This window comes from Marseilla massiliensis, assembly GCF_023336985.1.
GTDB classification, from domain to species: Bacteria; Bacteroidota; Bacteroidia; order Bacteroidales; family Bacteroidaceae; genus Prevotella; species Prevotella intestinigallinarum.
Genome location: NZ_JAMBLP010000005.1, coordinates 115,344 through 173,014 on the forward strand (window position 1 = coordinate 115,344; position 57,671 = coordinate 173,014).

Sequence of the window (57,671 nt, forward strand, 5' to 3'; positions counted from 1 at the left end):
CGGCCATGATGGCGTTGAGTTTCTCTTTTATGTATAGAGGGTCGGGCTCAGAGTTCTTGTCGGTGCGCATGAAATCAAGGGCAGAGAGCAGCGTCACGTTGACCCCGGCCTCCTTCATGTAGTTTGTAACCATGTTGGTGCTGATGATCTCGCCTTGCGCAACGATGCTCTTTTCTTCGAAACTTGTGAAGAGCTCCTTGGTGAAAGTGCGCAGGTAGTTGAACTCCTCTACAAGGAAGTCCTTGGTCTTTTGCTTCCATTCGTCGGTTGAGTACAGCTCTTCGACATGCTTGAAGTATTTGTCTTCGAGCTTGTTTATTATTTCATTTGCACCGTCGGGGTTCTTTTTGTAGAGGTAGTCAGAGATTTCAACGAGCGAATTTGTTGTTCCTGACATTGCAGAAAGCACAACAAAAACAGGCTCCCCGGATGCGGTTACCAGTTTGGTTACTTCTTTCATTCTGGCTGGCGTGCCTACCGAAGTGCCGCCAAATTTCATTACTTTCATATCTTATTCAGTTTTTGTCTGTTATACTTCATGTTGTGGGCAGTTCCTGCCTGAGGTCAGCGTCGTTGTCGGCATCGTTTGGTTGCTCCTGGTTTTCGGCGTCGTCGGCCGGCGCCATCCTGTTGAAGTCGTCGGTCACTTCATGCAGATGGCCGTTTGCACAGCGGTAAACGATGCCGGGATATTTGTCGAGCAGGGGCATGTTGTGTGTGCTCATTATCACCGATGTGCCGGTTTGCGATACATATCTTAGCAACTTTATTATGTTTTCGGCGGTTTCGGGGTCGAGGTTTCCCGTCGGCTCGTCAGCCACTATTAGCTTCGGCTTGTTGAGTATGGCCCGTGCTATGGCTATTCGCTGCTGTTCGCCTCCCGACAGTTCGTGGGGCATTTTCTGCGCCTTGTCGAGCATGCCTACATCGTTGAGCACCTCGTTGATGCGCTTGTCAATCTGCTTCTTGTCTTTCCAGCCGGTGGCCTTGAGCACGAACCTCAGGTTTTTGTAAACCGTTCTGTCGCCCAGCAGTTGGAAGTCTTGGAATATAACGCCCATCTGCCGCCTGAGCGACGGCACGTGCTTGCGCTTGAGGTTGCGCAAGTCGTGGCCCAGCACCGTAGCTTCTTCGGCCTCATCCACGTCAAGCTCAAAGTAAACGGTCTTGAGCAGTGAGCTCTTTCCGGAGCCTACGCGGCCTATGAGGTAGATAAACTCACCCTCGTCGACGTGGAAATCAACGTCGCTGAGCACCGGTGTGTCGGCCTGTTGGTATATGTTGACCTTCTTGTAGTCTACTAACATATCTGCAATTTTTATGTTGTTTGCTGTTCTTTATCGTCGTTTTGCCGGGGCTGCAGCCCCTTGTTTGGCGCTCTCAAGTGTAAGGCTTTTTCTTATTATGGCCGATGGTGTGTAACAAACTGTGCACCAGTCTGTTGGGAACTCGCCGTTAGAGCATTGCCGAATGGCCTGTTCCAGGCTCCCATACGGCCCGTTTCACGGTTTGTTCCGGCCCGTTTTGCCGCCTTGTTTCACCGTTGCCTTGTCCCCGCTTCGGTTTTGTACATATTGTTCACACCCGATGTGGCTCCCCGCCAACCATCTTGCCATGCGCCATCAGTGCTTGTGCCAGTTCGGGTCGTGGCGCACCTGCAATTCCTTTGCGAGGTCTTCGATGCGAAGCCCCTTGCTGGTGAGCAACACCGTGAGGTGATAAAGCATGTCTGCCCCTTCGTATATCAGCCTTTCGTTGCTACCGTTGACAGCTTCTATCACAGCCTCCAATGCCTCTTCGCCAACCTTTTGGGCCATGCGGTTTATCCCGTCTTTGAATAGCGACGTGGTGTAGCTGCCCTCCGGCATTTCTTCGTGCCGCTTCTCGATGAAGTCTTGCAGTGTCGTAAGGAACAGCAAGGGGTTGGCTTCGTTTGCCTCGCCCCAGCACGTGTCGGTGCCCTTGTGGCACGTGGGGCCGCAGGGGTGGGCCATGACCAGCAGCGTGTCGTTGTCGCAATCAGGTGCAATGCTAACAAGCTCAAGGTAGTTGCCCGACGTCTCTCCCTTTGTCCACAGGCACTTGCGGCTGCGGCTGTAGAATGTCACCCGGCCGGTCTGTATGGTCTTTTCGTATGCTTCGCGGTTCATGTAGCCAAGCATGAGCACTTTCATCGTAGTGGCGTCTTGTATTATGGCGGGTACGAGTCCACCTGATTTGTCGAAGTCTATTTCCATAATTGCGTTGTTATATCCTTACGTTGATGTTTTCTTCTTTCAAGTATGCCTTCAGTTCCCTTATGTCAATTTCTCCGAAGTGGAACACGCTCGCTGCCAAAGCGGCATCGGCATGGCCCATGGTGAAGGCGTCGCGGAAATGTTCTTTCTTTCCGGCCCCGCCGCTGGCGATGACAGGTATCGACAGCGTGTCGGCCAGCATGGCCAGTGCCTCGTTGGCATATCCCTCCTTGACACCGTCGTGGTTCATGCTTGTGAAGAGTATTTCTCCGGCTCCTCGGTCTTGCGCTTCCTTGGCCCACTCGAGCAACTTGCGCTCGGTGCGCAGTCGGCCGCCGTTGAGGTAGCAGTGCCATTGGCCATCCTCGAGCCTGGCATCGATGGCGCACACGCACACCTGGCTGCCGAATCGCCTGGCGATGTCGTCTATCAGGCCGGGTGAGCGCAGTGCAGCGCTGTTCACGCTCACCTTGTCTGCCCCGGCGTAAAGCAGTCGCTCGACGTCGGCCAGTTCGTTGATGCCTCCGCCGACGGTGAACGGTATGTTTATTTCGACAGCTATCCGGGTCACCGTTTCTGCAAACGTCTTTCTGCCCTCGTGGCTTGCCGTTATGTCAAGGAAGACCAGTTCGTCGGCCCCCGCCTTGCTGTATGCCTTGCCAAGCTCCACAGGGTCGCCGGCCTTGCGTAGGTTGACGAAGTTTGTTCCTTTCACCGTCTGCCCGTCTTTCACGTCGAGGCAGGGTATTATCCGTTTTGCCAGTCCCATAGATCGTTCAAGTTTATCTTGCCTTCGTATATGGCCTTGCCAAATACTACGGCCGGTATTCCTTCGTTGTCAAGTTCCTTTATGTCGTCGATGCTCGACACCCCGCCACTTGCTATGAGGTGGAGTGTGGGGTGGGCAGCCATGATTTGCTTGTACAGTCCGGTGGCCGGCCCGCATAGCATGCCGTCTTTTGATATCTCGGTGCATAGCACGTTTTTGATGCCGTGGGCCGAATAGAAGTCAAGGTATGGCATGAGGCCCTGCTTGGTTTCGTCGAGCCACCCGTTCACAGCTATGTTCCCATTGCGCACATCGGCCCCCAGTATTATCTTGTCGGCCCCGAACCGGTCTATCCATTCGATGCATGTGTCGGGCGATGTGACCGTCACCGAACCGACGGTGACCATGCTTGCGCCATTGTCGAATGCCGTTTTTATGTCGTCTTCTGTCTTGATGCCTCCTCCGAAGTCAATCGTGAGACTGGTCGCTGAGGCAATGGCGTTCAGTGTGCTTGCATTGACGATGTGCTTTGATTTGGCCCCGTCGAGGTCGACCACGTGCAGCCTTTTGAACCCAATGTCTTCAAACCTCTTGGCAATGCTTGCCGGGTCGTCGCCATATACGGTCTTTTGGTTGTAGTCTCCTTTTGAGAGACGAACGCATTTCCCGCCGATTATGTCGATTGCTGGTATGAGCTCAATCATAGTTCGAGAAAGTTTTTAAGTATTTTCTCTCCTGTGCTGCCGCTTTTCTCCGGGTGGAACTGAGTGGCGTAGAAGTTGTCTTTGTTGAGCGCAGCGCTGTAGCTGACGATGTGTTCCGTTGTGGCAATGGTCGATTCGCACACCGGGACATAATAGCTATGCACGAAATAAGCGAATTCTCCGTCGGATATGCCGGCGAAGAGCGGCGACGCAAGGCCGTGCAGTGAATTCCATCCCATGGCCGGCACCTTGTCTTCATGCCTCTGGGGGGCAAACCTGATTACGTCGGCGTCGAATATTCCAAGGCAGTCGGTGCCTCCGCCTTCGTCAGAATGGCGGCACATCAGTTGCTGGCCAATGCATATCCCGAGCACCGGCTGGCGCAATTTGCGTATCACTTCGTCGAGCCTGCGCTCCTTGAGGTAGCGCATGGCGCCGCTGGCCTCGCCCTGGCCGGGGAACAACACGCGGTCTGCCTTGGCCAGCAGTTCGGCATTGTCGGTCAGTACGGGGGCTATTCCAAATCTCCTCAGGGCGTTGTCCACTGACTTGATGTTGCCTGCGTTGTATTTTACTATGGCTACGTTCATCAGCTGAAAATGATTGTCTTGTTCTTGTATGTGAGCACCTTGCGCTCTATATGTTTTGTTACTGCGCGTGATAGGACTATCTTTTCAAGGTCGCGGCCTTTCAGCATGAGGCTTTCTGGGGTGTCTTTGTGGGTGATTCTGACCACGTCTTGCTCTATGATGGGGCCTGCGTCAAGTTCTGTGGTGACGTAATGGCTCGTTGCTCCGATTATCTTTACGCCGCGCTCCCATGCCTGGTGGTATGGCTTTGCCCCGATGAATGCTGGCAAAAACGAGTGGTGTATGTTTATGATGTGGTTGGGATATTCGTTTATCATCTTCTCGCTGATAATCTGCATGTACCTCGCGAGCACAATGAATGTGACTTTCTCTTTGCGCAGCAGCTCTATTTCAGCTTGCTCAACCTCGTCTTTGTTTGAGTGGTCTTTGTTTATTGACCACACGTGGAACGGTATGTCGAATTGCTCGGCCACATACCTGAGGCTTTCGTGGTTGCTTATTATGCATGGTATGTCGACATTCCATTCGCCGGCATTGTACCGTGCCAGCAGGTCATACAGGCAGTGGCTCATCTTGCTTACGAAGATAGCCATTCGCGGGCGAACCTCATTGAAGTATAGATTGCATACCATGTTGTATCTCTGGGAGTAGAGTGTGTCGATGTATTCCTTTATTTTTTCACGCGGAATAAGGAAAGAGTCCAGTTCCCATTCAATGCGCATGAAGAACATTCCGTCTTGTCTGTCCACGTATTGGTCAAGGTATACGATGTTACCTTGATTGTCGGTGATGAACTTCGTCAGTTCCGTTATTATGCCTTGCTGATCGGGGCAATGTAGAAGCAAAATAGCCGTTGGTTTCATTTTTGTCTTTGTTGGTTTGCAATTATACTCCAATCAAAGGGCAAAGTTACAAAAATAATTTTATAATTGCATTTTATTTGTGGGAATATTGCACGCTAAATGGTTTTTGATGGCAATATGTTATTATTGCATGACGATTTTGTACATTTCATCATTAAATAGCACTTGTTTCCGAACTTTTTGCCCATGGCGCATCGACACCAGGCATGCTGGGTGCTCGTTTGTGAATTGAGTGGCGGCAATGCGTGGCGTTTGTTGGTTCGCCATGACTGCCGGTTTGTGTCGAAACCACTATGTCGAATTGTCCGGCTGTGCAATTTACGAACACGGCGGCACAAGAAATGTTGTGCCGCCGTGTTTATGTGTAACTGTGTGAAGGCTGGTGCCTTATTGCTCTTTTTCCTCTGCGCCCTTAAGGATTATGCTTGTTGCACCTATGGTGAAGAGAGTTCCGTCTTCGATGACACGGCGCTCGCGGTCACCAAGTATCTCGTTGTGTACAAACGTGCCTGTGTTGCTGGGCCCGTCTCTTAATATATACTTGAGCCTGTTGCGTTTGTCGTAGCTCACGTTAATTACGCAGTGGGTTGTGTCTATGCTCGGGTCGTTGGTCTCGATGGGAGTGTTGACCTTGCTGCCTTTCATGTATCTTCCAATCACGTTGTCGCCAAGCTTGAGCGGTATTACCTGTTTGTAATGGAAAACGTTCTCAATTACGATTAAGGCACCTACGTTGTTGTCCTTCAGGTTCTCGTCGACATTCTCCTCCTTCTGCAGGGCGCGCATCTTTGAAACGCCGATGCGTATGCTGAACTGCTTGCCGCATTGGGGGCATTCAAATACCAATGACTGGCCTGTCTCGTATTTTGTTTCATCGAATGTGACGTAATTGTCACATTTGGGGCACCTTACTCTCTTCATCGCTTTTTATAAACCCAAGCCTGTTCGAAATATTTGTTGTTCCTGATGTTGCGCAGTGTGTCGTATGCATCCGACTCGTTTTGGAAATGGCCATATACAACCCGCACGATGTCATTGTTGATGTAGACGTCTGCATCTTTCCATCCTTCCTTATGAAGCTCGCTAACAAAGGCGTCGGCATTTCTTTGGGTGATGCGGCTTGCGAGCACTATGCAATAGCGGCCCAAGTCTTTTTGCGGAGCCGTAACGACGGAGTCGGCGGCTTGGTCCATGCGGGCTTCTGCCTTGGCTTTTGCCTTTGCCGAGTCTACCGACGCTTTCAGCTTGAGCGGTTTGGGCAGGCTGGTGCTGCCGGTGGCGTTTTGTTGCGCGTCGTCGAGTATGTTTGCCGACATTATGGCCTGCGGAAGGCTTCCAAAATTGGCATGGTTCTGGTAGCTGTTGGATATCGGCGGGGTAATTGCAAAGAATGCGATGACGGCCGCGGCAATGGCTACGGCGTTGCGAATCCACGCAACCTTTATTCTTATGACCTTGTCGTCGTCGGCTTCGTCGGTGGCATCGAGGGCATGGCGAGCCTGGGTGGGAGCTTCCTGCATGGCATCGTTGTTGCCGGCGGGCACGTCGTCTTTGGGCGTAGCGGCGCTGGCGGCCTTGCCCTCGGCTGTCATCTTCATATCGAAAGAGCACAAGCCGTAGAGCCATGGGGTCAGTACGCCGGCCTCGCACGGTTCAAACTCATAGTTGCCATCCTCGTTGAGGGAAATTACGCCGATGTCGGTAAGCTCGTACGAACCTTCGTTCTGTATGTGTTGCTTGAGCTCGTTGACCTCTTCCTCAATCCTGTTGACGGCTTCCGGGTAGCTTATGTCGTAAGCCTCGACATACGACTGCGCGAGAAGCGAGTCGTTGAGCTTGAGCTTCGGGTTGAATCCCAGTGTGCGCAATGGCGGTAAAAAAGTATTGTCTGCCTCATCGTAGCGAGCTTCCACATGATGAGTCATAAATCCACCTAAGCCGGGCACTATGACACACTCATAGTCCAGCAATAATATCTCGATATGTCTACCTATTTCAATCACATCTGCAAAATTACTCGTTTTTTGTGATATATACAACAAAATCAGGGATAAAATAGTATAAAATGGGGAAAAGCGTTTTCCATCTCAAATATATTTACTACATTTGCATCGTATTATTACGGTCAAAGCTTGAACTATGGAATACAAGGAAACAGCAATAAAGGGAGTTTTTATATTGGAGCCAAGGGTGTTTGAAGATTCTCGCGGCTATTTCTTCGAGGCTTGGAAGGACTCCGACTTCGCCGAGCACGTTGGCAAGGTGAATTTCATACAAGACAACGAGTCTAAATCCTGCTACGGCGTATTGCGAGGGTTGCACTATCAGAAAGGTGAGTTCTCGCAGGCAAAGCTGGTCAGGGTGATCAAGGGAAAGGTGCTCGACGTTGCCGTGGATATGCGTAAGGGCAGCCCGACGTTCGGCCGGCACGTCATGGTTGAGCTCAGTGAAGAAAACAAGCGCCAGTTTTTCATCCCCCGCGGTTTTGCCCATGGCTTCTTGGTAATGAGCGACGAGGCTGTATTTACATATAAGGTAGACAATGTTTACGCCCCGGCCCACGAGGCCAGCGTGCGTTACGACGACCCGGACCTGGGCATTTCTTGGCCCATCGACATGAAAGACGTAATAATGAGCGACAAGGACAGGGCTGCATCGCTGTTCAAGGATGCAGAGTATTTTGACTGATTAAAATAATGACGGCATAATTATGAACATTGCTATAGTTGGAACCGGCTATGTCGGCCTGGTGTCCGGGGCCTGCTTTGCTGATACAGGCGCCATCGTGACATGTGTAGATGTAAATGCAGACAAGATAAGGGCGTTGCAAAACGGGCAGATTCCCATCTACGAGCCCGGGCTCGACGAACTCGTGCTGAAGAACACCAAGGCCGGCCGGCTGAAGTTTACTACCGACTTGGCTTCGGTGCTCAATGAGCAGGAAATAGTGTTCTCGGCTGTCGGTACGCCCCCCGACGAAGACGGAAGCGCAGACTTAAACTATGTCTTGCAGGTGGCAAAGACCATCGGAGAGAACATGAACAAATACATGGTGGTGGTGACCAAGAGCACCGTGCCCGTTGGGACGGCGAGGAAAGTGCGCCATGCCATACAGGCGGAGCTTGACAAGCGGGGCGTCTCCGTTGAGTTTGATGTGGCCAGCAACCCAGAGTTCCTGAAGGAGGGCAATGCCATCAAGGACTTCATGTCGCCCGACCGTGTTGTCGTTGGCGTAGAAAGCGAGCGCGCAAAGAAAATCCTCACCAAGCTTTACAAGCCATTCCTAATAAACAATTTCCGCGTCATATTCATGGATATCCCATCGGCCGAGATGACCAAATACGCCGCCAACTCGATGCTGGCCACCCGTATTTCGTTCATGAACGACATTGCCAACCTGTGCGAGTTGGTGGGAGCCGATGTCAACATGGTTCGCGCGGGCATAGGGGCTGACACGCGCATAGGCCGTAAATTCCTTTATGCAGGTTGCGGATATGGCGGGTCTTGCTTCCCGAAGGACGTCAAGGCCCTCATAAAGACGGCCGACGGTTACGGTTATTCAATGGAGGTGTTGAAAGCAGTAGAGCGCGTCAACGAAAAGCAGAAGTTGGTTTTGTTTGACAAACTGCAGAAAGCATACCAGGGGCAAGGCCTCTGCGGCAAGACCATAGCCATGTGGGGGCTGGCGTTCAAGCCCGAAACCGACGACATGCGCGAGAGCACCGCCTTGGTAATGATAAGGAAACTGCTCGATGCCGGGTGCAATATCAGGGCCTACGACCCTGTTGCCATGAATGAGTGCAGGCGGATAATGGGCGACAAGGTTACATATTGCAAGGATATGTATGACGCCACTTTGGATGCCGATGCCCTGCTTTTGCTCACCGAATGGAAGGAGTTCAGGTTGCCAGCATGGAAAGTGATAAAGAAGTCTATGGCTCGCCCGCTTGTGATAGACGGCCGTAACATATTTGATTCAGAGGAACTTAGTGAGCTTGGGATAGAGTATCACTGCATTGGTAAATAAACAATATGCCATGTTAAGGAATGTTGTTGTGGGTTGGGCTTTGGTTTGTGTTCTGATGGTGTCGTGCCGTCAGGGCGCAAAGTCGCCCGACGCGACGCCTGCCGAAGACAAGGAAGCCAAAGGCTTGCTGCAGGGGATTTGGGTAGATGAGGAGTCGGAGAGCGTTGCTTTCAAGGTTGAGGGCGACTCTGTGTTTTACCCTGACGACACCAGCATGCCCACTTCGTTCAAGATTGTTGGCGACACACTTATCATGGGGAATCCTCCGTCGCGTTACCCCATACAGAAGCAGACGGCCAACTCTTTCTGGTTTACCAACCAGGCAGGCGACGTCATCCGCCTGGCCAAAAGCACCGACCCGAATGCCGCATTGGCCTTTGTGCACGAAAAGCTAAAGGTGATTTCGTTGACAGAGGTGTTGAAGAAAGACACCGTGGTGATGTACGGAGGTGAGCGTTACCATTGTTACATTGCCATAAACCCAACAAAATACAAGGTAATCAGAAAGACTTACAATGATGACGGCGTCGAGGTCGACAATGTTTATTACGACCAAATCATCCATGTGAGCGTATACCATGGTGCCGAGCAGCTGTATTCGCGCGATTTCAAGAAGAGCATGTTTGCCCATTTGGTGCCCGAGAGGTTCCTGTCGCAGGCTGTGTTGAGCAATATAGACTACAGCAGTGTGGGGTCCGAGGGGTTTCATTTCGACGCCACATTGTGCATACCCGATGCTGCCAGTTGCTATCTGCTTGACGCCGTCATCTCGTTTGATGGCGAGATGCGCATGGAAGTGATAGACTACTGATAGCCTTGATGTGGGCGACGGCCGCCGGCCAGTGTCGGAAAACGCTTGTTGCCGTGTTGCCGCGCAGACAGTTTGCCGATTGGCAACAGATGCCGTGCCATTCGCCTCATGTCAGCTGGGCAGGGCGGGCTTACACGGTTGTTAGGCCGTTTTAAGCCCCAACTGGCGCTTAGAGCCCCAATCATATCCTTTCGTTGGCATGAATGAAGGCGGCTGCCTTGGCAGGCATTGTAGCTGCCGGTGGCGCTGAAAGGCGCCGGTAATGATGCCGTGGGCTAACGGTATTTTCTCGTTAAGCATGGAAGAGACATTGAGTTGGCTTGAAAATTCGCGCAGAGTGTCGTGGGATTTTCTACAGGTCATCATGCAGTACGGCCCGTTTGATTGTGTCAAACGGGCCGTACTGCATGGTTGTTTGTGCCGTTTTGCAATGCAAAACGACCGTTTTTGTAAGATAGTGACTATCAGGTCATTGCGTGGCGTTTGCAGCCTTGTCAGCCATTCTGTGCCTCGTGGCAGTCTTCTTGCAGCCACGCGTCAATGAGTTTTCTGGCTATCGACAGCTTTTCGGGTATCTCCGGCAAGTCTGATTTGTTGAACCAAGCCCCAGCGCTCAGTTCCGAGTGCTGCAGTTTAAGCGTTCCGCTGTCGTAGTCGGCGTTGAACCCGACCATCAGTCCGCAAGGGTACGGCCACGGTTGGCTGCCGAAATAGCGTATGTTCTTAATTTGCAGGCCAGTTTCTTCCATTACTTCGCGTTTCACGGCCTCCTCAAGCGTCTCTCCCGTCTCAACGAAACCAGCCACAAGTCCGAAGAAGTTGCCTTTGAAATTCTTTGCATGAACCAGCAGTACATCGTTGTCGCGGTGCACCAACACGATGATTGCCGTCGACAGTTGTGGCCATACTTCGTTGCCGCATTTCACGCATTTTTTGCTTATGTCCGTGTGCTTCTCCATTTTAGACCCGCATATTCCGCAATACCTGTTGTGCGAGTCCCAATACAGAAGCTCCTCACATTTGCCGGCTTTCACGTAAAGTTCGTAAGTCAGTTTGTAGTAGCTTTTTCTAAGTCCGCACAGTTCAAGCCTTCCGTCGCCGGTCTCCGGCGAGTCCAGTCTGTATGTCTTTGCTGTCGTGCCGTCTGCGTATGCTACGTCAAGCATGGCCGTCTTTCCGTCCGTAGCAGTAGGCGGTTCTTCTCTGTAGGGTATTGAATACGTTCCGTCGTCCTGTCGTTCCAACAGCAAGTCGTTGCCGTAGAATGCAAAATAATAGTGCTTCATCGTTTCGTTTTGTTTTGTGTTCGTCTTTCGTGATTATTGTCAAAGATGGTTGGGCGTCATGGCTGTGAGCCCGATATGAGGCGCCTGTCGCGCTCGATGGCTCGGCCGGCCCATTCCAGGGGCATAAAGCGCCAGTTGTTGTTGGCCCTTGGCGTGATTGTGCCCATGCGTTCTATTTCCTCCATGAGGCACTGGCGTTGGTCTTTGGTGCTTTGCCATACGATGCGCCGGGGCAGTTCTGTGGTGGGTATGCCGGCGCCCTTGGTCAGCAGTTCGCCGCCCCCGTTGCCGCGGTAGCTGTTCATGGCCACCGTGTACCATGCGCCGTAGTCAAACATGCCGCCGCCCGACATGCATTTGACGTTTATCCTCTCACCGGCAGGTTTCGTCACGTCGACATCGTAATCTATGCCGGCCGCGCTGTCAAAATTGAATGTCAGGTTTTTGAACCTGTATCTCACTTTGCCAGCTTTCGTCTCCTTTTCCATCAGCATTATGTGGTCTTCGTCCGACGCCATCGTGCCCACCCATAGCCCATAGCTCATTTCAAGGTAGTCTTTTATTTCGCGCCCGGTCATCTTGACGACATATATTTGGTTTTCATATCTGTACAGTTTAAACATGTCGCTCACCCTGATGTCGCCCTTTTCAATCTTGCTGTTGAACGACAATGGTGCATTGAACGATATGTCGGCATGCGTTATGGCAAGCTGCAAGTTGTGTATCAGGTCGGTGAATGGCGCACACCCGAAGAAACAGTCGTTGGTGTTGATGCTGCTTTCAATCAGTCCGATGCGCCGACGGCAAAAGTCGTTTGTCTCGTCCCGGGCTTGTCGGAAATGCATTTCAAAGCCAACGTCGGCGCGTTCATTGGTTATGTCGACAATTTCGCCGGTTATCCTCTTGCTTGAGATTTTGTTGCCGGCCTTCTCAACCTTTATTTCCGCCGAGGCCACGGCCCTTGCGTCGCACGAGGGGTTGAGGCAAACCACACTGCTGTTGTCACCGTTGCAAATTGTAGCCTGCCTTGTTGTGTGGTCGTGTCCAAAGAAAATCACGTCGATGCCTTCCACCTGGTGGGCCACCCGTTCAACCTCGTCTTCATTGCAGTGGGTGGTGCTTATGCCTCCGTTCCATCCACTGTGAAACAGCCCGATGGTCAGGTCGGGGGCTTCCTTTTCCCTGATCAGCTTCACCCATTTGCTGGCCGAGTCGGCTATGCTCTCGAAGCGCATGCCATTCCACAGGCTCTCGTTGAGCCAGTTGGGCACCGCCGGAGTCACCATTCCGAGAATGGCAATCCTTATGCCCTGCCTTTCAATCATAGTGTATGGCTTGAAATACGGCTTGCCGCTTGCTGTGTCAATGATGTTTGCCGCTACGACCGGGCAATTGGTTTCGCCAGCCCATTTGTCATATACGCCGTGGCCGGTTTCTATGTCGTGGTTGCCAATGGTGCAAGCATCGTATCCCAGGTAGTTGAGCATTTGCGAAGCAATGTTCGTTGAACGGGGCTTTATCGAGTTGAAATAGTTGCATATTGGCTGCCCTTGCAGTATGTCGCCATTGTCAATGAGTATCAGGTTGCTGCCATACTTGGCCCTTTCCTTCTTGACATAAGAGCAAACCCTGGCCAAAGAGCCCGGGGTGGGGCGCTGTTCAATGAAGTCGTATGGCAGGAAGAAGCCATGCACGTCGCTTGTGGCGATGATTTTCAGGTTGATAGTTTCTTCGTTTGTCATGTCCGCAACTGTCATTCGAGCAAGAAGTTGAGTATGCCTTGCATTATCGACTGCCGTTTTTCGGCGTCTTTTATGCATTCAAGCGGGAAGCCCATGGCAAACGAACGGTAGTCGGCACCGCGGTAGGCAACCCCCGCATCGCGCCCGTCGGGATAGCGCATGGCGGCAAATGCCGGCCAGATGGGGCGCAGCACTTCGGGCGAGGCCACGCTGTAGTGTTGCTCGTTTAGCGTGTCGTATATCTGCATCGTGGTGCTGAGCCCGTAGACCGAGCCACCGCGCGTGCGGCTGTTGCCTGTGTATTGGAATTTCAGTATGTCGGCCAGAAACTGCTGTTCTGCCGGTTTTTGCATGTCGCTGCCCATGTATGCCCCGCTGGCCAACACCGCTCCGCCGCGCGCGGTATAGTCTTTCAGCTGGCTTTGCATCATGGTCGAGAACGTCTTGTAGTATTTCAGGCTGTGCCCGTCGTTGCGCTCCAGTCCCAGTATAAGGTCTACCATCTGGTAGTGTGACAGGTTTACGCTTCCGCTTTCGACGGCTTCGTCAGAGCAGCTTGCAATGTTGTAGCGTTTGTTTGCCATGATTGCCTCGGCATGGCAACGCACATAGTCCATGTCGTTGCCCGCCATTACCATGCCGCTGAAGTCGTCGTTGCTCCAGCCAAGGCCGCTTTCGTCTTCAATGCCCATCTTGTCGCGGTCGAAGCAGACCTGCCGGCCCACCCAGCCCCCGGTGCTTCCGAGCGTCACGCCCGGGTCGGCGTCGAAGTCAAAGCCTTGTTCATCGGCGTTGTCGCGTACGGCAGGCGAGGCCAGGCGCTGGAATCCGTTGACGATAAGTATGCTTTTTTCTGCCCCGGGGTTGTACATGGCGCACAGCACTTCGGTTGGGAAGCTCTTGCCGCCGCGCGTCACTGCCGCCACGCGGAAACTGTAGAGCACGCCAGGGTCGAGCCTCACAGTGTGGCTGTTCTTGCCTCTGATGTATGTGCCGTTGTCGAAGTCACTGTGCCCGTAGCTTGTGTACACTATGTAGCCCGTGGGGTGTGACGTGGCTTCCTGCGGGTCGTCTACCGGCTGCCATCTCAGTGTGGCTTCGCCTTTGCCCGACACTTCGATGCTGAAGTTCTGCGGTGTCAGTGGCGTCACGGCGTAGGGGCGGCCGTGTTGTTCTGATATATAGCGCAGGATGGTCTTGTATATGGAACGGGCAAGGGTGAACTTGAAGTTTGGATCTTGCCCGTAGCGCATGTCGGGAAAGTTCTGGTGCGACATTGTTTCAAGTATTGCGCTTGGCACTCCGGGCACCCTGGTTTCCGAATAGTTCTTGTCGAGCAGGTCGCGCTTGCTCCAACTGCCGTATTTGTATTGCAGGTCGCGCGTGGTGTTAGTAAGCAATGCCTCGGCCAGGTCGCGTGAGGCTAAGCGCGATATGCCTGCATTTAGCCTGCCGCCGTTGAACCGTGTCGTGCAGATGGCGAGCGAGCCGATGAGCCCCACGCCGTCTTTGGCGTACCCGGCGTCGCTGTGTATGGCCAATGAAAGCTCGAACGGCACCTTCTTGCCGTCGGTTGTGGGCATGTAGCATGAGCCTCCGCCAAGGTAGTTGGTCATGAACGACCTCACGTTTATGTCGTCGGCATAGTCGTTTGTGCCATTGCGCGAACTGTAGACAGTGTATGGCATGCCGGCCCATTGGGCATAGTAGCGTGCTCCTTCCATGCTCCGTGGCAAGCCGCTCGTCTGTCCCCCGCGCTCAATGTTGCCCATGCCGCCGCCAAAGCGCACGGCGTCTGCCGTCACGACACCGCGGCGCGAACTTTGGTTTGTAAGCACAACGCGGTTGAACTCGTCGCTGCCTGCATCGAAATCAAACGTGCCCAAGTAGACCCAGGTGCCTCCGCCCATTTGCTGGTTGACTCGGAATTCGGTCTTCTCACCTTTGTGCCATACTGTATACCTTGCGTCGTCGACGCTGTTTTCCAGTGTCTGGTAGCTTACGTACACGGCATATCGCCCTTCTGCCGGGAAGTTGGGCTGGTATGATATGATGCTGTATCTTTTCTTGCTTCCCGTGGCTTGGGCCATGCGAGCCGTCCCGGCAACAAACGGATTCTCGCCGTCGGTATACGTGCCGTTGTGCGATGCGAACCCCTTGTCGCCCGTGTTGTGCCACTCGTGCTTCGAGTTGACTTCGATGTACCGTGTCCCCTGTTGCCTGTCATCGTTGTCTACAATGACCTCATGCTTCTGCATGTCGCGTTCGCGTGGCGTAAACACAATGGCGCCGGCGTTCTCGAGCATCGGTATGAGGTAAGGTATGACGATGGTGGGGGTAAACAGGTCTTCGGTCGTTCCGAACAGTTTGGGGCGTTGCCATTTCCATTTGCCCTTGTCGGAGTCAAAGTATCGGCCATGGCTCGCCCACAAAGAGATGTGCCTGTTCTGTAGCCCGTGGGTCGGCTCTATAGGCGAAGAGGCGTTGCTCACCCATGGTTTCCCGTCGTAATCGATGTCTCCCCATAGGTTTATTTTGCCTGGTTTCCTTATTATCCTGTGCGGAACCAGGTCTTCAATGGCCATCCCGTTGGTTATGATGGTTATGGCGTATTTCCTGTACGGCTTCGGTATGGCTTTCCTGACGCGCTTGTATATGTCGGCGGTTGTCTCCTCAGAGAACTCCTGTGCGGCAAAAGTGCCGTCGGCATTGATTACCAACGTCTTCTTGTTGTTGTCGACCTTGTAGCTGAGCATCTTCGGAGCTTGCGCCAACTCTTGCTTCTTTGGCTTGTACTTTGCGAAATATGCCTCAAGCTTTTGTGCCATTTTCCGCTCTTGTTCGGCCGTTTGGGCAAATCCAGCCGCGGCCATGAGCAATGCCATGGTTATGGAAGTATATCGGATATCCATTTGTCTCTATATGTCGCCCGTGGTGAAGTTTTCCGGCTTCAGGCCCTCGAAGCGTTTGAAATACAGTTTGATTTCGCGCATCTGCCTGTCGATGTCGCCGTCAGGCATTATTGTTCGCGTGCATTCTATTAGTTTTTTCTTATAGTCGATTCCGTACAGCAGTATCGGCATGTTGGCTTTTGCGGCAATGTAATAGAACCCTTTTTTCCATTCGGCCGTGGCCGAGCGGGTGCCTTCCGGGGTGATGCAGAGTTGGAATGTTGCAGATTCGGCCGCAGTCTTGGCCAGGTTGTCTGTCATGTTTGTGTGCTTGCTGCGCCATACGGGTATGCCGCCTATTTTCCTGAAAAAACACCCTAAAGGCCAAAAGAACCATTCTTTCTTCATCAGAAAGTTGCTCTTCAGGCCTTCAGCACGTGAATATAGCAAACCGATTATAAAATCCCAATTACTTGTGTGCGGTGCCAAGCATATTATAAATTTGTCGGGGTGTGCCTCTGTAACATTGGTTGTCCACCCCATGCGCTTGAATAATATCCAGCGGCAAAGTGATTTCAGCATTTCAATGGCACTCTTATTCCGAGATTTTTATTTGGTTGATGATTTCAGAGATTTGCTCGTTGAACTTGTTGACCAAGTCGTTGAAGTATGCTTTGGCGGGCAAACCGGGTTCCGGATGGGAAATACGGCTTATGAAATCGCTCTCTGTCTTTATCAGGGTGTGCATCAGCGCCTCTGCACATTCTTTCTCTTTTGGGGTTCCGTACAAAGATACTGCAACGCATTCTGCGAAGATGTCCAGGCAGGTCTGCTTGATTTCTCTTTTCAATGTTCTTTTGTTTGGCATGATTGTGTTTCCTCCTTGCTTAATTAGTCCAGTTATTCTTTCTTTCGTCAAAGATACTGTTTTTATCTCTACGTGCAATGGTTTTCTATGAAAAAAATATTAAAATATCGTTATTGGCTACTATTCGCAAAGTGATTCTGATTATTATTGCTTACTTTTGCACATCGAAAAAGGATACATATCATTTCGTAAACAATTTAAATATGGAAAAAAGTGCTTTGCAGAAAGAGAGAGCTGCATACCAGCCAAAGTTGCCGAAGGCTCTTAACGGAGCAGTAAAAGTTAAGGAGGGCGCTCCTACACAGAGCGTGGATAACCAGGAAGAGATAAAGAACTTGTTTCCCAATACATATGGTATGCCGGTTGTCGAGTTCGTTGAAAGTGATGAACCGAACAACAAGAGGATTAACGTTGGCGTGATTCTCAGCGGCGGCCAGGCCCCCGGCGGACACAATGTGATAACTGGGCTGTTTGACCAGATTAAGAAACTAAACCCGGAAAACCGCCTGTACGGTTTCATCTTGGGGCCCAATGGCTTGGTGGAGCACGACTACATGGAGCTGACCAAGGAGATTGTTGACGACTACCGCAACACCGGCGGTTTCGACATGATTGGCTCTGGGCGCACGAAGCTCGAGGAGGAAGAGCAGTTTGAGAAAGGTCTTGAGATACTCCGTGAGCTTGACATCAAGGCCCTCGTGATAATCGGTGGTGACGACTCAAACACCAACGCATGCGTGCTTGCCGAATACTATGCGGCCAAGAACTGCGGCGTGCAAGTGATTGGTTGCCCGAAGACCATCGACGGCGACCTCAAGAACGAGCAGATAGAGACATCGTTCGGATTCGACACAGCCACCAAGACCTACTCTGAATTGATTGGAAACATAGAGCGCGACTGCAACTCGGCACGTAAATACTGGCATTTCATCAAGGTGATGGGCCGCAGCGCAAGCCACATCGCGCTTGAGTGCGCCCTGCAGTGCCAGCCCAACGTGTGCATCATTTCAGAGGAGGTGGAGAAGAACGACATGACCCTCAACCAGATTGTAGACAACCTTTGCCAGGTGATTGCATTCCGTGCATCACAGGGCAACCACTTCGGAACGGTCATTGTTCCCGAGGGCCTGATAGAGTTCATACCCGCCATCGGCAGGTTGATCCAGGAGCTCAACGACTTGCTGGCCGCCCACGGTGCCGAGTATAAGGACCTGGATGCAGACGCGCAGCGTGAATACATCATCGCCCATCTCTCCAAGGAGAACGCCGCTACATTCGAGACGCTTCCCGCCGACGTTGCCCGTCAGCTCTCGCTTGACCGCGACCCGCACGGAAACGTTCAGGTTTCGCTCATCGAGACAGAGAAGCTGCTTTCAGACATGTGCGCCGCAAAGCTCGAGAAATGGAAGGCCGAAGGCAAGTTTGTGGGCAACTTTGCCGCACAGCACCACTTCTTCGGATACGAAGGCCGTTGCGCTGCGCCCTCTAACTTCGACGCCGACTACTGCTATGCACTCGGCACGAGCGCCGCTCAGCTCATTGCCAACGGAAAGACGGGCTACATGGCCATCGTGAAGAACACAACCCGCCCGGCAGAAGAGTGGGTGGCCGGAGGCGTGCCAATCACCATGATGATGAACATGGAGCGTCGCAACGGCAAGATGAAGCCTGTGATACGCAAGGCGCTGGTAGACCTCGATGGCAATCCGTTCAAGACGTTCGTGGGCTGCCGCGACAGGTGGGCAAAGGAAACATGCTACGTTTACCCCGGCCCAATACAGTATTGGGGCCCGAGCGAAGTGTGCGACCAGCCCACAAAGACCCTTGCTTTGGAGCACGTGAAATAATGCATTCTGTATAATCATGGCATCACATGTTGTTTTTATGTACGCAAGTTGCATAAAAGCAATGTGTGATGTTTGCTTAATAATGCTATAGCCAGTCTGTATGCCGACAACAAATTCACGCCGCAAGGGGCGGCAGCGTCCTGTCCGTAGGCCTGCATCAGGCAGTTCGCGCAGGAGGTCGAAGCCCCGGTCGCTGTATTCGTGGTTGTTTTGTAAGCTGCCGGGGTGGGCGTGGCTCATCGGCGGAGGCTTGATTGTGGGGGCATACGTCTGGGCTTTCTACTACTTTTTTGTCAGTCCTTTCGGCTTCAGGTGGCGCGCGTTGTATGGCGACGCCTCTTATCCCGAAGGCTACGAGATACACGGCATAGACATAAGCCACCATCAGGGCGAGATTGACTGGGAGGTGCTAAGGAACAACGGCATGATAGACAAGTACCCGGTGCGCTTTGTCATGATAAAGGCGACCGAGGGAGCAAGCAACCTCGACAGGCGTTTCAAGGAGAATTTTCATCAGGCCCGCGAATATGGCTTTGTCAGAGGGGCTTACCATTTCTGGAGCACCACGTCGTCGGGGAGGGCACAGGCCGAGTATTTCCTGAGCAACGTGCAGCTTGAGGAGGGCGACTTGCCGCCGGTGCTCGACGTGGAGCGCAAGCCCAAAACGCAGACAACCGAGGAGTTCAAGGAGAGCGTGCTCACCTGGCTGCGCTTGGTTGAGAGGCATTACGGGGTAAAGCCAATCATATATACATACTATAAGTTCAAGATGGCTTACCTGAGCGACTCGGTGTTCGACGCTTACCCATATTGGATTGCACACTACTATGTAGACAAGGTGGAGTATAAGGGCAAGTGGAAGTTCTGGCAGCACACCGACTGCGGGCGCCTGCCGGGCATAAAAGGCTATGTTGACTTTGACATATACAACGGCAGTTACTATGACTTGCTGCGCCTGACGATAGGCAATCAGGACGACGACGACGACGATTCGTGGTACGACTGACATCCTCGGGTGGCCGGGCAGCCCTTTGCAGCGGCTGTTGTCCGTGGGCGTTTGCGGTGATAAACAATCCCGACAAGTTTTGGCTTTTTCGGCTGTTTAGTGAATGTTTGGTCACTAAATGGCCCTTTTTGCTTTGCCATACGGCCTGTTCCGCATTGTGAAACGGGCCGTATGGCAACCCAAAACAGACGGTTTTGCAACGTGCTGCCACTCAGATAGTTGCCTGCCGGCGTCAAAGTGGAAGATAAATCTTGACATCGGGGCAGGCCATAGCGCCGTTTGGTGCATGCTGCCTGATGGCCGCCGTTAGCCTGCGGGCTATCTTTCAAACACCATGCAAGCCCATCCGTTGTCGCTGGCTGCACCAGCCTGCTTCAGTCCGAGCTCCGTGGCGCGTGCCGATATCAATCGGGCGTCTTCAGTATAGAAACCACTAAGCATGAGCAGGCCGCCCTTCTTCATCTTCGAGAAAAAACGAGGCATGTCTGCAAGCAGTATGTTGCGGTTTATGTTGGCAGCCACCACGTCAAACTCCCCGTCAACCGCGTCAAGCACATTGGCGTCGCCCTGCATGGCAGTAAACCTCCCGCCAACGTTGTTGGCCTCTGAGTTGTGGCGTGCGTTGTCAACGCTCCATTCGTCGATGTCGTAACCCACGGCACGTGCCGCGCCCAACTTCAATGCAGTGATGGCCAGTATGCCGGTGCCGCATCCGCAGTCGAGCATGGCCTTGCCTTCGAGCCTGGCGTCAAGCAGGCATGCCACCATCATCCTCGTGGTCTCGTGAGTGCCTGTGCCGAACGCCAGGCGGGCATTAATCTCAATGGTAATGTCGAAGTGGCTTTGGGGCAGATGTCGCCCGTCGTGTATGCAGCAGCGGCTGCCAATGGTTATCGGCTCAAAGCCGTTTTCCTCCCATTGCTCGTTCCAGTCTCTGTATTCGGCATCCCTGATGGTGTAGGCAATCTTCACACCGTCCATCGGGAAGTCCTCTGCAAGCCTGTCGATGGCGCCGCCATCGAATGCCCCGGTCTGCACATAGCCCCTTGTCCCGCAGACGGTTTCTTCGAAAGCCTCGAAGCCTTCGTCGCCAGCAAGGGCCGCGATAAGGTCGCGCGCGTCTTGCATGGCATCGGCGGGAGCTGTTATCTTAAACTCAACTTCGTAGTATTTCATGATGTATTGATGTTAATTTGGCTTGCAAAAATACAAAAAATAGGCGAATCCCTACACGGGTTTAGGTTTTTTCCGTATTTTTGCATAGAAAGAACAAGTAACTTTGTAGCGCAATATGATAGTCAAAAAAAGAAAAGGAGGTTGTATATGAACAAGCTGGCAATGTTATTGGCCGTTTCATTCGCGATTCCGGTCAGTGTCGCAGCCCAAGATGACATGTATTTCGTGCCGTCAGAGTTTGCCGACGCCCCTGTTAGCGAAGTGGCGGAAGAGCCCGCTCCCACGTACTATATAGGCAGTCAGCGTGATGTCGATGAGTATAACAGGCAGGGCACTTATGTGCAGCAGATAGACTCTGCTGGCAACGACATAATCGACTTCGACGGCACTGTTGGCGTTTACCCCGACAGCCTGCGTGACTATGAGTGCACGCGGCAGATGAGCCGTTTCGACGACTACTCGTGGTTCGAGCCTTACTGGGCCGGCTACAACGACGGCCGCTGGGACTCGTGGTGGTGGAACGATCCGTGGTATTACGGTTACTGGTATTCGCCGTGGTATTATTCCGGATGGTATCATTACCCGTGGCATTACTATAGTTGGTACCCGCATCACCACTATTGGTATGCCGGCTCATATTACCGGCCTTACCGCGGAATCACCGGCACGTCAAACCACGGATATGTCAGCAGGGGCGGACGTTTGTCGGGAGGCAACGGCTTCCGGGGCTACAGGGGCAACCGCGGCACCACTGTGAGCACGAGCCGCCGGCCATCGACCAACTTCAGCGGCAACCGCTCGTCGAACAGGGTGACCACGACAACCACGCGCAGGCCGTCGTACAGTAGCGGCAGCTCGTTTGGCGGCAGCCGCAGCAGCGGCAGTTTCAGTGGCAGCCGTGGCGGTGGCGGCAGCCGTGGCGGTGGCGGAGGGTTCCGCGGACGCAGGTGAATGAGTAAATATTTAGTATTGTTTTTTCGTAAAAGGATTTATTATGGATAGAAAGATATTGATGCTTGTGGCCTTGGTGGCGGCAGCTTCGGCCACCGCCCAAGAGACTTACGAGAATGCGCGCATAGCCACAGAAGACCTTAACGGCACTGCCCGCTACGTTGGAATGGGCGGCGCTTTGGACGCCCTTGGGGCCGACCTGTCGACCATAGGCACCAATCCGGCCGGCATAGGGCTCTTCCGCCACTCGCAGGCCAAGATATCCTTTGGCTTCGTGTCGCAGCAAGATGCCAGAGACTTTGACAATGCAAACAAGACAAACATGAGCTTCGACCAGGTGGGGTTCGTTTATTCGATGCGCAACGGTAGGAAGTCGTTTGTCAATTTTGCGTTCAATTATCACAAGAGTACTAATTTCAACCAGATTCTTTCGGCTGCCAACGTGCTCTCGGGGGCTTCGCAAAACAAGCTCTCTTACCTCAAGGGAGCCGGCGGACTGTTTTCCGTCGGGCCCAACGACAACGGTGTCCTGGTGGGTGACAACAACATGTTCAACTCTGTCGACTACCTTTATTACAATGCGTTCCTTACAACCCACGACGAGGATGGGGTGCCGTCGTATGGATACAACGACGCCACTGCGTATGCGTTCAACCGGGCAAGCCGCGGTTACATTGGTGAATACGACTTCAACATCAGCGGCAACATCGACGACCGGCTGTATCTCGGCCTTACCGTAGGCATTCATGACGTAAACTACAACGGCTACAGCGGGTATTCAGAAAACCTCGTCTCCAGCGAAGGCACTCCGGTTGGGAGCGTAGCCATAGGCGATGAGCGCATAATATCGGGCACGGGTTTCAACATAAAGTTTGGCATGATATTCAGGCCAATAGAGAATTCTCCGTTCAGGATTGGCATTTCTGCGTCGACACCTACGTGGTATGACCTGTCTACTCGCAACCATACGGTCTTGGCAAACAATACCGAGCTGGGCGAGTATGACTCTGGTACGAGCGACGAGGCTTACGATTTCAAGCTTTACACCCCGTGGAAGTTCGGCCTGAGCCTCGGCACAACGTTTGGCAACTACCTCGCCGTGGGAGCAAGCTATGATTATGCCAACTATGGCAACCTTGACACGAGGATAAACGACGGAGGCGGTTACGACTGGTATTATGGCGACTATTACGAGAGCAGCAGCAGCGACAAGGCCATGAATTCGCATACAGACCGCACACTGAAAGGCGTGAGCACGCTCAAGGTAGGCTTGGAGTTTAAGCCCGACGCCGCCCTGGCCATAAGGCTTGGTTACAACTACGTGTCGCCTATGTACAACAAGAATGGCTACAAGGACTACACTGTTGATTCGCCGGGCACTTACTACACCTCGTCGACCGACTATACAAACTGGAAGGCAACAAACCGCATTACCTGCGGCTTGGGCTACAGCGTGAAGAAGTTCTCGTTCGACGTGGCTTATCAGTATTCTGTCCAGAACGGCGATTTCCATCCGTTTACCGACTTCGGCTCGGCCGCCATGCCCGACGGTGAGAGAAACCTGGCCTCGTCGACCGACGTTAGCAACAAGCGCCACCAGGTGCTCTTCACCATGGGATATGCTTTCTGATGACACAGCCTCGTGCCTTATGGATGGTGAGGGGCATGCGGCTTGATTGTAGCCACAGCGGGCTGAAAGCCAAATGTGCACGACAGAGCCACGGCATCTACAATGATGCCGTGGCTCTGTGTGTCAAAGAAAGGCTGCCGACCGGCCGGCGAGCTTGCTGCATGCAGGCTCCGTGGCGCCTCGTGTGAAACATTATTGTGGCATTTCTTGTCATTTATTCGTTCGTTTCGGCGATTTTGTGTAACTTTGTGCGGTTTATGACTGTATGGTGAAATGAAGGAAGGCGCAAAAGCATCTGTACACCAGATATTGACAGAGTATCTGGAACTGAACAACTATCGCAAGACTCCCGAGCGTTATGCGATACTTGATGCCATATACAGCATCAACGGACACTTCACTCTCGACGAGCTAAGTGCAAAGCTGAGCGACGAGTGCCATTTCCCAGTAAGTCGCGGCACGCTCTACAACACGTTGCGGCTGTTCATGGAGTTGCGGCTCGTGTTGCGCCACAGGTTTCAGGGTTCAACCAAATACGAGGCCTGTTACAACAACGGCAGCCACAGCCATCAGGTGTGCACAATATGCGGCAAGGTGGTTGAGATAAAGCTCCCTGAGGTGAGCCTTGCCATCAACAACCTGCACTTGAAGAGGTTTCGCAAAGACGGTTATTCGCTTTACATCTACGGGGTGTGCAGTTCCTGCCAGGCCCGGATGAAGCGTAAGAAAGCCAATGAGACAAAACAGAAATCACATAAAGACAAGAATAATGAACAAGGGTAAAGTTGATGTCCTGCTGGGCTTGCAGTGGGGCGATGAAGGAAAAGGGAAGGTGGTAGACGTGCTTACACCTCAATATGATGTGGTGGCACGCTTCCAGGGTGGCCCCAACGCTGGCCACACATTGGAGTTTGAAGGTCAGAAGTACGTATTGCGCAGCATACCTTCAGGCATCTTCCAGGGAGGCAAGGTTAACATTATAGGCAATGGCGTTGTTCTTGCACCAGACTTGTTTATGGAGGAGGCAATGGCCCTCGAGGCAAGCGGTCACGACCTGCGCAACCATTTGCACATTTCAAAGAAAGCCCACCTTATAATGCCTACGCACCGTGTGCTCGACGCCGCTTACGAGGCAGCCAAAGGCAAGAGCAAGGTTGGCACTACAGGCAAAGGCATCGGGCCCACTTATACCGACAAGATATCCCGCAACGGTCTCAGGGTGGGTGATATTTTCGAGAACTTCGACCAGAAGTATAATGCATGCAAGGCCCGACATGAGTCTATCCTGAAGTCTATGGGATATGAGTATGACATCACTGAGGTTGAGAAAAACTGGATGAAGGGCATCGATTACTTGCGTAACTTCCAGATTGTCGACTCTGAACACGAGGTGAACGGCCTGCTGCGCGAGGGCAAGAGCATCCTGTGCGAGGGAGCGCAGGGCACGATGCTCGACGTCGATTTCGGCTCATACCCCTTTGTTACGTCTTCAAACACGATTTGCGGAGGCGCATGCACCGGTCTCGGCATAGGCCCGAACAAGGTCGGCGACGTGTATGGCATAATGAAGGCTTACTGCACCCGCGTTGGGGCAGGCCCGTTCCCCACGGAGCTTTTCGACGAGGTAGGCGACACAATTCGCCAGCTCGGCCATGAGTATGGGGCCGTTACAGGTCGCGAGCGCCGCTGTGGCTGGATTGACTTGGTGGCGTTGAAGTATGCAATCATGGTGAATGGCGTTACCCAGCTCATCATGATGAAGAGCGATGTGCTCGACGGTTTCGACACAATCAAGGCTTGTGTGGCATACAGGCAGAACGGTAAGCAGATCGATTATTTCCCGTACAACATTGAGGAAGGCATAGAGCCGGTATACAAGGAGATGCGCGGCTGGAAGACAGACATGACGAAGTTTACTTCCGAAGACGAGTTCCCGAGGGAGTTCCGCGAATATGTCGCATTCCTTGAAGCAGAGCTCGAGACACCGATAAAGATTATTTCAATAGGCCCCGACAGGGAGCAGACAATAGTAAGAGAGTGATGGCACAAAAACCAAGCATACCTAAAGGCACACGCGACTTCTCTCCTGTGGAGATGGCCAAGCGCAATTATATATTCGACACCATACGTTCGGTGTTTTCGCTCTATGGTTATCAGCAGATAGAGACGCCTGCCATGGAAACCCTCCAGACCCTAATGGGCAAATACGGGGAGGAAGGTGACAAACTGTTGTTCAAGGTATTGAACAGCGGCGACTATCTGAGCAAGGTGACAGACGAGGAACTTTGTGAGCGCAATTCGCTGCACTTGGCTTCAAGGCTGTGTGAGAAAGGCTTGCGTTACGACCTTACCGTGCCTTTCGCAAGGTATGTCGTCATGCACCGCGACGAGCTTCAGCTGCCCTTTAAGCGCTACCAGATTCAGCCAGTATGGCGTGCCGACCGCCCACAGAAAGGCCGTTACCGTGAGTTCTATCAATGTGATGCCGATGTCGTTGGCAGCGATTCACTGCTCAACGAGGTTGAGCTGATGCAGATAGTAGATACGGTTTTCTGTCGCTTCGGCATCAGGGTGGCGATAAAAATCAACAACCGCAAGATACTGTCTGGCATAGCCGAGGTTATCGGCGAGGCCGACAAGATTGTTGATATAACCGTTGCTATCGACAAACTGGACAAGATTGGCATCGACAACGTCAACGCGGAGCTTCGCGCCGACGGCATTTCTGAAGAGGCAATCGACAAGCTTCAGCCCATCATCAACATGAAAGGGACCAACGAGGAAAAGCTCGACGTCATTGCCGGACTGCTCTCCGGAAGCGAGACCGGCATGAAAGGCGTAGACGAGACCAGGTTCATACTCAACTCACTGAAGGCTGCCGGCCTGAAGAATTGCATCGACCTTGACCTCACCCTGGCCCGCGGCTTGAACTATTATACGGGTGCCATATTCGAGGTTAAGGCCCTTGACACACCCATGGGCAGCATAACCGGCGGCGGACGCTATGACAACCTGACCGGCATATTTGGCATGCCGGGCCTCAGTGGCGTCGGAATCTCTTTCGGGGCAGACCGTATCTTTGATGTCCTCAACGCCCTGGAGCTGTATCCCGACGACGCTGTGAACGGCACGCAGTTGCTGTTTATCAATTTCGGCGATGCCGAGGTGGACTATTGCCTGCCTTTGGTGGCAGCAGCGCGTAACGCCGGCATAAGGACCGAACTGTTCCCCGATGCAGCCAAGATGAAGAAACAGATGGCCTACGCCAATGCCAAAGGCATCCGTTTCGTGGCCTTGGCAGGCGACAATGAGATTGCGGAAGGCAAGGTGACTTTGCGCGACATGGCCACAGGCGACCAGCGACTGGTTGACTGCGAAGAGCTTGTGAGCCAAATAAAAGGCATTTGATTGCTTATTGACAATGCGGCCTGCCGGTGGGCGGGCCGCTATCTTTACTTTTACTAAATACTAAGACAGATGAAAAAACTAAGGATTTTGATTTATGCAGCCATCATGGTCTTTGTGTTGTCTGCATTCAAGAGAGACGGCGTGGTCACCATTTTCATGATTGGCGACTCTACCATGGCAAACAAGAGCTTGAAGAACGGCAACCTTGAACGTGGCTGGGGGATGGCCCTGCCATGTTATTTTGACGACGGGATAAGGGTTGACAATCACGCCGTCAACGGGCGTTCGTCGAAGAGTTTCATAGATGAGGGCCGGTGGCAGAAGGTGGTCGAAAAGATAAAACCGGGCGATTACGTGTTTATCCAATTCGGTCATAACGACGAAAAGCCCAAGCCCGACAGGCATACAGAGCCCGGGTCGACATTCGACGAAAACCTCCGCAAGTTTGTGAGGGAGACCCGTGACAAAGGAGGGATACCTGTATTGTTCAATTGCGTCGTGCGTCGTAACTTCATGAAAGAGCCCCCAAAGAACGACGACGATGAGGCTTTGCGTAACACCACAGGCATGACCAAGGGCCAGAAGCCCGAAGACGAGGGCGACATACTGGTAGACACACACGGCGATTACCGTATTGCTCCAATGAATGTTGCCAAGGAAATGGGCGTGGCTTTTGTCGACGCGAATAAGATAACGCATGACCTGGAGCAGGGCCTTGGCCGCGAAGACTCAAAGAAACTTCACATGTGGTTCTATCCCGGCGAAGAGCCTTCTGTTCCGAAAGGCCGCCAGGACAACACCCATTACAATGTTTACGGCGCCCATGTGGTTGCCCGCTTGCTGGCAGACGCCGTGACCAAGGAAGTGCCCGCGTTGAAGAGGCACCTCTTGAATTATGACATTTCTGTGGCATCAAACGGTGTCGGCGATTATTTCAGCGTACAAGAGGCCGTTGACAAAGCTCCCGAAGGGAAGAAAACCACCATACAGCTGTTCCCCGGAGAATGGGAGAAGCCAAACATTCCTGAAGGCAAGAAGGTCAAGTTCATACTGCGTGACGGCGCAAAGTGGAAAGAATAAAATAATATTAATGCGTGTTTAATATTTGCACGGGTAATTATTTATGACTAACTTTGCATAGGATAAATAACTAAACAAATACAATTATGAAGAAGAAGTTTATTTGCTCCGTATGTGGTTACATCTACGAGGGCGAGGCAGCACCCGAGCAGTGCCCCATTTGCAAGGCTCCCGCATCTAAGTTTGTTGAGCTCTCTGACGACGGTCAGGCCACGTTTGCCACAATGCACGTGCTTGGCGCAGCCCGCAAGGAGGGTGCAACCGAAGAGATGATAAAGGACCTTGAGGCCCATTTCAACGGCGAGTGTGGCGAGGTTGGCATGTATCTGGCCATGAGCCGTCAGGCAGACCGCGAAGGCTACCCGGAGATAGCTGAGGCTTACAAGCGCTATGCATTCGAAGAGGCAGAGCACGCTTCCAAGTTTGCCGAGCTGCTGGGAGATGTCCTGAAGGACACCAAGAGCAACCTGCAGGCCCGTATTGCAGCCGAGAAAGGCGCTTGCGAAGACAAGTTCCGCATTGCCAAGAACGCCAAGGCTGCCGGCATGGACGCCACTCATGACACCGTTCACGAGATGGCAAAGGACGAGGCACGCCACTGCGCAGGCTTCATCGGCCTCTACGAGCGTTATTTCGGCGAGAAGAAATAAGCCACAGAACAATAAATAACAGTAATAGCCGTTTTATCATTATGATGAAACGGCTATTATTTTTCTGTCATATCATGTTGGTTTTCGTTGTGTTCGCCTCGTGCGACGACAACGACTCGTTCACTACCAACCCGTCGTCAATCCTCAGTTTCTCTAAGGATACGGTGTCGCTGGATACGGTTTTCAGTACCGTGCCAACGTCTACATACACCTTTTGGGTATATAATCACAACGATGATGGCCTGCGGCTCAGCCAGGTGCGCCTTGCCCGTGGCAACCAGAGCGGTTTCCGCGTGAATGTAGACGGCACATATCTCGACAACACCATGGGCAGCCTTGTGCGCGACCTTGAGGTAAGGGGGGGCGACAGCATACGTGTTTTTGTTGAGCTCACGTCGTCGCTTACCAACTCTTCCGACCCCCAGCTGGTGGAAGACAACCTCGTTTTCACCCTTGAGAGCGGCACTGAGCAGCGCGTCAACTTGCGTGCGTATTCCTGGGATGCCCTTCTGTGCCGCAACGTTGTGATAAGCCGTGACACAACGATAGCCTCGTCGAAGCCTGTCGTGGTGTATGGCGGGCTGACGGTTGACAGCGGCGCCACGCTAACGGTCACCGCCCCGACCAAGCTCTATTTTCATTCTGATGCCGGAATCGATGTCTACGGGCGTCTGGTGATAAGCGGGTCGGCCGGCAACGACGTCGTGTTGCGCGGCGACCGAACCGACCGCATGTTTGATTACCTGCCTTACGACCGCGTGAGCGGGCAGTGGCAGGGCATACGGTTCCGTCCTTCGTCTACGGGCAACACCATTGCTTATGCCGACATACACAGTGCCACCGACGGCATAGTGTGCGATTCGGCGGCTTACGACTCCATTTCGCCGCGCCTTTCGTTGGCCAATGTTACGATACACAATTGCAGAGGGGCAGGCATTAAGGCATACAATGCATACATAAAGGCCGAAAACTGCCAGATAACCAACACCCTTGGCGATTGCATGGCCATCTATGGCGGCAAGGCGTCTGTCTTGTATTGCACCCTTGCCCAGTTTTATCCGTTTGATGCCCAGCGTGGCGTGGCTTTGCGCTTCGCCAACAGGTATGGCGAGGCCGACTATCCGTTGCACCAGATGGAATGCCGCAATTCGCTCGTCACCGGCTATGCAAGCGATGAGATGATGGGCGAAACGGGCGACACGCTCGTTGCGTTCAATTACCGGTTTTACGATTGCATACTGCGCACGCCAACAATCAGCGACTCACTATTGCTTGAAAAGTTTGTCAATGTGGTTTTTGAAGTGCCCGAGGACACCGTCCAAGGCACCGACCATTTTGTCAACATAGACACCGACAACCTGTATTACGACTTCCACCTCGACTCGCTTTCAACAGCGCGCGGGCGTGCAAAAGCCATCGATGCCTGTCCGCTCGACCGTGACGGGCGTGAGCGCGGGCAGGCACCAGACGTGGGATGCTATCAGTATTTCGGGCGTGAGGGTGCTACATCTGGTCGTCGGTGAACGACAGCGGCATCAGCGTGTTGATTCCGTCTATCACATACACGTGGCTGGTGCCATAGAGCAGTATGCGTATTTTGCGCTTATGCCTGAATTCGGTTTCCACCAGCGCCTGCCTGCAACTGCCGCAAGGCGTCACCGGCTCGGCCAGCAGTCCGTCGGCGTTGCGCGCGGCTATGGCAATGGCCACGACCGGTGTTGAGGGGTATTGGGCCCCGGCGGCAAACAGGGCCGAGCGTTCGGCGCATATCGTTACGGGGAAAGCAGCGTTCTCCTGGTTGCAGCCTGTTATCTCCTTGCCGTTCTCCAGCAAGACGGCGCTGCCCACGCTGAAATGCGAATATGGCGAATAAGCGTTTTCGGTGGCTTTGATGGCCAGCGAAACAAGGTGCTGCTCGCTTTCCGACAGCTCGTTTGTCTGGCAGACCTTTATTGTCGATTTGAGTACTCTTTCTTCCATAATAATCCTAATTTTGTCGCAAATTTAATAAAAATGCTGTAGTAAATGGATTGTTTTGAGTATTTTTGCACGAAAATATAGTTCTTTATATGAAACGTCGATTTATCACTCTGCTTATGCTTTCTCTTTCAGTGTCGATGATGGCACAGATGAAGTGGAACCAGAGCTACCAACAATATTTTGACCAATATAAGGATTTGGCCATAGAGCAGATGATGAAATACCGCATCCCTGCCAGCATAACCCTGGCCCAGGGGGTGTTTGAATCGGGCGCCGGCAAGAGCGAGTTGGCCCGCCGCGGCAACAATCATTTCGGCATAAAGTGCCACGGTTGGCGGGGGGCAAAGACATATCATACCGACGATGCGCCAAACGAGTGCTTCAGGGCTTACAAGAATGTATACGAGAGCTACGAAGACCACTCAAAGTTTTTGGCCAACGGGCGGCGCTACAGCAATCTTTTCAGGCTCAAGATAACCGACTACAAAGGGTGGGCGCGCGGTTTGAAGGCTGCCGGCTATGCCACCAATCCGCAGTATGCCAACCGGCTTATCAACATCATTGAGCTTTACGGGCTTTACCGTTACGATACGGCCAAGAGCTACGACAAGTTCTTTGCCCGCCACGCCAAAGACCAGGCTGTCAACGGCATACTGCACGCCATATATGCATTCAACGACAATTACTACATAAAGGTGCGCCGTGGCGACACGTTCAACAGCCTTGCTGAAGAGCTTGACGTGTCTGCCCGTTCGTTGGCCAAATACAACGAGCTCGACCGCGATGCCGTGCTTTCGGAAGGCGACATTGTTTATCTGAAGAAGAAAAAGAAGCGCGTGCCAAAGGAGTTCAGGGGGCGCATACACTATGTGCGCCCGGGCGAGTCGATGTATAGCATAGCCCAGTTGTATGGCATACGCATAAAGTATCTGTACAAGATGAACCGTCTTTCGCCCGACTATCAGATTAAGCCCGGCGACGGCTTGCTGTTGAATTAGCCGAGTTGCGGCGGCGTGCGCCATGGGTGGCCGGCCCTGCGCCATGGTGTCGGCCCGATGGTTTCGGTTGCTGTTGCTTCGCGGCGTTTTCCGGCGGTGCACCGCATGATGGTTTCGTATGTAGAGACAGTTGTGGTGCATCGCCGTTTTTAGCCGTAAGGCCAGTCGTGCCTGCCCGTGCGTGTAGCTGCCGCCTGCCCATGGGGGCGACCCACTGCCTCGCCGTGCCTCATTATGCCCTTGTGGCAGCCAGTCTTCACAATTTGGCCGTATATACAAATGCGTCGCCGAACAGGCCTGTCAAGTCGACAGGGTTGCGGAACAGGCCGAACACGCTGCTGCCGCTGCCGCTCATCGAGGCATATACTGCGCCGAGCTCATATAGCTTTTGCTTTATGAGGCCAATTTCCGGATGCAGGGCAAACACCCCCTCTTCAAAATCGTTTGAGAGCCTCGAGCGCCACGTTTCTATCGGTTGCATCACTATTTCCCTGCATTTCACTTCTGTCTGCCTGGGCTTTATCCGCGAAAAAGCCTCTTTCGTTGATATTGGGATGTGCGGACAGACAATGCCTATGGTCAGCCCTTCCAGACTGAGGCCTATCGGCTCGAGCTTTTCGCCTATGCCTTCGGCGTATGCCGGCACTCCCATCAGGAAAAACGGGCAGTCGGCCCCGAGCCTTGTGGCATAGTCTTTCATTTCAGTGTCGCCCATGCCGAGGGCAAACATCCTGTCGAGCAGTTTTATCATGAATGCGCAATCGCTCGACCCGCCTCCCATGCCTGCCTGCGTAGGGATGCCTTTGTAAAGGTGGGTGTGTATGCGCGGCAGGTCGTAACGCTCTTTTATCAGGTTGTAGGCCCTCACCACCAGGTTGTCTTGTTCGTTGCCTTCGATGTTTATGTTAGTCACTTTTATGTCGCAGTCGGTGGCCGACGGGAACCCCTCGTCCATCGTTTGCACTTCCAGCGCGTCTTTCAGCGGGATGGGGTAGAATACGGTTTCCAGGTCATGGTAGCCGTCTGCACGCCGTCTGACGATGTTTAACCCCAGGTTGATTTTTGCTATCGGGAAATCTATCATGCTGCAAACTTACAAAAAAAAAGTGAAACCTGATAATGCTCCATGCCAATATTGTGGTTTGTGTGCATTGGTTTTCCACACCGGTATGCAGTGTTTCCAATGCCCGCCCGCCGCTTTGCGCTTTTGCCAGCCGCGAGTTGCCGGCTGTCGCGGTCGATGTCCTGATTGTTTACATCGCGGTCATGGTGCGCTGCTTTGGCCCGTTTCGTGTTGCCAAACGGCACGTGTTGCATGGCGTCGGGGCCTGTTTTGCGTTGCCAAATAGCCTGTTTCGCGCGGTGGCTTGCCTCGGCTTTGCAACCATTTGGCCGTCAGGCAGTTCGGCACATGGCCCCTCGTTGCATTAATTGTTTACACAATGCTTGTTTCGACTTGCCTGTGATGGTTCTTTATTTCGTAAATATTCAACACTTTTTGAAACTACATGTAGATATAATGATTTTATTTGTATATTTGCAAAAGATATGTTGCGCCCGTGTATATTAAAGCGAGCTCGCATTACTCACGTTTTCATTGTCTTTGCAAAATCCGGGCGTCAGAATCGAGGATGTGCCATATTGCAAGGTAGTGATTGCATGCTTACGGTTTGTCGGCCGGCGCACACACTTGAAACCATGGGGTAAAGAATGCCGGTTATGGGCAATGCAGACAATAACAGAAAAAGAAGCACATCGCGCAAAAAGGCGCAAAAGCCAAGCCGCCGGGCTGATTGGCTTTTGCGATTCAGTGCATTTCTGCGCTCCAAAATCGGCTTGGCGTTGTCTGTATTGTCAATTGCCGTTTTGGTGTTTGCCAACATCTTCCTTGACTCCCGCACAATGGTTTCAGTGCCTTCTTATGCCTTTTGGTTTGTCTGCCTCGCGTTTGGCATTGCGGCCTTGTTCCGATCGTGGTTTAAAAACACTGTCGGCAATGGCTTATGGATTCTGCATCTGTTTCTCGGGGTATTGGCTGGGGTGTTGTTTTTCAGCTTTGTCTGGCTCGTGTTCCTCGGGATCAACTATGCATGGCGAAGCCCTCAAAGCCATGTTTACAAAGCCGTGGTCGTTGATATCTATATGAAGCGTGCGGGGCGAAGCGTGCAGCATATCCTGTTGTTGCGTTTTGTAGGAAATGACATCACATATCCCTTAACCGCAACCGGCAGCGAATCCCAAACGGTAATGGTTGGCGACACTTGCAACCTGGAAATAACCAGAGGCTACTTAGGCTATTACATCATCAACGGCCATGAGTGGCAGGAGCGATATTTGGAGCCGATGGACAGTCTGCCCGATTTAAGGCATTTAATAGAATATTAACCAACATACAGCACCACAAATATGGACAATAAACTGAAACGCCTGGTAGAGCTTTGGCATGATGCAGACAACCATCACAGCATAATAGATCTGCTGGAGAAAATGCCAGAGCAAGAGCGTGATTTCGAAACAGTCAGCTTGCTTGCCCGTGCATACAACAATGTGGAACAATACCAGATGGCCTACCATCTGCTTAAGTCGGTGGCCGACGAGGGGCAGCACGATGAGAGATGGCATTTCCGTATAGGTTACGCCCTCTTCTACATGGACAGGTACGCCGAGGCATTGGAGCATTTCAAGGTGGCCGACAGGATGAGGCCCGGCGAAGGCGATACGTTGTATTTTATCAGGTTTTGCAACATACATCTGCCGCTGAGGAAGCGGGCCGACGATTTCTGGCAGTGGTTTTCTGCCAACGAAGAGCAGCTGGCTGGCATCGCCGAAAAACGTGATGCCGAAGCGGTGGCGGAAAAGGTAGACTTCATTGCAGGTGGAACGCGTTTGCTGGGCGACGATGTTCTTTTCAATATCGGAGGCGACCATGAGTTCAGTTTCTCCGTGAGTGGCGCCCACGAGTTGTTTCATGTTTACCCTTATGTCACATCGCGTATGCCCGACAGCCTGAAGAACAAATGGCGGGGTGAGCCTTTCATCCAATCAGCAGGCGGCTCTTTTTCGTTGCGCATGGGTGGTAAGGAGGTGTATATGGACGATGTATGGGTTGCGGCCGATTATGACAAAGGCGGCAATTGTTTCACCATATCATTCTATAATGAGAGTCTTGTGGCGTTGGAGGCGGAACAGCGCATGGGCATGTTCATGCTGATGCTGGACAATATGCTCGGCGAAGGCGTCGCCTGTCTGTATATAAATGATGTGAAGCTGGCGCAGGGCATTGCCGATGGCATGGTGAGGCTGACCGAGCTGCGCCGGCTCATGGCAGAAACCGTTGAGGCCGGTGGGCGCAAGTTTGTGGAAAGTCCGGCCGATTCTTATGCCACATACATGCGAACGCCGGAGCAGAGCAATGAATTGCGGTTCGACGTGACGGTTGGATCCACCTGCTTCATGCCTTTGGTTTCAGAGTATTATTCAGGCTCTACGGGCATATTCGACCGCTTGAACGGTTTCGGGGCACATGCAGCCTTCATCGCATTTCCTGCTGGAGCGGATGGCGGCGACGATTCGGTCAATGAGGCTCTCAGCTTCCGCCACGACCTTGAAGACATGATAGAAAACGACGTGCTTGCCCCCGAGGGGCTGGGGCGTGTGATAGGCGGAGCCATGGGGCGCGACTATTGTTACATCGACTTGATTGTCTTCGATGTGGAAGCCTGCTTTGACAAACTTAAGGCTCTGCTCAGTCGGTATCCCGGACGCAAGTTCTACCTTTCCGATTTTCGCAAGAATGGGGAAATATACAGTTTGTCGGAGCCGGAGGAAGGCTGCGGCAACGATGGCCACGATGCTGGGCAAGCCGACGCAGCCAGCATTCCGGCTGACGGCGCATCCACCGGCAGACAGGCGGCAACAGCGCCCGACAAGGGTTACACCGGCGAAGAAGCCGAGGCCGTAAGAAAGCACATCGAGCGCTTTCTGGGCAAGTATGACAGTGTGTTCCTGGGGGCGCGCACCGACAGGCTCACGGTAGACATCTGCATCATCCCCCCGACCGATGACAACAGTTGCTACACATTGGTGACCATGGGCATGGGGGCGCATGTCATGAATGTGCCCGACAATCTGGCCGACGAGCACCTCGAGAGGGCCGAATTGGCAATATCGTTGCCGGCAGACTGGAAACTTGATGCCGAGTCGCTTGCCGACAACGCCTGGTATTGGCCTGTCCGTATGCTCAAAGACACCGTGCGCTTCCTGCTGACCAACAATGCGTGGATAGGCTGGGGCCATACGCTGAGCTTTGACAATGGCCCTTTTGCCGCCAATACCAAGTTGGCTGCGGCCTTGGTGATACACTTGCAGGGAGTGGGCGAGGGAGGTGGCAACTGCAGGTTGCCGTCGGGCTCGCTGGTCAATTTCTATCAGCTGATACCTGTTTACCCTGAGGAATTAGACTATAAAGCCAAGCATGGGGCCGGAAAACTGTTGGAAGAGCTGGCCGGGTTGAGTTATCTCGTAAATCCGAATCGGGTCAATGTCTTTAACCTGCTTGGCTTGACAGACACCGCTCCTGTGACAGAAGATGCCTGGGAGGCTGTGGCCAATCCGCAAGAGGGCACAAGGGCAGAAGTGGTGGAGCACATAGCCCGATATTTCGGTGACCCCGCAGAATGCTTCAGCGAAGTGTCCGAACCCGATATCCCGTTGCAAGTAGTGGTGGTAAAGCCGCGAAAGAAACACGACTATTACACGCTGCTGACCCTTGGCATGAGCGATTACGCATTGGGCAACACACCTGGCAGCGAAGGAGAGGCTTGCCGTCAGGAACTGCTGATAAACCTGCCGCCCGACTGGGACATGAACCGCGGCGACTGGAGCGACGAGAGCCGCTACTGGCCGGTGAGGCTGTTGCTGGCTTGCGCGCGCCTGGCCATCAGGCAGCGCACGCCGTATGAATGGGGCGAGGTCAATGACCAAACACGCAGTTTCTGTGAAGGCACCAAGCTCTGTGCCGCCATCTGGCTGTCGCCGGGCGTATTCGGTGAGGAGTCTTTTACGAGGGAGCTGAATGCCGGCGGCGAGGTGGAATTCATGCAGGTGATTCCGCTGTATGCAGAAGAGTCGGCACTGGCCGCCAAGGAAGGCGTTGACCGTATGCTTGACTGTTTTCCCGACGATCTGCTCGAAGTAATCAACCCGCTGAGGGCTAATGCCGTTGCCGACGCAGAGACGGTGGGCTACGACCCGTCGGAAATAGACAATGCCGACAAGCACATGCGCATTGCTGCCGACAACAGTCTTGACATTGAGCCTTTGGCCGCCTTCAACCATATCGCCATCTACCTGCGCTGGTGCATAGAGCGCGGGCTGATGAGCCGTCCGTTTCTTTTCAAGTACAACGATGTGGCCGACGCCGTAAGGCAGGGCCACAGCCCCGACTTGAGGATGTTGCTGCGCGACGACCCCGATTTCGGCGGCAGACTTACATCGTTGAGCCTTGATCACAAGGGAACCCGCTTCACCGAATGGTACAATTTTGAAAACCGTTCAACCCCATACGAGTACATAGACGACATCAAGGCATACGCCGACGGCTTGATAGAGGCTGAAGGGAATGGCGGAGCCGCCGCCTCGGAGTTTTCTTACCTGCTGTTGCCATGGTCTGAAAGGTATTATCAAGACATGGCAAAAGTAATTGACAGGCGTTTTGAAGAGTGGACAGCCCGCAGTGGCGGCGACGGCGACAGCTTGCATGAAGGCCTCGTGCCGACGATTGAGATAAGGCCCTTGCTCAACGACTGGGCCGAAGCCGACATGTGCATGGCCAGCGACAGAATTGTTGTCGAAGGCATGAAGGTGGGGTATTGCTACCGTGAGCGGCCGTTGCAGTCTGACCGTGGTTGGAACAGCGGATGGGTGTTCTTCGCAAATGACAACGATGACGATGACGAGGGCAAGTTGAGGTATTATCCGCTAAACACTGTTTGCAACTTCGACCCTGACATAATCGGGCTGCTGGGAAGCCAATACGGCAAGGTGTTCTATCGTGATGAAACAGGCCGTTTCGTGGAAGACGCAGGCGACGATGCCGATGGCGGCGACCAGGGTTGTGCAAACCCGTTGGAGACAGATGCGGAACAGATGGCCGGAGACACCGTGGCGGAATCGATATTGTTTGAGGGCAAGGCCATGCTTTCTGTGCCCGATTGGAGCCGGGAGGACTTCTTGCGTGGGGTGAACGACAAGGGGCACATTGTAGAGCCGTGCACCGGCGACGGCGATGCCGCTCACATGTTTACAGTGGATGGCATCCGTGTGGCTGTGTCGGTGTCGCATTGTCCGATTCCACAAGACGAGGCTGTTGGCATGGCCCGGCGCAATGATGAATGGCCGTTGGCGGTTGAGATGGCCAAAAGCCATGTGGCCCACGCAGTAATATCTGTTTATGCCAATGAAGAATCATTGTTGGAGTGTGGCCGGCTGTACGCCGGGCTGATGGACGTCTGTTGCCATTTGCCCAACGTGTCAGCCATTTGCCCAAACGGCGTTGCCTACGAGCCGCAACAGTATTCGGCCCTTGCCGGGGCAGTAGATGGCGATGAGCTCCCTGTTCAATGCTGGATTTGGGTAGGCACATACAAAGGCAAGGCCGGGATCTGCGCCTACACCTTGGGCATGGGTGCCTTTGGTAAAGACGAGATGGAAGTGCTTGATTCGCATCTGTCATCATCGGAAGTGCGTGATTTTCTTGTGAACATGGCGTCGTATGTGATTGAATGTGATGTAGAATTGCATGATGGCGAGACCATCGGTCGAACGAAGAACGAACAGATGACCGTGAGCAGGAGCACGGGAGTGGCGTTGCCCGACAGAATGACAATAAAGTTTGGCTACGAGAAATCGGACGATGGCATGACGGACGCAGTTGATTCGGAAGACATTCTTATGGACGACGCTGCCCGCCATCTGGAAACTCTGCATGAAAAGAACCTGCCGGTAGAGGAAATTACGGCTTACAACCATTTGGCCATATACCTGAGATGGTGTGTTGAGAACGACCTGATGAGTGAGGCGTTTACGCGGGAATACGGCGCGATGATAAACAGCGTGAAACAAGAATTGGCGTTTGCAGATTTGCGTCCGTTTGTTCGCGACGAACTCGGGGGCCGCCTTACTGTTTCACTATTCAATGAAGAAGGCATGGCTTTTGCAAGGTATTATTACGGGGATGTGTTTGCCCCGCATTTCCCGTCGGACATAGACGACTATGCACTGGCATATTTCGGCCCTGCACGTTACCACTCTGATGAGTTCAAGGACGAGGCATACCTTTTCATTCCTTTCGATGACGACTATTACCAGGACATGGCTTCAACCATTGAGAGGCATTTCGAGCACTGGCAGAATCAGGACTATGATGAGCATACCGTCGAGCCTTCGCCTTTGGCTAAGGCATTGATGGCATATTTGGACTGCCCGTGCCTATACTTTCCATCGTTTAAAGACGACGACCCAATTGCGTCGGCATACGGTTATGAGCGACGGTTGGGCGTGCGCGAGGGATACTTTCCTGTGCTTGTTGCCGTTGATGAGAAGCTGTTGGATGCACTGATATCAAACTCCGGGGCTGCGAAAGCCGGTGCTGATCAATATGAGTTAGACATTGAAAGTGTAAGGCGTTACCGAGAGAAGGTGCTGTCGATGACTCCCGGCGATGGCAAGGCTTTGTTTTCAGGGCTGGCGGCCGAAAGCGGCCCATTGGTGCCCGAAACAGGCAATATGGTTGACGGCGACGGGAATGACCTGGGCTTTGTCATTGACGGGCAAGGTCGTCCGCCATATTGGAATGATGATACGCAGATGACTTACCCTGTGATTCTGGCCATGATACCCGTAAGAAACCCATGGGAGATATTTGCATACATTCCGTTTGGCGGGTTTGGCGGTTGTGCATCGGAAGCGAGTGTGATGGCTGTAGCCAAGTATTGGTATGATTGCCACGGCGCAGTGGCTTCGGTGGTAAGCCACGATAAACTTGAGTTTGATGTGCCGGTGCCCGTGGCCGGCGATGATGCAATGGTGTTGGCCGGTGAGCAACTGGGCTTTTGCAGCTCGTTGGTGCAGGACGGATGGACAGAGGTGACATTGGCGGACGCATTGCGCAAATTGAGGAAATGGCGATTCCGGTGGCATGAATGAGTGGGTTTGCCATAGGCATTTGTGGCGGGAATGTCAGTGACGCCTGTTGCAATCATACGTAGTGTAAAGCATTATGCAATAAGAAAGAGCCCCCGACAGCCTAATAAAGGCTGCCGGGGGCTCTGGTTAATGTGGGTAGGCAAAGCGCCGGGCACTCATTTTGCCATTGTCATTGCATGTTACTTGCCACGCAGTGCGGCCAGTGAGTCTTTCAGAGCGGCAATCTTTTCCTCACTGTCTTTTTGCTTCTTGCGCTCCATGGCCACAACAGCCTCGGGGGCATTGGCCACAAACTTCTCGTTGGAAAGCTTTTTCTTGATGCCGGCCAGGAAGCCCTCAAGGTGCTTGAGCTGGGCTTCTTGCTTTGCAATCTCGGCCTCAACGTCAATCATGTTGCCAAGAGGCACGGCAAACTCGTCGGTGCCCACCATGAAGGTTGCGGCTGTTGCGTCTTTCTCGTTTACCACGTCTATCGCACCAACGTTTGCCATCTTGGCTATGATGCAGTTGTAAGCGGCATACTTGTTGCTCCCTACAGCCTGGAGGTTGAGCTCATCTTTGGTAGGTATGTTTTTCTGGTTCCTTACCGTGCGTATGCCGCTGACAATGAGTTTCACGCTTTCTATGTCGGCAAGCAGCTTGGCGTCGGCATCCGTCATCGGGCTTACCTCAAGTTTGTCACGCATAATCGACTCGCCGTCCTTGCGCTCGTATATGTGTTGCCACAATTCTTCGGTGATGAAAGGCATGAACGGGTGCAGCATTTTCAGCAGCGTCTCAAAGAACTTAAGCGTTGCGTCGAGTGTGGCAGAGTCTATCGGCTGTCCGTAAGCAGGCTTGATCATCTCAAGGTACCAACTGGAGAATTCATCCCAGAACAAACGGTAGACGGCCATCAATGCCTCGGATATGCGGTATTTGTTGAACAGGTCGTCAACCTCAGCGTTGGTCTGGCGGAGTTTGGCGGCAAACCAATTCACTGCAATAGCGTTGGCTTCGGGCTGTTCGCCCTCGCACACCTCCCATCCCTTGACGAGGCGGAAAGCGTTCCATATCTTGTTGTTGAAGTTGCGGCCCTGCTCGCACAGTGTCTCGTCAAACAGTATGTCATTGCCTGCAGGTGCCGAAAGCATCATGCCCATGCGCACACCGTCGGCCCCGTATTTGTCGATAAGCATTATCGGGTCGGGGGAGTTTCCAAGGCTCTTCGACATCTTGCGTCCCAACTTGTCTCTCACAATGCCGGTGAAATACACATGCTTGAACGGCAGCTGGCCACGGTATTCGTATCCGGCCATTATCATCCTGGCCACCCAGAAGAATATGATGTCGGGGGCGGTGACCAGGTCGCTGGTGGGATAATAGTAGTTTATCTCTTCATTGTCGGGGTTGTTGATGCCGTCGAACACCGATATCGGCCATAGCCACGACGAGAACCAGGTGTCGAGGCAGTCGTCGTCCTGCACTAAGTCGGCCGGTGTCAGCGACGGGTTCTTTTGCTTTGCCATCGCAAGGGCCTTCTCAGCATTTTCCGCAACAACAAAATCTCGCTTGCCTTCGCTGTCGGTGAAATAGTATGCGGGTATGCGGTGGCCCCACCATAGCTGTCGGCTGATGCACCAGTCTTTGATGTTCTCTAACCAATGGCGGTAGATGTTCTTGTATTTCGGAGGATAGAACTGGATTTCATCGCTCATGACCGGCTCCAGCGAAAGGTCGGCAAAGTGCTTCATCGAGAGGAACCATTGGGTTGAAAGCTTTGGTTCTATAGGCACATTGGTGCGTTCGGAGAAGCCCACCTTGTTGTTGTAGTCTTCCACTTTCTCCATAAGGCCGGCTTCGGTCAGGTCTTTGGCAATCTGTTTGCGCACATCCATGCGGTCCATGCCCACGTAAAGGCCGGCAGCTTCGCTTATTGTCCCGTTGTCGTTGAATATGTCTATTGTGTCGAGATGGTGCTTCAACCCTAACGCATGGTCGTTGATGTCGTGCGCAGGCGTCACCTTAAGGCATCCCGTACCGAAGTTGATGTCGACATATTCATCTTCAATGACAGGTATCTCGCGCCCTACCAGAGGCACGATGACGTGCTTGCCCTTGAGCCATTGGTTCTTCGGGTCGTCTGGGTTTATGCACATGGCGGTGTCACCCATGATGGTTTCCGGGCGTGTCGTTGCCACAATGGCGTAACGGCCTGGCTCTTCTACCACCTTGTAGCGCAGGTAGTAAAGCTTGGAATGCTCATCCTTATATATCACTTCCTCGTCGGAGAGTGCCGTCTGGGCCTTTGGGTCCCAGTTGACCATGCGCACTCCACGGTAGATGAGGCCCTTGTTGTACAGGTCGCAGAACACTTTGATAACGCCTTCAGAGCGTTTGTCGTCCATAGTGAATGCCGTTCTGTCCCAGTCGCAGCTCGCGCCAAGCTTCCTTAATTGTTTCAATATGATGCCGCCATGCTCATTCGTCCAATCCCAGGCATGCTTAAGAAACTCGTCACGGGTAAGGTCTGATTTCTTCAGGCCTTGCTCGGCCAGCTTGTTTACGACCTTGGCCTCTGTCGCAATCGACGCATGGTCGGTGCCAGGAACCCAGCAGGCATTTTTCCCTTCCATCCTGGCGCGCCTCACCAAAATGTCCTGTATGGTGTTGTTCAGCATGTGGCCCATGTGCAAAACGCCCGTAACGTTAGGTGGGGGGATGACAATGGTATACGGTTCGCGACCATCTGGCTTGCTACTGAACATCTTGTTGTCCATCCAATACTTGTACCATCTGGCCTCAACGGCTTGTGGTTCGTATTTGCTTGCTAATTCCATATCTGTATGTTTTATAAATTTCAGAATAAAAACGATGCAAAAGTAATAATTTTCCATGGATTTTTAGTACTTTTGCACATTAAATATTTGCTATGCATACAAAAGAGGAGAAGATGAACGCCTTTGGGCGTCTGCTTGACGTATTGGACACGCTGCGCGTTGAATGCCCTTGGGACAGAAAGCAAACAAACCAAAGTCTCAGGCCCAATACAATAGAAGAGGTGTACGAGTTGTGCGATGCCTTGCTCAACGAAGATGAGCCTAACATCTGTAAAGAGTTGGGCGACGTCTTGCTTCATGTGTGTTTTTATGCCAAGATTGCCGATGAGAAGGGTCAGTTTGATGTGGCTGATGTATGTAACAGGCTTGCCGACAAGTTGATTTTCCGCCATCCGCATGTCTATCACCCTTCGCAGGTTGGAGCGCCCGAACCAAAACCGTTGCCCTACGGTGAGGACGCTGCAGGGCAAAAGCAGGAGTCTGCTGTGTCTACGGCGCAGCAGGTGATTGAAAACTGGGAGCAGATAAAGCTTAAGGAAAAGAATGGCAACAAGAGGGTTCTGTCCGGAATACCCGCTGCACTGCCATCGCTGATAAAGGCATATCGCATACAAGAGAAGACACGAAACGTCGGCTTTGATTGGGAAGACAAAGGTGATGTGTGGTCAAAGGTGCGCGAAGAGCTTGGCGAACTGGAGGCAGAATTGCGTAAGGAAGACAAGGCGCGGTCTATGGAAGAGCTCGGAGACTTTATCTTCAGCGTAATCAACGCGGCGCGTTTGTATCATCTCAACCCTGATACAGCCCTTGAGAATGCAAACAAGAAGTTTATCCGGCGCTTCGAATACATCGAGGATCATTCAATAAAATCAGGCAAGCCATTGACTGAGATGACCATTGCCGAGATGGATGATTTGTGGAATGAGGCAAAGAAAAACGAGAAAAAACAATAGAAAAAATTTGTTCTGGGCTTATGAGAGTATCTGTTGTGGTTAAATGCATGTTCGCTTTGGCGCTGCTGTCAGGGTGTCGGGGCGAGAAAAAAAAGAATCTAGTCATTAACCAGATTCCCAAGGCTGCAGTGGAGGTTGATTCAACCGTATATGGCGTATGCGGCTTGGGAACGGCCATGAATACTCTCGAACTGATAACAGACAATGGCGATACAGTCTCTTGCCAGTTGTCGGCAGCCGACAGCAAAGGAAATGTCGTCGGAGGATTGTCTGTCGGTGACAGGATGGCTGTTGTCGGTGTGACTGACAAAGATGAAGGTTTTGTGGCAAGCAAGGTTATAAATATCACGTCTTTGCTCGGCAAATGGGCGAACATACGTGAGTCTTTTGAGATTTGCGATGGCGGACTTGTCAAAAGCAGCGTTAAGGAACAGACACCACGCACGGAATGGAAGATATTGAATGGCAAGCTGTTGCTGTCAAAGGACACGTTTGACATATCATTCATCGGGCCCGATTCGCTTCACTTGAAGCGCGCCGGCGTGGTTTACGGATACAGGCGATTGCCCTTGGGAACACTTCGATAGAACAGATAAGTCAAATGTATGTTGCCGTTTAGAGTTCACATATTGGGATGTGGCAGTGCTTTGCCAACATTGCGCCATCATGCATCTTCGCAAGTGGTTGAAATAAGAGACAAGCTATTTCTGGTAGATTGCGGCGAGGGATGCCAGATGCAGTTGAGGCGTTCCAGGCTTGGATTTACCAAAATCAACAACATCTTCATATCGCATCTGCATGGCGACCATTGCTTCGGATTGATAGGCCTGATATCCACCTTGGGCATGTTGGGCCGTACGGCACCGCTAAATGTCTATGCGCCATCTGATTTCGAATCCATGCTTTATGCACAGATTGACACGTTTTGTGGCGGATTGGGTTACGAGGTAAGGTTTGTCCCGTTGGATACGGAGGTAAAAACAATAATATACGACGACAGAAGCCTAAGCGTTGAGACGATACCATTGAACCACCGTGTGCCTTGCTGTGGCTTTTTGTTCAAGGAAAAGCCAACGCTGCCACATATCAGAAGAGACATGATTGACTATTACGGCATACCCGAAAGTCAGATTAACAACATAAAGAACGGTATGGACTGGGTGATGGAAGACGGTGACGTCATTCCGAACTCAAGGTTGGTAACCCCTGCAGATCCTGTCAGGAGCTATGCCTACTGCAGCGACACAAAGTATATGCCGCAGCTGAGCCAGGCATTGCGAGGCGTCACCACACTTTACCATGAGAGCACTTATGGAGAGGACAACAAGAAAAATGCCGAGAAGTATTACCATTCCACAGCGTCGCAGGCCGCCACGGTGGCCCGGGATGCCAATGTCGGCCAACTGATTCTGGGGCATTTCTCGGCACGTTATAATGACGAAAGCATATTGCTGGAAGAGGCGAAAAGTATCTTTGCCAATGCCTTTTTGGCAAAAGAAATGGCCATATTCAACGTATGAATTGCCATAATATTGTGTTTTCCCGAAATAAATTTTGTAGTTTGCAAGGAAAATATTATATTTGCAAACAAAAGGCAGAGATTTATGAAAAGATATATATTGGCAATGGCATTTATCATCATGTGCGCTGTGACATGTCCGCTTACGGTCGCAGCTTGGGATTATGATCCAGACATTCAAGAGCAGATGGATGCCGACAACATAAACATTACTGTGAATGGTATGACTTTGAATGTTGCCGGGGCCAGTGGGCAGGTGCTCGAAGTCGTTTCGCTTACAGGCAGAAAAGTGGCATCAGTAAAGATAGAAAGCCAATCGCAACGTGTTGAACTTAATATTCCTAAAGGTTGTTATATCTTGAAGATAGGGAAGGTCGTACGGAAAGTGTCACTTCGTTGATACTGACATGCATAATTGCCTTTCTCTTTTCCGCGTGCAGCGACAGGCCCGAGAATACTAATAAGGATATTACCATCGAGGCGTTTTCAGGTTTGAGGACGCCTGTTTTTTCTTTGCGTAATAGTGAAATAAGGCATCAGGTGGAGAGTATGTGCTACTCCTTTAAGCCTGAATTTGCCGGAGACAGGTTTGCGAACAACTATTATTTGGCCGGAGGAGATTATCTGTGGATAGATCGCAGCGGGGTGGATAGTTGTGCAGACACCCTGCTGTCGGTATTAAGGACAGTCGCAGATGTCGGCTTTGACGAGCGTTCTTTTTTCGTAGACGCCATAGAGTCGGACCTCGAAAAGGTGCGCAACCTCGAGTTTGACGATTCTGTCAATATCATTAGCCATGTGTTCGCCCGTTTGGAATACAACCTCACCCGAGCATGCATGAGGTATTATATAGGCATGCGTTATGGTTTTGTCAACCCGACCTACCTTTTCAACCATCTTGATACGCTCGACGATTCGTCGGACTCTGCCACTCCCCGGTTCGAGAAGTTGTTTGACATAGACATCGAACACCCGGGTAAAAAAGACGTAGAGCATGTGTTGAACAGTATTAGGGGGCATGAGCTTGGAATGCTGTTTGACAAGATTGAACCCGATTCTTATTTGTATTCACAGCTCAAAAAGCAACTCGCCTTGGCCTCGGGCAGCGCCCGTAACACAGTGATTTGCAACATGGAACGTTGCAGGTGGCGCATGGCCGATGGCTTGCAGGATGTGAACAAAAGAGTGATAGTCAACATACCGGCATTCCATCTCTACGCTTACGGCGAAGGCAAGGCCATAGACATGCGCATAGGTTGCGGTACGCGCAAGACCAAGACGCCCCTTCTGTCGAGTTGCATTAACCGTATGGATGTCAATCCGGTGTGGAACATACCGATGAGCATTATCCGTAAGGATATAGCACCGCGCGCAACCGACACCGCTTACTTTGCCAGGAACAGGTATTATGTGGTAGAGCGGAAGACGGGCGAGCGGGTGGCGCAGAGTGATGTCACCACGTCAATGCTCGAGAGTGGCGACTACCGTGTCGTGCAGGAGGGTGGCGAAGGCAATTCGCTGGGCAGAATCATCTTCAGGTTTCCGAACGATTTCTCGGTGTTTTTGCACGACACATCGAGCAAAGGGGTGTTCACGCGCAACATCCGCAGCGTTTCCCATGGTTGCGTGAGGGTTCAGGAGCCATTTGCGCTGGCCGAGTTCTTGCTTGGCGACGTCGACGAATGGCAGCTTGACAAGTTGCGTATATCAATGGGGATTCCGCCGACAACCTTGCGGGGACAGCGTTATGTAGACGACAGCGACGGCGAAGCACCCTCGCTTGTAAGGTCGCTTAAGGTAGAGCCGTGCGTTCCGTTGTACATCGTTTACTACACAATGTTTGCTGATACCGACGGGCGCTTGTGTACATACAATGACATCTATGGGTTTGATGATGTGATTTTCAACAACATTAAACCTTTGGTTGTCCCGGGCGTCAAAAAATAAAGCAAGTGGGAACAATTGATGAGAAGCAGATCGTCAGGCTATTGTCAGCGCCCGAAACACAACGTAAGGGCTTTGAAATAGTTGTGCGCCAATACAGCGAGCAGTTGTATTGGCAGGTCAGGCGTATTGTTTTGACCCACGAAGATGCCAATGACGTGATGCAGAACACATTTGTCAAGGCCTGGAGTCACCTCGATTCGTTCCGCAACGACTCAAAGCTCTCAACGTGGCTTTACAGGATAGCAATAAACGAAAGCCTGGATTTCATGCGCAGGAAGAAAAACATGGATGCGGTAAGTGCCGACGATGCCGATACGGGAGTTGCCAACATGCTGCTTGCCGACAAGTATTTTGATGGCGATCAGACCCAGGCCATGTTGCAACAAGCCATTTCCCAGTTGCCCGACGTGCAGCGTACTGTTTTCAATCTCCGTTACTTTGAAAACATGAAATACAGCGAGATAAGCAAGATTCTGTCTACTTCCGAAGGGGCACTGAAGGCCTCATACCATATCGCAGTGAAGAAAATAACCGACTATTTTAAATTGCATGATTAAACCATCAGTGCCTTTATGCGTCAAACACATAAAGGATAAATCATGATGGAGAGAGAAGAATATATCAGAAGTAGGGCAGGCAAAGAGAACCCGTTCCGTGTTCCCGAAGGCTATTTCGAAGGATTGGCCTCGCAGGTGATGGCCAATTTGCCCGATCGCGATGCAGCTCCGGTGCGTACAGCACGGACTTACAGGCTGCGGTTGCGGGCTTGGATATGTACGGCTGCTTGTGTTTGCATCGGTATGTTTGGCGCTGTTATGTATTTTGCCGATAGTGGCAATGTTGGCGTAAGCGCGCCAGACAGCAGCGTGGCCGCCGATGCTCAGTCGGCCAGCTATGATAGTTATGATGAGGCTGTGGCCGATTACATGATGATTGACAACGCCGACATCTATGCGTATCTCACAGATGCCTCTTTTGAGTAAAGGCCATGGAAGGCCATGACATTCTATTTTATGGTTAAAGATATTTAGTAATTATGATTAGCAAGCGTAGTATATTCATATTGTTGATGGCATTTGTGGTTGCCATGCAGACACATGCGCAAGACAAGCGCCCCAAATTCTCACCCGAGAAGTTCAAAGCCGACATGGAGCAGTTTATCGTCAAGGAGGCTTGCCTGACGCCCGAGGAGTCGGCAAAGTTCTTTCCTGTCTACGACGAGATGCAGAAGAAGCAGCGCGCCGTGTTCAGCAGGATGCGCCGGGTGGGGCGTGTTAAGCCGACTGACGAGGAGGGATGCCGCGAGGCAATAGAAAAGCGCGACCGCCTGGAGCTCGACTTAAAGCAAATTCAACAGACGTATCACAACAAGATGATGACCATAATACCGGCCAGCAAGCTGTTTGATGTCATTAAGGCCGAAGACAAGTTTCACAGAAGAATGATGAACAGATACAATCGTCCTCAGCGTCAGAACAAGCACAAAGACAAGTAACGTTTGTTCTTTCGCCGCATAGCGAGGACATGGTTTCATTAAAGTGTAATTATATTTTTGTAATGGCATAGCCACAGCGCCGTGGCTATGCCATTGTTTTTTTGCCTTTGTAATTATGTGGTTCTGGCGTTGCCGCCAATTGCGCTTGCCTTGTACGCGGGTCGGGGCCAGCCTGACGCCGTGCGCTAATGGCCCGGTTGTCGACTGTGTTCGGGCAGGCGTGCCACCGGCACGGGCGGCAACCATAGGCTCGGCCCTGCCCACTGCCAACCTGGCGTGACCGCCATGCCCAGACGGTAAGCCCAGCCTGCATGGTCATGACAATCTGCACCGAAAGTATGTCTCAGCCATGCAATCTGGCAACGAGGTCTCCTTTCACTTTATGCCCCTTTTGTTCAGCGCCTCCGAATACCTGGCCGCATTCTTCAAGTGCTCTTCATACGTTTTGGCAAAGTTGTGCGTTCCCGAGAAATCCTCCTTGGCGCACATATACAGGTAGTCGTGGTCAACGTGGTTGAGCACGGCGTCTATGCCGGCTATCGAAGCCACCTTGATTGGCCCGGGGGGCAGTCCGGTGTTTTTGTACGTGTTATACGGGCTGTCGATATACAGCAACTTGTGGTAAATGCGGCGCAAACCAAAGTCTTTCCATGCAAATTTGATGGTCGGGTCGGCCTGTAGGGGCATGCCCGCCTTTATGCGGTTGTAATACATGCCGGCAATCATGGGCTTCTCGGCGTTGTTGGCTGTCTCCTCGTCGATGATGCTTGCCATCGTGGCCACCTGCACGGCATTCATCCCCATGGCCTCGGCCTTCTGCCTGCGTTCTTCGTTCCAGAAGTCGCGGTGCTCCTTTTTCATGCGTTCCATAAACTTGTCCATGCTCACATTCCAGTAGATGCTGTATGTGTTGGGTATGAACAGCGCAACTACAGTTGTTGTGTCGTAACCGTATTTGGCGCAGAAAGCCGAGTCTTTGAGTGACTTTGCTATCGTGGCACTGTCAATCATCAGCTTGCCAGACAGCAGTTTGGCCAGTCGTTCGGTTGTGCGTGCCTCGGGTATAGTGAGGCTTATTGGCGACTGAACGCCGTTCTTTATGTGCCTGAACACCATGAAAGCCCCTTCGCCGGGGTTTATTGCGTAGCGTCCGGTGTGTATGTTTTGTCCGTATTCGCTGTGGCGGGCCAGAGTCCTGAAGCCGGTTAGCGAATGATAGTTGGCCACGTCGGCCAGCTTGGCAAACACGGAGTCTTGTGTGTCATCATCATCGATATAAACGTATTGCACCGTTTCTTTGTTCGAGAAATCGGAAAAGAAGTAATAGTATAGCGCGCCTATTATCAATAATATGCACGCAAAGGCTGTATAAAGGTAAAGCCTTGATTTCTTTGATTTCATGTGTCTGAAGATTGATTAACGCGGCAAAGATACACCATTTTTCAAAATCGAGGAAATGTTTTGCGGTTTTTTTGCTGCCATTGCTGCCCAATATTTCCATTGCCGGCCGTGCTGTTGCACAGCGTAATAGGGCAAGCTGCAATGTGGCGGATGCTGCAAGCGCTCCTTGTCATGCTAATTTATTTGGCACAAGGTTGCCGGTTAAGCTAAAAAAGCCCATGCCATTGAGTTTTTATTTATATATGATTGCCGTTAAGTTGTTTTTTTTCGTAATTTTGCATTGACGAAACGATGATGGAGTGATGAAACTACGATTTAGTCTTAAATATCTCACAGAGTGGGGTGAGAGCCTGTTTGTCGTCATAGAGTATGTCTGTTCAGACGGGCGGTCGCGTAGGAGCGAAGTCCGCATGGACACTGCCGACGGGTGCCTCTGGGCGGTAGAGACGTCGGCCATTGACTCGCGTCGCCATCCGGTCACCATGTTCAAGTATGCATATCAGCTGCGCAACAACAATGGCGATGTGCTTAGGGAGGAGTGGAATCTGATTCCGCGCATCATACCTTACCACGCATCAAACGATTACGTGATGCTTGACTCGTGGCGTGACATACCGCTGCAGCAACATCTATATACAAGCGCATATCTTGCCACTGTGCATGGAAGCATGGGCGAGAGGTTTGTGCCACTCGACGTGGCGTTGTTCCGCAAGACCATATTGTTTTCGGTGTCGGCCCCACAGTTGTCGAAAGGCCAGGCCGTGGCCTTGTGCGGCAGCCACCCCGTGCTTGGCAATTGGAGCACATCGCGCTATCTCAAGATGCAGTATTCAGGACAAACGATGTGGATGCTGCCCGTAAACGCCATTGGAATAGACAGGCAGCTCGAATACAAGTTTGTGGTTGTCAACGAAGAGACCGGCGATTTCGTGGCTTGGGAAGAAGGCAACAACAGGACTTTGGACAGCAGCCAGAGTGCCGACGGGCAAGTAACCGTGTGCGACGGCGGGCTGCTCAGGGTGTGCGAGTCTATGTGGCGGGTGGCCGGCGTGGCTGTTCCCGTATTCTCGTTGCGCAGTGCCCACTCTTACGGCATAGGCGACTTTGGCGACCTGAAGCTGCTGGTAGACTGGGCCGTGGCAACGGGCATGAAGGCTATACGCACGTTGCCCGTAAACGATACGGGGGCTTTCACGGGCCAGATGGCCGTTTGCCCCTACGACATAATGTCTGTAAATGCGCTCAATCCGGAATATGTTGACATCGATGCCCTGGGCGATTTGCCTGACAGGGCGGCCATGGTCACGTTTCACAAGCAGCGCATGGAGCTCAATGCCATGCGCGAGAGCAACCACCAGGCAGTGTGGCGCGTCAAGTCTTCGTTTCTTCGCATGTACTACAACGAGTTTGGCAGCGCGATAACCAGTTCCGACGGATATCGTGAGTTTGTGGATGCCAACCACCATTGGTTGGCCGACTATGCTGCTTATTGCCTGCTCTGTGAGGCCAATTCTTCTACCGACTGCAGCCGGTGGCCCGGGTTTGGTGAATACGACAAGAAGGCCGTCGACAGTTTCTGTGCCGAAAGGTGCAGCGAAGCCAGGTATATTTTCTTCGTACAGTATCTGCTCCACTGCCAACTGAAGGCCGCATCCGACTATGCGCGGGCCAACGGTGTGTTCCTGATGTGCGACATACCAATAGGCGTGGCGCGCAACAGCGTCGAGACATGGGTGCATCCCGGGCTGTTCAACCTCGACTCGCAGGCCGGGGCCATGCCCGACGCCGAATGGCCCAACGGGCAGAACTGGGGCTTCCCCACGTTCAACTGGCAGTCAATGATGGCCGACGGATGCCGATGGTGGCGCGACCGCCTGGCCCGCATGTCGGCATATTTCGATGCCTTCAGCCTTGACCATGTTCTTGGCTTTTTCCGCATCTGGGAGATTCCCGCAGGCTCATTGTCGGGCCGCCTGGGCCATTTCTCGCCGTCGTTGCCATTTACGGCCGATGAGATAGAGCGCTTCGGACTGCGGTTCCGCAAGGTGTTGTTTACCAAGCCATTTGTCAACGACAAGGTGCTCGACCGCCTTTTCGGACTGCATGCGCAGTATGTGCGCGACAACTTCCTCGTCGGCCGGGGGTACAACATATACGACTTGAGGCCTGAATACGACACCCAGGCCAAGGTGGCCAGGGCTTTTGAAGGCAAGTCCGACGAAAACAGCCTGTGGATTCGCGACGGGTTGATGCGCCTGCTCGAGGATGTGCTCTTTGTGGAAGACGCCCACCGCCAAGGCTGCTACCATCCCCGGATATACGCCTACCGCGAACCCGTGTTCGAGGCTCTCGGCGATGACGACCGCGAGTCGTTCATGAGATTGTATGGCAATTATTTTGTGCAGCGCCATAATGCGTTTTGGGGATGGCGCGGCATGAAGGTGCTCGCCGCCATAACGGGCGGAACCGCCATGCTGGCTTGCGCCGAGACCCTCGGGGCCATTCCCGACTGTGTCGGGCCGGTGCTCGACGCACTGCGCATCCTCGACCTCGAGATTCAGTCGATGCCTAAGCAGGCCGGCATGGAGTTTGCCCATCTCAACGCCAACAAATACCGTGGTGTGGCAACGTTTTCAACCCACGACATGGCCCCGATGAGGCTGTGGTGGGAAGAAAACCCCGAGCGCACGCAGAGATATTATGCAACCATGTTGCAAAAAGACGGTCGTGCGCCGCTCAAGATGCCGGCATTCATAGCCGAGGAGGTGATAGCCCGCCATCTGTATTGCCCGTCGATGATGTGCATCATGGCCCTGCAAGACTGGCTGGCTGTCGACGCCGGGCTTCACAACCCTGACACAAGGGCAGAGCGGATAAATGTGCCCGGCAGCGCGTTTGGCGGTTGGTCATACCGCATGCACATCGACATAGAGCGGTTGGTGGGCGATGTGAAATTTAATGAAAAACTAAAATTGATGATAACACGAAGCAGACGATGAAAGAGTATCAAACATATATATTCGACCTTGACGGCACATTGCTGTCTACCTTGGCCGACCTGGCCGCCAGCACAAACCATGCGCTAAGGCTCAACGGCATGCCCGAGCACACCCTTGACGACGTGCGCCGGTTTGTGGGCAACGGCGTGAGGGTGCTCATGGAGCGGGCTGTGCCCGGAGGGGCTGCCAACCCTAAGTTTGAAAAGGCTCTGGCCGATTTCCGGGCCCACTACATGGTTCACTCTCTCGATACCACCATGCCATACCCCGGAGTGCCCGACATGCTTGCAGAACTGAAGCGCAGGGGCAAGCGCATGGCGGTGGTAAGCAACAAGTTTTATGCAGCCACACAGGAACTGTGCCGCCATTTCTTCGGCGACAGCATCGAGGTGGCCATAGGCGAGCGTGAGGGAATACGCAAGAAGCCCGCCCCCGACACTGTAGAAGAGGCCCTCAGGCAACTGGGAGTGGGCAAGCATGGGGCGGTTTATGTCGGCGACAGCGATGTCGATGTGGCCACGGCTGCCAACAGCGGCTTGCCCTGCATCAGTGTGCTGTGGGGATTTCGCGACAGGGATTTCCTGGTGGCCCATGGTGCCGGCACGTTTGTGACCAAGCCGTCCGAGCTGTTGGATTATTGACTCTGTGGCGGCCTTGCCGCTGCCTGTGCCATTTTGTTGCGCGTCAGGCCTGTGTTTTCGCGTGTCGGGTAGGGGCGTTCTGTAGCAGCGGTTGCAGGCGTCAAAGGCCAATCATCAGCAAGCCCGACCGCATTTGCCTGCCGGTGATTGTAACAATTGTATCATGTCTTTTCATTATAGTGGCCATCGGTCGTATCTTCTTGTGCCCCAGGGTGTTGCGGCCGTGGCCGTTTGACTTTGCAAAACAGCCCGTATCGTCACACAAAACAGCCTGTTTTGCAAAGCCATACGGCCTGTTTTTAAGCCCTGTAGGGCAAGCATACCAAAATTATTGCGGCGAAATGTCATGATTTATAGACAGTTTTTAGTATCTTTGTCTGTAAATAAGCAGCATTCGCGATGTGGCTGCAATATTGCATGGCCACCGTCGGCATTATCCGTGCATCATCGAATTATTGCAGCTGCAGGCTTGAGCATTGATGTCACATGCTATGTTGGGTGATAGTCTTTTGCTCATGTAGTCCGTTGGTCTCAATGTTAATTCGGTTGTGTAGATGTGCAGATTGGCTGCCGCCGTTGTCGGATGCGTTGCTGACTGCGCCGAGACAAAGCGGCCGGCAATATGCCGACAAACATGCCGAAAGCACATTTAAGCCCGGAATATCCAAAAAATCACATCCCCGGACTGCTGATGAGCTGTTGATGGTTATTGTAACATAGCATAAATGTAATGGGAGAACCCTCTCTGAGAGTACCAAGTACGGCGAATTGAATGATGATGGAACATTGGAAATAGACATAGACTTAATTTCCAAAAGATTATCTGTGGCCACATTTGAGCATGATGAATGTCTTAAATGCAAGATGCTGCCAGTATGTATGGGGCCGTGTAGTCAAAAGATATTGGAAAACAACGGGAATTGGACAAAAGGCATCTGCTCTTTAGGAAGTATGGATACGAAACTCAGTGACTATCTGTTTATTGATTTTTTTGTGAAGTCGATGGTAAAAGAATACAATGGTTTTGATGATTAGGATTGTAGTGGTGTTGATGTGCTGCCTTGCTGCCCGGGGAGCTGCGGCACAGGTGGATTCTGTCTTCGGAAAGGTAACCGATGGGCAGGACACTGGAATAGACATGGCTACGATAGCAGTACTCGACAGTGGTAATAATGTCATCGCCGTATGTACAAGTGATTCTGCCGGATGTTTTTCTGTTGCTACAACTACTTTGCCTACATCTTTATTGGTTTCATGCTTAGGTTACAAGCCCTGCAAATGGATGATTGACAAGGCAAGACAGCAAGTGTTTGTCAATATTCGGTTGGAGGCCGACACCACATTGCTGGCCGGTGTGGTTGTTACGTCAGGTTAACCGATAGTAAGAAGGGAAATAGACCGCTTGACACTTGATGCGGAAAGGCTTAGTCCCACGGCAAGAAACTTTCTTGATATACTTAAGCATGCTCCGGGCGTAATAGTTCATGAAGATGCCATAAGCATGTTGAACAAAGGCAAACTTGTATTCCTGATGGATGGGCGGGAGCTGAAGATGGATATGAAGACACCGATAATGTATTTCGGTTCGCTCAACTCTGACAACCTGAAGGCGATAGAGGTGATGACGGCTCCACCGTCAAAATATTCAGCCGAGGGTGACGCAGGTGTAATAAACTTCGTTACAAAAAAGATGAAAAGCGACTATTGGGGAGGTTCGCTTGCCAATTGCATTTCCATAAAAGAGCGTGTATATGACGAGGCCAGTTTTAATTTTCAATGCAAGCACGGCAAGTTTGAATCGTATGTAAGTGTGGGGGCGGGGCTTGGTACGGTGCAGACAGACAAGTCAAGCCGGGTTGTTTGTCCTGCCGAGACATGGTTGTCAGACATCCGTAAGTTGAAGTCTAATGACTATGTAATAGTCACCGCCGGCATTGACTATGCGCTGTCTGGGCATTCGTCGTTAGGAGCCATGCTGTCGTACAATAACCTGCAACCGTCTTCCGACCAAATTTCAGTCACAAGCATGTAAGCTGAACGATAAAACGGAGGCAAAGGTTGGCATTCGTTGTGAATACGGTGTGTTGGACGGAAAGTCATTCAAGATGAGCCAACAGAGCGTAAAGCATCAGTTTGACTTGTTTCCCACCTTATATATAAAGTACAGATGCAATGACGACAACACACTTTCCCTAAGCGTGACAAGCAGAATAAACCGCCCTAACTATGTAGACCTTAATCCCTTTACTACTTATGTAGATGCACATACCATTCAAACCGGCAACCCCAATTTACAGCCAATGAAGTCATACATGGCAGAACTTGGGTTTACACATAAAGCATTTTCAATATCTGCGAGTGCCAAGCGAATTACGAGTGTGATGTCAACCTATACAGATATAGACGAAGTTGGCAAGATGACGAGGCATACCGTAGACAACGTAATGGACAAAAGTGTCTATAACTTGAATTTATCCTATTATTTTGATTGCTTGAAATGGTTGGACTCTTATGTAGACGGCAGCGTATATATGGTGTCTTCCGAGCCACTAATGCCGCACTGTCAACAGCTCCTGCACGGTAGGCCCATGTCACATTCTATTGATTCGCATAACACAAGAACAGTCGTTTGCCTGCTGAATGCTTGTTTAGATAAGTATTAATTTACCCCGCACGCTTCAATCCCCACCGCGAAGATTGTTTGCCGTTTCGCCTCGGCGTAGCCTGATATGCCTTTGGCCAAAGCGGCAAATAATCTGCACGGCAATGGTAATTGAGTGTGTTATGAGGCTAATTGCGGTCTGTAGTTGAAGTGCAATAGGCGTGTTGGAGTCGGTCAGTCACCCGTTTTGTAGTAACATACAACCTTGGGCGATGCCTCAAAGCACCACCTTGCATCCTTGATTCGGCTTAGCAGATAAGTTTCTTCGCCAAGTACAAGCCCGGCGTTAGCGTCACATCATGGTGTGCCGGTCAAGATATGATTGAACCTCGTCCTTGTAACTGTCGGATATTGGAATGTAAGCATCACCGAACACGAGTCGGAACCTGTCTACGGCTTGCACCATGTTCATGTGCACAATGTACGATCTGTGGGTGCGCATGAATTCGGGTTTGGGCAGGTTGTCCTCCAGATTCTTCATGTTCATGAGCGACATCAGTTTGTTGCCATCCTTCAGGTATATGCGCACATAGTCCTTAAGGCCCTCTATGTACATTATGTCATCGAGGTTGACGCGAATGAGCTTGTAGTCGCTTTTTACAAATATGAAGCGGTCTTGCTTATATGCCTCTTGCCTTGTCTTGGTGGCAAACCAGTCGAACGCTTTCTTTGCTGCCGAAAGGAACGTGTCGTAGCTAACAGGCTTCATGAGATAGTCCATGGCATTTACCTTGTAGCCCTCGACGGCATATTGGCTGAATGCCGTCACGAAGATGATGCGCGTCTCTTGCGGCAGAATCTTGGCAAACTCAATGCCGCTTAGTTCCGGCATCTGGATGTCGAGGAAAATGAGGTCGACGGGATTCTCCCTCAAGTCCCTTATTGCCGTGCTCGCGCTGTTGTATGCGCCCGTGAGCTTTAAGAACGGGGTCTTGTTTACATAAGAGGATAGCAGTTCAACAGCCAAAGGCTCGTCGTCAATTATTGCACATTTTAGTATCATATATAGTAATTTTAGATGAATATTCTTTTCCTGTGGGGTCTACGCCTTTCTTCCATTCATACATGTTGGGGTAGATAAGGTCGAGCCTGCGCGCTACCAGGCTTAATCCTATGCCGTGACCGCTTCTGTCCTTGTCTCCCTTGGGGAAGTTTGAGTTTACTATGTCGCATGTTATGTAATGGTCGGTGGCCTTGATTTGTATTCTGATGTAGCTTTTCTCCGTTGTGCTTACCCCGTGCTTGAATGCATTTTCTATCAAAGATATGAATATCAACGGGGCTATCATGATGTTGCAGGGGTCGGGTATGTCGGCTGTAAACTGAAGGTCGACATTCGAAGAAAGCCTTATTTTCATTAGATTGGTGTAGTTCATGAGAAACTGCACCTCGCTTTTCAAGTCGACATACCTCTGCTGGTTGTCGTAGAGTATGTGCCTTAGCAGCTTGCTCAGCTCCAGTATGGCTTCCTTGGCTTTGTCTGGTGCCAGTTCGGTAAGGGCGTATATGTTGTTTA

The 57,671-nt window shown here is 52.1% G+C and carries 51 protein-coding genes and 1 pseudogene (2 of these 52 cut by a window edge); 31 read left to right on the plus strand and 21 right to left on the minus strand.

Annotated elements, in window-relative coordinates; genetic code table 11:
• The 9 genes from M3089_RS05545 to M3089_RS05585 form a co-directional block, all read right to left on the minus strand.
• A protein-coding gene (locus M3089_RS05545; protein ID WP_205107669.1) for an aspartate kinase crosses the window boundary here: on the minus strand, nt 1–508 show its start. 812 nt of this gene lie to the left of the window's left edge; the window shows 508 of its 1,320 coding nt (coding positions 1–508); its start codon is at nt 506–508; the stop codon falls past the left edge of the window.
• Between the two features lie 28 nt (nt 509–536).
• On the minus strand, nt 537–1,307 hold the full coding sequence (locus M3089_RS05550) for a cell division ATP-binding protein FtsE (protein ID WP_249082316.1): 771 nt from the start codon (nt 1,305–1,307) through the stop codon (nt 537–539).
• A gap of 315 nt (nt 1,308–1,622) precedes the next feature.
• A complete protein-coding gene (gene hisIE / locus M3089_RS05555; RefSeq protein ID WP_205107673.1) occupies nt 1,623–2,237 on the minus strand; it encodes a bifunctional phosphoribosyl-AMP cyclohydrolase/phosphoribosyl-ATP diphosphatase HisIE in 615 nt (204 codons plus the stop codon).
• Between the two features lie 10 nt (nt 2,238–2,247).
• Nucleotides 2,248–3,006, minus strand: a complete 759-nt coding sequence (gene hisF / locus M3089_RS05560; protein ID WP_249082318.1) for an imidazole glycerol phosphate synthase subunit HisF — start codon at nt 3,004–3,006, stop codon at nt 2,248–2,250.
• Entirely contained in the window at nt 2,985–3,710 is a 726-nt protein-coding gene (gene hisA, locus M3089_RS05565; RefSeq protein WP_249082320.1) for a 1-(5-phosphoribosyl)-5-[(5-phosphoribosylamino)methylideneamino]imidazole-4-carboxamide isomerase, read from the minus strand. Before hisA ends, hisF begins: the two co-directional genes overlap by 22 nt.
• Nucleotides 3,707–4,300: an imidazole glycerol phosphate synthase subunit HisH gene (gene hisH, locus M3089_RS05570; RefSeq protein WP_249082322.1), complete on the minus strand. Its 594-nt coding sequence runs from the start codon at nt 4,298–4,300 to the stop codon at nt 3,707–3,709. The genes hisA and hisH overlap by 4 nt, the downstream gene beginning before the upstream one ends.
• A complete protein-coding gene (purU, locus tag M3089_RS05575) occupies nt 4,300–5,163 on the minus strand; it encodes a formyltetrahydrofolate deformylase (protein ID WP_205107682.1) in 864 nt (287 codons plus the stop codon). Before purU ends, hisH begins: the two co-directional genes overlap by 1 nt.
• 387 nt (nt 5,164–5,550) lie before the next feature.
• Nucleotides 5,551–6,084, minus strand: coding sequence for an FHA domain-containing protein (locus M3089_RS05580; protein WP_249082324.1), 534 nt, complete (start codon nt 6,082–6,084; stop codon nt 5,551–5,553).
• On the minus strand, nt 6,081–7,166 hold the full coding sequence (locus tag M3089_RS05585; RefSeq protein ID WP_249082326.1) for an HU domain-containing protein: 1,086 nt from the start codon (nt 7,164–7,166) through the stop codon (nt 6,081–6,083). Before M3089_RS05585 ends, M3089_RS05580 begins: the two co-directional genes overlap by 4 nt.
• Before the next feature lie 136 nt (nt 7,167–7,302).
• Here M3089_RS05585 and rfbC point away from each other — a divergent pair, with 136 nt between their 5' ends.
• Genes rfbC through M3089_RS05600 form a run of 3 tightly spaced genes read left to right on the plus strand, consistent with a single transcriptional unit; the run spans nt 7,303 to nt 10,001 of the window.
• On the plus strand, nt 7,303–7,851 hold the full coding sequence (rfbC, locus tag M3089_RS05590; RefSeq protein WP_249082328.1) for a dTDP-4-dehydrorhamnose 3,5-epimerase: 549 nt from the start codon (nt 7,303–7,305) through the stop codon (nt 7,849–7,851).
• Nucleotides 7,852–7,873: 22 nt separating this feature from the next.
• Entirely contained in the window at nt 7,874–9,190 is a 1,317-nt protein-coding gene (locus M3089_RS05595; protein ID WP_249082329.1) for a UDP-glucose dehydrogenase family protein, read from the plus strand.
• A 10-nt stretch (nt 9,191–9,200) separates the two neighbouring features.
• Nucleotides 9,201–10,001, plus strand: a complete 801-nt coding sequence (locus M3089_RS05600; protein WP_249082331.1) for a DUF4738 domain-containing protein — start codon at nt 9,201–9,203, stop codon at nt 9,999–10,001.
• Nucleotides 10,002–10,495: 494 nt separating this feature from the next.
• Here M3089_RS05600 and nudC read toward each other — a convergent pair whose 3' ends face one another.
• From nudC to M3089_RS05625, 5 genes are all read right to left on the minus strand, one after another.
• Nucleotides 10,496–11,287, minus strand: coding sequence for an NAD(+) diphosphatase (gene nudC, locus M3089_RS05605; RefSeq protein ID WP_249082334.1), 792 nt, complete (start codon nt 11,285–11,287; stop codon nt 10,496–10,498).
• 56 nt (nt 11,288–11,343) lie between these two features.
• Complete coding sequence (locus M3089_RS05610; RefSeq protein WP_249082336.1) at nt 11,344–13,029, minus strand: bifunctional metallophosphatase/5'-nucleotidase; 1,686 nt, start codon at nt 13,027–13,029, stop codon at nt 11,344–11,346.
• Between the two features lie 11 nt (nt 13,030–13,040).
• Nucleotides 13,041–15,857, minus strand: a complete 2,817-nt coding sequence (locus M3089_RS05615; protein ID WP_249082340.1) for a golvesin C-terminal-like domain-containing protein — start codon at nt 15,855–15,857, stop codon at nt 13,041–13,043.
• 90 nt (nt 15,858–15,947) lie between these two features.
• Entirely contained in the window at nt 15,948–16,502 is a 555-nt protein-coding gene (locus M3089_RS05620; protein WP_205107700.1) for a 1-acyl-sn-glycerol-3-phosphate acyltransferase, read from the minus strand.
• Between the two features lie 13 nt (nt 16,503–16,515).
• Nucleotides 16,516–16,770 carry a hypothetical protein gene (locus tag M3089_RS05625; RefSeq protein WP_317236395.1) on the minus strand — a complete coding sequence of 85 codons (255 nt, stop codon included), beginning with the start codon at nt 16,768–16,770 and terminating at the stop codon, nt 16,516–16,518.
• Nucleotides 16,771–16,991: 221 nt separating this feature from the next.
• On the opposite strand from M3089_RS05625, the gene M3089_RS05630 reads away from it, so the two are divergent.
• The gene (locus tag M3089_RS05630; protein ID WP_205107702.1) at nt 16,992–18,635 is read left to right on the plus strand and encodes a diphosphate--fructose-6-phosphate 1-phosphotransferase; all 1,644 of its coding nucleotides are present in this window, start codon (nt 16,992–16,994) and stop codon (nt 18,633–18,635) included.
• Between the two features lie 100 nt (nt 18,636–18,735).
• Complete coding sequence (locus tag M3089_RS05635; RefSeq protein WP_249082342.1) at nt 18,736–19,641, plus strand: glycoside hydrolase family 25 protein; 906 nt, start codon at nt 18,736–18,738, stop codon at nt 19,639–19,641.
• A gap of 318 nt (nt 19,642–19,959) precedes the next feature.
• On the opposite strand, the gene prmA is transcribed toward M3089_RS05635, so the two are convergent.
• Nucleotides 19,960–20,817: a 50S ribosomal protein L11 methyltransferase gene (gene prmA, locus M3089_RS05640; protein WP_249082344.1), complete on the minus strand. Its 858-nt coding sequence runs from the start codon at nt 20,815–20,817 to the stop codon at nt 19,960–19,962.
• 147 nt (nt 20,818–20,964) lie between these two features.
• Here prmA and M3089_RS05645 point away from each other — a divergent pair, with 147 nt between their 5' ends.
• The 8 genes from M3089_RS05645 (at nt 20,965) to M3089_RS05680 (ending at nt 30,059) form a co-directional block, all read left to right on the plus strand.
• The gene (locus M3089_RS05645; RefSeq protein WP_249082347.1) at nt 20,965–21,768 is read left to right on the plus strand and encodes a hypothetical protein; all 804 of its coding nucleotides are present in this window, start codon (nt 20,965–20,967) and stop codon (nt 21,766–21,768) included.
• A gap of 43 nt (nt 21,769–21,811) precedes the next feature.
• A complete protein-coding gene (locus tag M3089_RS05650; protein ID WP_249082348.1) occupies nt 21,812–23,398 on the plus strand; it encodes a hemin receptor in 1,587 nt (528 codons plus the stop codon).
• Nucleotides 23,399–23,671: 273 nt separating this feature from the next.
• Complete coding sequence (locus M3089_RS05655) at nt 23,672–24,181, plus strand: Fur family transcriptional regulator (protein WP_249082350.1); 510 nt, start codon at nt 23,672–23,674, stop codon at nt 24,179–24,181.
• The gene (locus M3089_RS05660) at nt 24,168–25,439 is read left to right on the plus strand and encodes an adenylosuccinate synthase (RefSeq protein WP_205107712.1); all 1,272 of its coding nucleotides are present in this window, start codon (nt 24,168–24,170) and stop codon (nt 25,437–25,439) included. Before M3089_RS05655 ends, M3089_RS05660 begins: the two co-directional genes overlap by 14 nt.
• Nucleotides 25,439–26,806: a histidine--tRNA ligase gene (hisS, locus tag M3089_RS05665; protein ID WP_249082352.1), complete on the plus strand. Its 1,368-nt coding sequence runs from the start codon at nt 25,439–25,441 to the stop codon at nt 26,804–26,806. Before M3089_RS05660 ends, hisS begins: the two co-directional genes overlap by 1 nt.
• Nucleotides 26,807–26,875: 69 nt before the next feature.
• The gene (locus M3089_RS05670) at nt 26,876–27,886 is read left to right on the plus strand and encodes a rhamnogalacturonan acetylesterase (RefSeq protein ID WP_205107716.1); all 1,011 of its coding nucleotides are present in this window, start codon (nt 26,876–26,878) and stop codon (nt 27,884–27,886) included.
• Nucleotides 27,887–27,972: 86 nt separating this feature from the next.
• A complete protein-coding gene (locus M3089_RS05675; RefSeq protein WP_205107718.1) occupies nt 27,973–28,536 on the plus strand; it encodes an NADH peroxidase in 564 nt (187 codons plus the stop codon).
• A 74-nt stretch (nt 28,537–28,610) separates the two neighbouring features.
• Nucleotides 28,611–30,059 carry a right-handed parallel beta-helix repeat-containing protein gene (locus tag M3089_RS05680; RefSeq protein ID WP_249082354.1) on the plus strand — a complete coding sequence of 483 codons (1,449 nt, stop codon included), beginning with the start codon at nt 28,611–28,613 and terminating at the stop codon, nt 30,057–30,059.
• Here the strand turns inward: M3089_RS05680 and M3089_RS05685 are convergent.
• Nucleotides 30,040–30,516 carry a cytidine deaminase gene (locus M3089_RS05685; protein WP_205107720.1) on the minus strand — a complete coding sequence of 159 codons (477 nt, stop codon included), beginning with the start codon at nt 30,514–30,516 and terminating at the stop codon, nt 30,040–30,042. The genes M3089_RS05680 and M3089_RS05685 overlap by 20 nt on opposite strands.
• An 89-nt stretch (nt 30,517–30,605) precedes the next feature.
• Between M3089_RS05685 and M3089_RS05690 the strand changes: the two genes are divergently transcribed.
• The gene (locus tag M3089_RS05690) at nt 30,606–31,514 is read left to right on the plus strand and encodes a glucosaminidase domain-containing protein (RefSeq protein WP_205107722.1); all 909 of its coding nucleotides are present in this window, start codon (nt 30,606–30,608) and stop codon (nt 31,512–31,514) included.
• A 256-nt stretch (nt 31,515–31,770) separates the two neighbouring features.
• Here M3089_RS05690 and ispE read toward each other — a convergent pair whose 3' ends face one another.
• The gene (gene ispE, locus M3089_RS05695; RefSeq protein ID WP_249082356.1) at nt 31,771–32,598 is read right to left on the minus strand and encodes a 4-(cytidine 5'-diphospho)-2-C-methyl-D-erythritol kinase; all 828 of its coding nucleotides are present in this window, start codon (nt 32,596–32,598) and stop codon (nt 31,771–31,773) included.
• Nucleotides 32,599–32,633: 35 nt separating this feature from the next.
• On the opposite strand from ispE, the gene M3089_RS05700 reads away from it, so the two are divergent.
• The 3 genes from M3089_RS05700 to M3089_RS05710 all read left to right on the plus strand — a co-directional run bounded on the left by M3089_RS05700 (nt 32,634) and on the right by M3089_RS05710 (nt 39,719).
• Nucleotides 32,634–32,945 (plus strand): hypothetical protein, encoded by a 312-nt coding sequence (locus M3089_RS05700; RefSeq protein WP_249082357.1) that lies wholly within the window; start codon nt 32,634–32,636, stop codon nt 32,943–32,945.
• A 288-nt stretch (nt 32,946–33,233) separates the two neighbouring features.
• Entirely contained in the window at nt 33,234–33,899 is a 666-nt protein-coding gene (locus tag M3089_RS05705) for a hypothetical protein (protein WP_249082359.1), read from the plus strand.
• A gap of 21 nt (nt 33,900–33,920) precedes the next feature.
• On the plus strand, nt 33,921–39,719 hold the full coding sequence (locus M3089_RS05710; RefSeq protein WP_249082360.1) for an immunity protein Imm33 domain-containing protein: 5,799 nt from the start codon (nt 33,921–33,923) through the stop codon (nt 39,717–39,719).
• A gap of 179 nt (nt 39,720–39,898) precedes the next feature.
• Here M3089_RS05710 and M3089_RS05715 read toward each other — a convergent pair whose 3' ends face one another.
• Nucleotides 39,899–42,538 carry a valine--tRNA ligase gene (locus M3089_RS05715; protein ID WP_249082362.1) on the minus strand — a complete coding sequence of 880 codons (2,640 nt, stop codon included), beginning with the start codon at nt 42,536–42,538 and terminating at the stop codon, nt 39,899–39,901.
• A 92-nt stretch (nt 42,539–42,630) separates the two neighbouring features.
• On the opposite strand from M3089_RS05715, the gene mazG reads away from it, so the two are divergent.
• From mazG to M3089_RS05755, 8 genes are all read left to right on the plus strand, one after another.
• Nucleotides 42,631–43,491, plus strand: coding sequence for a nucleoside triphosphate pyrophosphohydrolase (gene mazG / locus M3089_RS05720; protein WP_249082365.1), 861 nt, complete (start codon nt 42,631–42,633; stop codon nt 43,489–43,491).
• A gap of 20 nt (nt 43,492–43,511) precedes the next feature.
• Nucleotides 43,512–44,078 (plus strand): lipocalin family protein, encoded by a 567-nt coding sequence (locus M3089_RS05725; RefSeq protein WP_249082368.1) that lies wholly within the window; start codon nt 43,512–43,514, stop codon nt 44,076–44,078.
• 18 nt (nt 44,079–44,096) lie between these two features.
• On the plus strand, nt 44,097–45,011 hold the full coding sequence (locus M3089_RS05730; RefSeq protein WP_249082369.1) for a ribonuclease Z: 915 nt from the start codon (nt 44,097–44,099) through the stop codon (nt 45,009–45,011).
• A gap of 84 nt (nt 45,012–45,095) precedes the next feature.
• A complete protein-coding gene (locus M3089_RS05735) occupies nt 45,096–45,410 on the plus strand; it encodes a T9SS type A sorting domain-containing protein (RefSeq protein ID WP_239483467.1) in 315 nt (104 codons plus the stop codon).
• Nucleotides 45,411–45,559: 149 nt separating this feature from the next.
• Nucleotides 45,560–46,957: a L,D-transpeptidase family protein gene (locus M3089_RS05740; RefSeq protein WP_249082373.1), complete on the plus strand. Its 1,398-nt coding sequence runs from the start codon at nt 45,560–45,562 to the stop codon at nt 46,955–46,957.
• 5 nt (nt 46,958–46,962) lie between these two features.
• Nucleotides 46,963–47,514: an RNA polymerase sigma factor gene (locus M3089_RS05745; protein WP_249082375.1), complete on the plus strand. Its 552-nt coding sequence runs from the start codon at nt 46,963–46,965 to the stop codon at nt 47,512–47,514.
• A 42-nt stretch (nt 47,515–47,556) separates the two neighbouring features.
• On the plus strand, nt 47,557–47,940 hold the full coding sequence (locus M3089_RS05750; RefSeq protein WP_249082376.1) for a hypothetical protein: 384 nt from the start codon (nt 47,557–47,559) through the stop codon (nt 47,938–47,940).
• Between the two features lie 53 nt (nt 47,941–47,993).
• Complete coding sequence (locus M3089_RS05755; protein WP_249082378.1) at nt 47,994–48,452, plus strand: hypothetical protein; 459 nt, start codon at nt 47,994–47,996, stop codon at nt 48,450–48,452.
• 375 nt (nt 48,453–48,827) lie between these two features.
• On the opposite strand, the gene mltG is transcribed toward M3089_RS05755, so the two are convergent.
• Nucleotides 48,828–49,853, minus strand: coding sequence for an endolytic transglycosylase MltG (gene mltG / locus M3089_RS05760; protein WP_205107746.1), 1,026 nt, complete (start codon nt 49,851–49,853; stop codon nt 48,828–48,830).
• A gap of 302 nt (nt 49,854–50,155) precedes the next feature.
• Here mltG and M3089_RS05765 point away from each other — a divergent pair, with 302 nt between their 5' ends.
• The 6 genes and pseudogenes from M3089_RS05765 (at nt 50,156) to M3089_RS15910 (ending at nt 56,156) form a co-directional block, all read left to right on the plus strand.
• The gene (locus tag M3089_RS05765; RefSeq protein WP_249082380.1) at nt 50,156–52,852 is read left to right on the plus strand and encodes a 4-alpha-glucanotransferase; all 2,697 of its coding nucleotides are present in this window, start codon (nt 50,156–50,158) and stop codon (nt 52,850–52,852) included.
• Nucleotides 52,849–53,493 carry an HAD family hydrolase gene (locus tag M3089_RS05770; protein ID WP_249082381.1) on the plus strand — a complete coding sequence of 215 codons (645 nt, stop codon included), beginning with the start codon at nt 52,849–52,851 and terminating at the stop codon, nt 53,491–53,493. The genes M3089_RS05765 and M3089_RS05770 overlap by 4 nt, the downstream gene beginning before the upstream one ends.
• Before the next feature lie 735 nt (nt 53,494–54,228).
• Nucleotides 54,229–54,528, plus strand: a pseudogene (locus tag M3089_RS15905) (SPASM domain-containing protein); the annotation flags it as partial.
• Nucleotides 54,521–54,868, plus strand: a complete 348-nt coding sequence (locus M3089_RS05775; RefSeq protein WP_249082383.1) for a carboxypeptidase-like regulatory domain-containing protein — start codon at nt 54,521–54,523, stop codon at nt 54,866–54,868. The pseudogene M3089_RS15905 and the gene M3089_RS05775, both read left to right, overlap by 8 nt.
• Before the next feature lie 126 nt (nt 54,869–54,994).
• Nucleotides 54,995–55,525: a TonB-dependent receptor gene (locus tag M3089_RS05780; protein ID WP_249082385.1), complete on the plus strand. Its 531-nt coding sequence runs from the start codon at nt 54,995–54,997 to the stop codon at nt 55,523–55,525.
• A 1-nt stretch (nt 55,526) separates the two neighbouring features.
• Complete coding sequence (locus tag M3089_RS15910) at nt 55,527–56,156, plus strand: TonB-dependent receptor domain-containing protein (protein WP_394802253.1); 630 nt, start codon at nt 55,527–55,529, stop codon at nt 56,154–56,156.
• Nucleotides 56,157–56,447: 291 nt separating this feature from the next.
• On the opposite strand, the gene M3089_RS05785 is transcribed toward M3089_RS15910, so the two are convergent.
• Complete coding sequence (locus M3089_RS05785) at nt 56,448–57,158, minus strand: LytR/AlgR family response regulator transcription factor (protein WP_205107759.1); 711 nt, start codon at nt 57,156–57,158, stop codon at nt 56,448–56,450.
• Nucleotides 57,133–57,671, minus strand: partial view of a sensor histidine kinase gene (locus M3089_RS05790; protein WP_249082387.1) — the 3' portion only. It continues 514 nt past the right edge of the window; 539 of the gene's 1,053 nt are visible here — the last part of the coding sequence; the start codon falls outside the window, past its right edge; its stop codon occupies nt 57,133–57,135. Before M3089_RS05790 ends, M3089_RS05785 begins: the two co-directional genes overlap by 26 nt.

What these genes read in the sequence shown, in the direction of transcription:
- M3089_RS05550 (WP_249082316.1), bottom strand. Translation starts at nt 1,307, where the DNA reads ATGTTAGTAGACTACAAGAAGGTCAACATATACCAACAGGCCGACACA.
- hisIE (WP_205107673.1), bottom strand. Translation starts at nt 2,237, where the DNA reads ATGGAAATAGACTTCGACAAATCAGGTGGACTCGTACCCGCCATAATA.
- hisF (WP_249082318.1), bottom strand. Translation starts at nt 3,006, where the DNA reads ATGGGACTGGCAAAACGGATAATACCCTGCCTCGACGTGAAAGACGGG.
- hisA (WP_249082320.1), bottom strand. Translation starts at nt 3,710, where the DNA reads ATGATTGAGCTCATACCAGCAATCGACATAATCGGCGGGAAATGCGTT.
- hisH (WP_249082322.1), bottom strand. Translation starts at nt 4,300, where the DNA reads ATGAACGTAGCCATAGTAAAATACAACGCAGGCAACATCAAGTCAGTG.
- purU (WP_205107682.1), bottom strand. Translation starts at nt 5,163, where the DNA reads ATGAAACCAACGGCTATTTTGCTTCTACATTGCCCCGATCAGCAAGGC.
- M3089_RS05580 (WP_249082324.1), bottom strand. Translation starts at nt 6,084, where the DNA reads ATGAAGAGAGTAAGGTGCCCCAAATGTGACAATTACGTCACATTCGAT.
- rfbC (WP_249082328.1), top strand. Translation starts at nt 7,303, where the DNA reads ATGGAATACAAGGAAACAGCAATAAAGGGAGTTTTTATATTGGAGCCA.
- M3089_RS05595 (WP_249082329.1), top strand. Translation starts at nt 7,874, where the DNA reads ATGAACATTGCTATAGTTGGAACCGGCTATGTCGGCCTGGTGTCCGGG.
- M3089_RS05600 (WP_249082331.1), top strand. Translation starts at nt 9,201, where the DNA reads ATGTTAAGGAATGTTGTTGTGGGTTGGGCTTTGGTTTGTGTTCTGATG.
- nudC (WP_249082334.1), bottom strand. Translation starts at nt 11,287, where the DNA reads ATGAAGCACTATTATTTTGCATTCTACGGCAACGACTTGCTGTTGGAA.
- M3089_RS05610 (WP_249082336.1), bottom strand. Translation starts at nt 13,029, where the DNA reads ATGACAAACGAAGAAACTATCAACCTGAAAATCATCGCCACAAGCGAC.
- M3089_RS05615 (WP_249082340.1), bottom strand. Translation starts at nt 15,857, where the DNA reads ATGGCACAAAAGCTTGAGGCATATTTCGCAAAGTACAAGCCAAAGAAG.
- M3089_RS05620 (WP_205107700.1), bottom strand. Translation starts at nt 16,502, where the DNA reads ATGCTGAAATCACTTTGCCGCTGGATATTATTCAAGCGCATGGGGTGG.
- M3089_RS05630 (WP_205107702.1), top strand. Translation starts at nt 16,992, where the DNA reads ATGGAAAAAAGTGCTTTGCAGAAAGAGAGAGCTGCATACCAGCCAAAG.
- M3089_RS05635 (WP_249082342.1), top strand. Translation starts at nt 18,736, where the DNA reads ATGCCGACAACAAATTCACGCCGCAAGGGGCGGCAGCGTCCTGTCCGT.
- prmA (WP_249082344.1), bottom strand. Translation starts at nt 20,817, where the DNA reads ATGAAATACTACGAAGTTGAGTTTAAGATAACAGCTCCCGCCGATGCC.
- M3089_RS05645 (WP_249082347.1), top strand. Translation starts at nt 20,965, where the DNA reads ATGAACAAGCTGGCAATGTTATTGGCCGTTTCATTCGCGATTCCGGTC.
- M3089_RS05650 (WP_249082348.1), top strand. Translation starts at nt 21,812, where the DNA reads ATGGATAGAAAGATATTGATGCTTGTGGCCTTGGTGGCGGCAGCTTCG.
- M3089_RS05655 (WP_249082350.1), top strand. Translation starts at nt 23,672, where the DNA reads ATGAAGGAAGGCGCAAAAGCATCTGTACACCAGATATTGACAGAGTAT.
- M3089_RS05660 (WP_205107712.1), top strand. Translation starts at nt 24,168, where the DNA reads ATGAACAAGGGTAAAGTTGATGTCCTGCTGGGCTTGCAGTGGGGCGAT.
- hisS (WP_249082352.1), top strand. Translation starts at nt 25,439, where the DNA reads ATGGCACAAAAACCAAGCATACCTAAAGGCACACGCGACTTCTCTCCT.
- M3089_RS05670 (WP_205107716.1), top strand. Translation starts at nt 26,876, where the DNA reads ATGAAAAAACTAAGGATTTTGATTTATGCAGCCATCATGGTCTTTGTG.
- M3089_RS05675 (WP_205107718.1), top strand. Translation starts at nt 27,973, where the DNA reads ATGAAGAAGAAGTTTATTTGCTCCGTATGTGGTTACATCTACGAGGGC.
- M3089_RS05680 (WP_249082354.1), top strand. Translation starts at nt 28,611, where the DNA reads ATGTTGGTTTTCGTTGTGTTCGCCTCGTGCGACGACAACGACTCGTTC.
- M3089_RS05685 (WP_205107720.1), bottom strand. Translation starts at nt 30,516, where the DNA reads ATGGAAGAAAGAGTACTCAAATCGACAATAAAGGTCTGCCAGACAAAC.
- M3089_RS05690 (WP_205107722.1), top strand. Translation starts at nt 30,606, where the DNA reads ATGAAACGTCGATTTATCACTCTGCTTATGCTTTCTCTTTCAGTGTCG.
- ispE (WP_249082356.1), bottom strand. Translation starts at nt 32,598, where the DNA reads ATGATAGATTTCCCGATAGCAAAAATCAACCTGGGGTTAAACATCGTC.
- M3089_RS05700 (WP_249082357.1), top strand. Translation starts at nt 32,634, where the DNA reads ATGCTCCATGCCAATATTGTGGTTTGTGTGCATTGGTTTTCCACACCG.
- M3089_RS05705 (WP_249082359.1), top strand. Translation starts at nt 33,234, where the DNA reads ATGGGCAATGCAGACAATAACAGAAAAAGAAGCACATCGCGCAAAAAG.
- M3089_RS05710 (WP_249082360.1), top strand. Translation starts at nt 33,921, where the DNA reads ATGGACAATAAACTGAAACGCCTGGTAGAGCTTTGGCATGATGCAGAC.
- M3089_RS05715 (WP_249082362.1), bottom strand. Translation starts at nt 42,538, where the DNA reads ATGGAATTAGCAAGCAAATACGAACCACAAGCCGTTGAGGCCAGATGG.
- mazG (WP_249082365.1), top strand. Translation starts at nt 42,631, where the DNA reads ATGCATACAAAAGAGGAGAAGATGAACGCCTTTGGGCGTCTGCTTGAC.
- M3089_RS05725 (WP_249082368.1), top strand. Translation starts at nt 43,512, where the DNA reads ATGAGAGTATCTGTTGTGGTTAAATGCATGTTCGCTTTGGCGCTGCTG.
- M3089_RS05730 (WP_249082369.1), top strand. Translation starts at nt 44,097, where the DNA reads ATGTTGCCGTTTAGAGTTCACATATTGGGATGTGGCAGTGCTTTGCCA.
- M3089_RS05735 (WP_239483467.1), top strand. Translation starts at nt 45,096, where the DNA reads ATGAAAAGATATATATTGGCAATGGCATTTATCATCATGTGCGCTGTG.
- M3089_RS05740 (WP_249082373.1), top strand. Translation starts at nt 45,560, where the DNA reads ATGTGCTACTCCTTTAAGCCTGAATTTGCCGGAGACAGGTTTGCGAAC.
- M3089_RS05750 (WP_249082376.1), top strand. Translation starts at nt 47,557, where the DNA reads ATGATGGAGAGAGAAGAATATATCAGAAGTAGGGCAGGCAAAGAGAAC.
- M3089_RS05755 (WP_249082378.1), top strand. Translation starts at nt 47,994, where the DNA reads ATGATTAGCAAGCGTAGTATATTCATATTGTTGATGGCATTTGTGGTT.
- mltG (WP_205107746.1), bottom strand. Translation starts at nt 49,853, where the DNA reads ATGAAATCAAAGAAATCAAGGCTTTACCTTTATACAGCCTTTGCGTGC.
- M3089_RS05765 (WP_249082380.1), top strand. Translation starts at nt 50,156, where the DNA reads ATGAAACTACGATTTAGTCTTAAATATCTCACAGAGTGGGGTGAGAGC.
- M3089_RS05770 (WP_249082381.1), top strand. Translation starts at nt 52,849, where the DNA reads ATGAAAGAGTATCAAACATATATATTCGACCTTGACGGCACATTGCTG.
- M3089_RS05775 (WP_249082383.1), top strand. Translation starts at nt 54,521, where the DNA reads ATGATTAGGATTGTAGTGGTGTTGATGTGCTGCCTTGCTGCCCGGGGA.
- M3089_RS05780 (WP_249082385.1), top strand. Translation starts at nt 54,995, where the DNA reads ATGTTGAACAAAGGCAAACTTGTATTCCTGATGGATGGGCGGGAGCTG.
- M3089_RS05785 (WP_205107759.1), bottom strand. Translation starts at nt 57,158, where the DNA reads ATGATACTAAAATGTGCAATAATTGACGACGAGCCTTTGGCTGTTGAA.